Source organism: Pseudomonas sp. ok272 (genome assembly GCF_900109995.1).
In the GTDB taxonomy this organism is placed as follows: Bacteria; Pseudomonadota; Gammaproteobacteria; order Pseudomonadales; family Pseudomonadaceae; genus Aquipseudomonas.
Genome location: NZ_FOCB01000015.1, coordinates 1 through 55934, shown reverse-complemented (window position 1 = coordinate 55934; position 55934 = coordinate 1). Strand labels below are relative to the sequence as shown.

The window sequence follows — 55934 nt, the reverse complement described above, 5'->3', positions numbered from 1 at the left end:
GCTGCCCAACTCCAAGCTCCCCTCTGAAAGTGAACTGCTGAATTTGCTGGGTGTGAGTCGCATGACCATCAACCGCGCCCTGCGAGAGCTGACCATCGAGGGCTCGTTGGTGCGCATGCAGGGAGTGGGTACCTTTGTGGCCGAGCCCAAGGGGCATGCGGCACTGTTCGAGATCCACAATATCGCCGAAGAAATTGCTGCCCGAGGTCATGAGCATCGCTGCGAAGTGATCGTGCTCGAAGAAATGCCCGAACGTGCCCGTGCTTCAATGCCCTTCCCGCTCGAAGGGGTCAAGCGCGTGTTTCACTCGGTTGTGGTGCACCACGAGAATGATGTACCGGTGCAGATCGAAGAGCGCTTCGTCAATGCCGAAGTGGCACCCGCCTATCTGCAGCAGGACTTTACCAAGGTCACGCCTTACGCCTATCTGATCCAGTTGGCGCCATTGACCGAAGGCGAACATGTGGTCGAGTCCATCCATGCCAAATCCGCGGAGTGCAAACTGTTGCACATCAAGCGCTATGAACCGTGCCTGTTGATTCGCCGTCGTACGTGGGCGGCAAAGGGTCAGGTCGGTTGCGCGCGCCTGGTTTATCCCGGCTCGCGTTATCGCCTGGAAGGTAAATTCGGCAACTGAATCACGAGGCGAGCGGCCCCCGCCTGCCGCTCGATAAGCCTGCCTTGCAGACATTCTGCTGACGCTGATACTGCCACCGCCCTGAGTAGCAGAAAGGTGACACCTCAGCGTAACACGCGCACAAAAGTGTTACGCAATGCCCATTCTCTCAAAAAATATTTACAAAGTTGCAACATTATTTTCAATCATCTTCTCGTTGCCCCCCTTCTTGACGAAAGTTTTAAGTCATTGAAATAAAACTATTTTTTCAGTTTTTAAATTTTTATCTGCGTCAACAAAACCTGTTTTGGCCCTTCGCTTGCATTCACTTGTACATACAGGTTGGTATAAGCATATATGTACATCACAAGTTGCGACTGCCAACCCGCTAGCCAATGAATGAGGAGATGACCATGACCGCCAAGACCACCCGCCTGCGCGATGTCGAAATTCGCGCCGCCCGCGGCAACCAGTTGACCGCCAAGAGCTGGTTGACCGAAGCGCCGCTGCGCATGTTGATGAACAACCTCGACCCGGAAGTCGCCGAGAACCCAAAAGAACTGGTGGTCTACGGAGGCATCGGGCGTGCCGCGCGTAACTGGGAATGCTACGACAAGATCGTCGAAAGCCTGACCAACCTGAATGACGACGAAACCCTGCTGGTGCAATCCGGCAAGCCGGTCGGCGTGTTCAAGACTCACAGCAACGCTCCGCGCGTACTGATCGCCAACTCCAACCTGGTTCCACACTGGGCGAACTGGGAGCACTTCAATGAGCTGGATACAAAAGGCCTGGCCATGTACGGCCAGATGACTGCCGGCAGCTGGATCTACATCGGCAGCCAGGGCATCGTTCAAGGTACTTACGAAACCTTCGTCGAAGCCGGTCGCCAACACTACAACGACAACCTCAAGGGCAAGTGGGTACTGACCGCCGGCTTGGGCGGCATGGGTGGCGCCCAGCCATTGGCGGCAACTCTGGCCGGCGCCTGCTCGCTGAACATCGAATGCCAGCAGAGCCGTATCGACTTCCGCCTGAGCAGCCGTTATGTCGACGAACAGGCCACTGACCTCAACGACGCGCTGGCCCGTATCGCCAGGTACACCAAGGAAGGCAAAGCGATTTCCATCGCCCTGCTCGGTAACGCAGCTGAAATCCTCCCGGAAATAGTTCGTCGCGGTGTGCGTCCGGACATGGTCACCGACCAGACCAGCGCCCACGACCCACTCAACGGTTACCTGCCAGCAGGCTGGACCTGGGACGAGTACCGCGCCCGCGCCAAGACCGAGCCGGCTGCCGTGGTGAAAGCCGCCAAACAATCGATGGCCATCCACGTCAAAGCCATGCTCGACTTCCAGAAGATGGGCGTTCCGACCTTCGACTACGGCAACAACATCCGTCAGATGGCGCAAGAAGAAGGCGTGGAAAACGCATTCGACTTCCCGGGTTTCGTACCGGCTTACATCCGTCCGCTGTTCTGCCGTGGCATCGGTCCATTCCGCTGGGTTGCACTGTCGGGCGATCCGCAAGACATCTACAAGACTGACGCCAAAGTCAAAGAACTGATCCCGGACGATGCACACCTGCACAACTGGCTGGACATGGCGCGCGAGCGCATCAGCTTCCAGGGTCTGCCGGCGCGTATCTGCTGGGTTGGTCTGGGTCTGCGCGCCAAGCTCGGCCTGGCGTTCAACGAAATGGTCCGCAGCGGCGAACTGTCGGCACCGATCGTGATCGGTCGCGACCACCTGGACTCCGGTTCCGTGGCCAGCCCGAACCGCGAAACCGAGTCCATGCAGGACGGTTCCGATGCCGTGTCCGACTGGCCACTGCTCAACGCCTTGCTCAACACCGCGAGCGGCGCGACCTGGGTTTCCCTGCACCACGGCGGCGGCGTCGGCATGGGCTTCTCCCAGCACTCGGGCATGGTGATTGTCTGCGACGGTACTGACGAAGCGGCCGAGCGCATCGCTCGCGTACTGCACAACGACCCGGCCACTGGCGTTATGCGTCACGCCGATGCTGGTTACCAGATCGCGATTGATTGTGCCCATGAACAAGGCCTCAACCTGCCGATGATCGGCAAGGCGTAAGCCCTACCCTCGAGGAGCCTGCAACATGACCAGCAGCCCGTTTACACAGCAGCTACAGGGCGTTCGCGTTCTGGACCTGAGCCGCGTATTGGCCGGTCCGCATTGCACCGCAATGCTCGCGGATCTTGGCGCCGACGTCATCAAATTCGAAGTTCCCGGGCACGGCGATGACAGCCGCCACCTGGGTCCATTCAAGGATGGCGAAAGCATCTATTTTGGCCTGATCAATCGCGGCAAGCGCAGTGTCGAGATGGATTTCAAGTCCACCGCCGAACGTGCGCGCTTATATGAACTGGTGCGTGACGCCGACGTCGTCGTGGAGAACTTCCGCCCTGGCGTAACACGTCGCCTGGGCATCGACTTCGACACCCTCAAGCAATACAACCCCAAGCTGATCTATGCGAGCATTTCTGGCTTCGGCCAACACGGTCCGCTGTCGTGCAACCCAGCCTATGACATCGTCGCCCAGGCGATGTCCGGGCTGATGAGCGTCACCGGCTTTGCCGAGACAGGACCAACCCGCAGCGGCGAGGCTATCGGCGATCTATGTGCTGGCGTTTATGCCGCCTGGGCGATCAGCTCGGCGCTATTCGCTCGCGAGCGGCATGCGCCAGGAGCGCAATACATCGACGTCGCCATGTTCGATGTATTGTTCAGCCTGCAAATGACCGGCCTGTCCAATCTCTTTGCCAATGGCGTAGCGCCGGGACTGGTCGGCAACCGTCACCCGGTTTCGACACCCTTTGATACTTACCGCGCCGCCGATGGCCAGGTGGTCATCGCAGTGGCGAGCAACAAGCTGTTCCAGCGCTTATGCGAATGCTTGGGCAAGCCTGAGCTGGGCAACGACACGCGCTTTGCCGATGACCCGCAACGTACGTTGAACGAACCCGCGCTGCGCGCTGAAATCGAAACCTGGACGCGCCAGCTGAGCGTCGACCAGGTCTGCGACATCCTGCTCGATGCCGGCGTGCCGTCCTCCCCAGTGTGGAACCTCGCCCAGGCCGCCGAAAGCGAACAAGCAGAAGTCCGTCAGCTGCTGATTCGACCCGAGGGCTCAGCGCAGCCGCTAGTACCGCAACCGGTTTTTTTCAATGGTCACAAACCCCATACCCTTACCCTCGCCCCACGCTTAGGCGCAGATAACGAGGCATTCGGACTGCACAAACAGGAGCTCTCCCATGAACTTTGAATTGGATCTGGTCGAACTGGCCGTTGTCGAAACCGTCGAAAAACTTGCCCGTGAGGTGATCCAACCACGCGCCCAACATTACGACGAAACCGAGACCTTCTGCGCCGAGAGCCTGCAGGCTTTGGCCGAGTTGGGTGGCATGAGTATCAACCTGCCAGAGGAATACGGAGGACTGGGTATTGGCAGCCTGGCCATGAGCCGCGTGGTTGAAGCCGTGGCGGGTGCTTGTGCCTCGACTGCATCGGCCTTGACCGCGCATTTCCTGGCGACCGATTCGATCCTGATCGGCGGCACCGAGGCGCAGAAACAACACTGGCTGCCTCGTGCCGCCAGCGGCGAATTGCTCGGCGCCTTCGCCCTGACCGAGCCGGCAGCCGGTTCCAATCCGGCCGACATGCGTTGCCGGGCGCACCGTGAAGAGGGCGGTTGGCGAGTGCGCGGCAGCAAACATTACATCACCAACGCCCGCGAGGCCGGCTTCATCGTGCTCTATGCCAAGACGGACGCAGACGCCGGGCACAAGGGCATCAGCGCCTTCATGATTCCCCAGGGCACCGCAGGCATCAGCTTCTCCAGCCCGGAAAAGACCATGGGGTTGCGTGGCAGTACGATCTATGAACTGGCCCTGGACTGCTGGTTGCCCGATTCGGCATTGCTCGGCAGCGAAGGCGCCGGCTTCAACACCGCCATGGCCGTGCTCGACCGCGGTCGGGTCGAAGTGGCAGCCATGTCATTGGGCATCGCCAATGCCGCCTTGCAGGCGAGCCTGAACTGGGTCCGCGAACGGCAGATCGGACCCAAGCCGCTTGCCGCCTATCAAGGCACCCAATGGCGCCTGGCCGATATGTACGCGCAGCTGGAAGCGGCCCGCATGCTGACCTGGAAAGCCGCCGCCCGCCGCGACAGCGGTGAGCGCTTCAGCCTGGATTCGGCGACCGCGAAACTGGTCGCTGCCGAATGTGCCGGCTTCGTCACCGATGCCGCGCTACAGCTCCATGGCGGCTATGGCTACATTCGCGACCTGCCGCTGGAGCGCTACGTGCGCGACGCACGCATCCTGCGGATTTTTGAAGGGACCTCGGAAGTGCAGAAAATCATCATTTCGCGAAATCTGCTCGACGCCCAGCGCTAACCGAGCGAAAAACCGGAGCCTGTCCTACAGGCCTCCTCCTTAGTGTCTCAACCCCGAGAAGGCTGTCGTATCCAACGACACCCGAGAGGAACCGCCATGTCCGCCTCCAAAGAAAGTGCGCAGCGCAAGACGTATATAGAACGGCGATCCATCGATTACATCCCCGAGTCGGAGCGCCATGGCCGACTGCTCAGCCAGTTCACGCTCTGGTTCGGTGCAAACCTGCAAGTCACCGCGATCGTCACCGGGGCGCTGGCCGTGGTGTTGGGCGGTGATGTGTTCTGGTCGCTGATCGGTCTGCTGATCGGGCAACTGCTGGGCGGCGCGATCATGGCGCTGCACGCTGCCCAAGGCCCGCAGCTGGGCCTGCCACAAATGATCTCCAGTCGTGTGCAATTCGGGGTCTACGGCGCCGTCATCCCCATCGTCCTGGTCTGCATGATGTATGTGGGGTTTTCGGCCAGCGGCTCGGTGCTCGCCGGCCAGGCCATCAGCCAACTGGTCAACGTCAGTGACGCCACCGGCATTCTCATTTTTGCGGCGATGATCGTCGTGCTGACGGTGCTGGGCTATCGGACCATCCATTGGATCGGACGGTTGTCGAGCCTGATTGGCGTGGTGTCGTTCTTCTATCTGTTCTACCGGTTGCTGTCAGCCCATGACATCAGTGAGCTGCTCGGCAACCGACACTTTTCACTGAGTAGTTTTCTGCTGGCGATCTCATTGTCGGCTTCTTGGCAGATCGCATTCGGCCCTTACGTAGCGGACTATTCGCGCTACCTGCCGCGAAAAACCTCTGCCTGGAAGACCTTTCTCGCCGTGGGCCTGGGCTCAGTCATCGGCACACAAATCTCCATGGTCTTCGGCGTTTTCGTCGCGGCCCTGGCAGGTGACCAGTTTGCTGGCCACGAGGTTTCCTACATCGTCGGAATGGGTGCCAGTGGCATCGTGGCTTCCCTACTGTTTTTCAGCATTGTGTTCGGCAAGGTGACCATTACCACTCTCAACGCTTACGGCAGCTTCATGTCGTTGGCGACGATCGTCAGCGGCTTTCGCGGGAACCAGGAAATTTCCAAAACTTTGCGCATGATCTACATTCTGGTCATGGTCGGGCTCGCGACGGCACTGGCACTTCTGGGAAGGCACTCGTTCCTTCACGATTTTTCCGCCTTCATCCTGTTCCTGCTGGCCTTTTTCACCCCTTGGAGCGCCATCAACCTGGTGGACTTCTACCTGGTGACCAAGGAGCGCTATGACATACCCGCGCTCTCCGATCCGGATGGCCGCTATGGACGCTGGAATGTGCCGGGTATTGCGGTCTATGTCCTCGGCGTGCTGATACAGATGCCGTTCATTGCCACCAGTTTCTACACCGGTCCTTTGGTAGAAACCCTGGGCGGGACCGATATTTCATGGCTGATCGGGCTGACGGTACCTGCCCTGATTTACTACCTGGTGGCACGCGGCTCGCGGCAACGGATCCCCGCACAACTGATTCTTCCGCAAGAGACCAGCCCGGCCTGATCCACCCTCACCACAGGGCGGCCTGCCAGGGCCGCCACTGCTCATCTGACTGACCAACGCCAAATGATCGCTCGCTCATCTTTCCTCATTGATGGATCCACCATGCTTGCAGCCATCGCATCAGCCAATCCGGCACTCAGCGCTCGCGACCGTCTTCTTGACGCCGCAATCGAGCTTTTCGCAACACGCGGCTTTCAGGCAATCGGCTTGCGCGATCTGGCGGGCCACGTGGGACTGCATGCCGGGTCCTTGTACCATCACATCGAAAACAAACAAGGCTTGCTGTTCGAGCTCATTGAGTCAGCCTTGTCGGACTTGTTGGTCGATACCAAGCGTCGGATGAAAGGCGCCAGGACCGCCTCTGAACGTGTACGCCGCTTTGTCAACGCCTTCGCAACCTTCAATCTGAATGAAAAACACCGATTGGTCCTGGTAACCCGCGAGTTCGTGAATCTCAACGAAGAACACAAGTACCAGGCTAACCAACTGAAAAATGCCTACTGGTCTCTATTGAGCGCAATTATCGCCGATGAGTACGAGGTGAAAGGCAAGCTCGATGGTGAGATCGGCCTGATCACCAATGCAGCCATTGGAATGCTGTACGGCCAGTCACAGTGGAATGATGTGGAGATAACCGAACAGCACCTGACAGAAGTACTCACAAGCTGTGTCATGTGCATTATCGCAAGTGGCAAGAAAACTACGGACCAGACATGACTATCATGCATCGTCAACGACAAGTCATCATATGGCGCGCCCTACGCTGTCTCAGAGGCAGTCATCAAGGCCGCTAGTTGCCGTTCGAAAAAGACAGTTATGGGTCGATTTCTGCCTTTCGCGGCAGGCGGAAATCGGCCAAAAGCGGACGATCAAGCATAGACCTGGGATGTCTACCAGCGCGGGGTAGTCCAAGCCGTCATTCAATGCGTTTACAAAAGTAGGGTCGATTCAGCTGGATGCGTTTTTTGATCCCCCCCCCTGCGAAGGGTAATAGATTACTTATTGAACATTTTGTAAAAACCCGTAACATTGCCCGCCATGATACTCGAACAGCTCAAAGCCCTGGGCAATGACACTCGCATGCAAATGATGGAGTGGCTCAAAGACCCACTCAGTAATTTCCCACCTCAGGATCATGGCAATCCTGCCATAGGGGTGTGCGTAACCCATTTGCAGCACAAGGCAGGGCTTTCACCGTCTAGCGCGTCTGCACACTTAGCTATCTTGCAACGTGCAGGCTTCGTGCTAACCACCCGCATCGGAAAATGGACTTACTACCGACGCAACGAGGAGGCGATTGATGACTTTGCGGCTAGGTTGACCATCGAATTGTAATTTTTAACCTGTCATTTCGTTATTTTGCGTAATTAGAAAACACAAGGAAACCCCCTATGAACAGCAAAGCAATCTTCGTCCAGCCCGGTGGCGGCTATGAAAACGTTGTGGTTGGCAGCAGCGAAGTCCGAGCCGCAGCGCATGGCGAAATCACCGTGCTCCTTCGCGCCAACTCGCTCAACTACCACGACTTCGCGGTGGTCAGTGGTATGTGGGGCCCTAGCGAAAAACGCATCCCCATGGCCGATGGTGCAGGTGAAGTCATTGCTGTCGGCCCAGATGTCACTGAATTCAAGTTGGGTGACTCGGTCGTCAGCACCTTCTTCCCGGAGTGGATCAGCGGTGTGCCGCTGGTTGAAGGCTTTGTTAGCGTGCCAGGTGATGGCATTGACGGCTACGCTCGTGAGCAAGTTACGGCCAAAGCCACATCGTTCACCCTCGCGCCGACTGGATACAGCCACGCTGAAGCTTCGACGCTTACCACCGCCGGCCTTACTGCATGGCGCGCCCTGATGGCCGATGACTCACTCAAGCCGGGCGACACCGTGCTCGTTCAAGGCACTGGTGGCGTTTCAATTTTTGCTCTGCAGTTCGCTAAAATGGCCGGTGCTACCGTCATTGCTACCTCTTCAAGCGACGAAAAACTTGAACGTCTGAAAGCGCTAGGCGCTGATCATGTGATCAATTACCGCAAAGACCTTAACTGGGGCGAAACTGCACGCGCTCTAACGGGTGGTCGTGGTGTTGACCACATCATCGAAGTCGGCGGCCCTGCGACGCTTGAGCAATCGATGATTGCAATTCGGGTTGCTGGTCACATCTCCATCATCGGGATATTGAGTGGCGTAAGCGGTGCAATGAATTTTGTACCGGCACTGATCAAGCAAGTGCGTCTTCAGGGTGTATTGGTGGGTAGCCGCAGCCAGCAGCAAGACATGATCCGAGCCATCAATGCTAATGGCATGCGCCCGATTATTGATCGTCATTTCCCTTTGAGCGAGATTGTCGAAGCGTTCAAGTATCAGGAAACCAACCAGCATTTCGGCAAAATTTGCCTGGATATTTAAGTACGCATGAATGGGCATGATCCGTATGCCTACCTCAAAGATGTGCCGACACTGCTGCCGACGCCGCGGGCGAGTTCGATTGGCCGTTCTCTGCCGGTCATGGCCACGCAGCGTGATGGTCAAATCCGATGCAAATGATTGGTCAGGTCGAATGCAAATGGGTGGGCAAGTCCATGCAATTACTCAGTAACCTCCGAGTTGCCTAACGACTTTCGTAGATAGGTTGCCGATGCAGGACACAAATGCTTGAACTGAACGGTTTGACTGATAGCGACCGGCGCTTCGTCCCTATCGAAAGCTTCGTATCCATTGGCTGTAAAAAATCCAGTAGCGCTTTGAGTTAACAAGTGCAACCGAAGCGCCCCTTGGGAGGCAGCATATTGTTCCAGCTCAGACAGCACAGCTCTGCCCAGTCCTTTCCCGCGCTGCAAATTACAAACGACCAGTGAGCGAAGCAGCATGTCCTGATCGGAACCCTCCAGGCCGCCGTACGCGATCCATTCCCCATCTATCTCAAAACGGAAAAACTGCCGCCCCGGGTCGCTTACATCATCAAAGGGCAATGCTGCTTGACTCAGAGCCTCACGGAGCTGACTCAATCCGTTCGCCTCGATTTTAAACATCTGCATTATCAGCCCTGATATAGCCCCCAAAGCCCTTGAGGCTAGCAGAGCTAGTCGCTTTAGCCTTGTCGCCTGTCGACAATGGACTATCTATATTGGGTCGTTTTCCGTCAGTCTCGCCGATTTCTATAGGGGGTTTCACCGCCTGACAGGACCAGCAACGACAACGAGAGAACGACAAGCAATTTGGTGTCCATTGCGGGGTTCCCTGAACAGAGACTGTTGGACGAGTCGTTAGCCTAATTCATGACCGTGAGTTTTGCCGCTTTATGCTGCGAATGTGGTTGTTATGTTCATGAAACAGTATGGGAAAGTTCAATTTATTACTGGAAGTTTCACAGATCATACCTACTCTCTTCGCGGGGGATCCAATTCAAAAACGGGCGGGGGCTCGTCTCAGTGCCAACGCACAGGATCTCGACATGGACCACACAACGTTATCCAGACTGTTTGCGGTATCAATGCTGTTGTCTGCAATGGCTCTACCCATCATGACGCAAGCCGCCGATAAACCACCCCCCAACATCGTGGTGATCATGGGTGATGACATCGGCTGGTCCAACATCGGTGCCTATAACCTGGGCATGATGGCTGGCAAGACGCCGAGCCTCGATCGCCTTGCCGCTGAAGGTATGCTGTTCACCGATTACTACGCCGAGGCCAGTTGTACCGCCGGGCGTGCCAATTTCATTACCGGCGAACTGCCGATCCGTACCGGCATGACCACCGTCGGTCAGGCCGGTTCGCCCATCGGTATTCCCGCCGAAGCGGTCACCATTGCCACTGCGCTTAAAGCTATGGGCTACGCCACCGGTCAGTTCGGCAAGAACCACTTGGGCGATCTGAACGAGTTCCTGCCCACCGTGCATGGCTTCGACGAATTCTTCGGTTACCTTTATCACCTCGATGCCATGGAAGACCCGGCGCACCCCAATTATCCGAAGGAACTTCTGGATACCGTCGGTCCGCGCAATATGGTCCACAGTTGGGCCACCACCACCGATGATCCAACAGTCATGCCGCGTTGGGGCAAGGTCGGCAAACAGAAGATCGAAGACGCTGGCACGCTCTATCCAGAACGGATGAAAACCGTCGACGAAGAGATTCGTGACAAGGCCTTCACATTTATCGACAAGGCTAAGCAGGACAACAAACCGTTCTTCGTGTGGCTCAACCCGACCCGCATGCACATCGTCACGCACCTCTCTGACAAGTACGAAGCCATGCGCAATGCGCAAAACGGCTGGTCGGAACAGGAAGCCGGGATGGCGCAACTCGACGATATCGTTGGTGATGTCATGGCCAAGCTGAAAAAAGACGGCATGGATGACAACACCATCGTGGTGTTTACTACCGACAACGGCGCGGAGAACTTCACCTGGCCGGACGGTGGCCAGACGCCCTTTGCCATGGGCAAAGGGACGGTCATGGAAGGCGGTTTCCGAGTTCCTGCGATCGTGCGCTGGCCAGGCCAAGTACCGGCGGGCAAAGTCGAGAACGGCATTATGTCCGGCATGGACTGGTTCCCAACCTTTGTCGCGGCAGCGGGTGACCCAAACATTGCCAGCGAGCTACTCAAGGGCAAGCAACTGGGTGACACCACCTACAAGGTGCATCTGGACGGCTATGACCAGACGCCCATGATCACCGGCAAGGGGCCATCGAACCGCCACGAAATCTTCTATTTCGGCGAAAGCGAGTTGGGCGCCGTTCGGATCGATGACTACAAGTACCGCTTCATCGATCAGCCAGGTGGCTGGTTGGGAGCCAAGGTGCATGTTGATGCCCCCATCCTGACCAACCTGCGACTCGACCCGTTCGAACGCGCTGGCTGGCCGGAAAATCAGGCCGCGGATGGCTCACAACAATACTTCGACTGGTTCAAGTTCCAGTTCTGGCGCTTTGTTTTTGTTCAGCAGCAAGTCGCCAAACTGGCCGAAACAGCCATCGAGTTTCCGCCGATGCAGAAAGGCGCAAGCTTTAACCTCGATTCGGTCAAGGCCAAGATCAAGGCCGCTCAAGCCGCGATGGGTAAATAGACAAAACAGGCGAATCACGGGCAGCCAGTGGTGGCCGCCCGTTTTCGTAACGACAGTCTATTGACCTCATGAGGAGCACCCAATGCTGATGAAATCATCCATGCTGGGACTGGTTGTCCTCTGCTGTCAGCAGGCCAGCGCAGGAGGGCTCACGTTGTATGAGTACTCCACCGACAACGTTGGTCTGGCCAACGCAGGGGTTGCGGCACGGGCACAGGGACCTTCGACCATTGCAGCCAACCCCGCCGGCTTGAGTTATCTGGACGGAACGCAGATCACCGCCGGCGCGCAGTTGCTTTATGGTGACCTGGGCTTTTCTCGCGATGATCAAACTAACGTGTCGGGTGGCAACGGCGGTAATGCGTTGGTGACGTCACCGAGCGCCAGCTTCTTTGTCAGCCACCGTCTGGACGATAACTGGAGTATTGGTTTCGGCACCTACGGGGACTTTGGTCTGGCAGCCGATTTTGGCGATAGCTGGTCCGGACGATATGTCACCCAGAAGGAAAGCCTGGTTGCTCTGTCGCTGGTGCCCAGTGTCGCCTATCGTTTCAACGACCAGTGGTCAGTGGGTCTTGGGATCAAAGCCATGTACGGGATGCTCAAGACCCAGGCGGCGATCGATCGATCGCCGTTGGGTCTGACGGACCGTAGCGATGGGCAGCTCAAGTATTCCGATAACACCTGGGGTTATGGAGCCAACCTCGGGGTGATCTACAGCCCGCAACCCAGTACACGAATTGGCCTGGCCTACACCAGTGAGGTCAAGTTCGACTTCAAGGACCACCTCACTGTGTATGGTCAAGGACCTGCGCTACGACGTCTGGATGGGCTGGATACACAGCTGACAATGCATGTTCCGCAGACTGTGACGCTCAGCCTGTATCAGGAACTGGATCAGCGCTGGGCGCTGTTAGCTACGGCAAACTGGCAAGACTGGTCGCGCTTCGGTGACGTGACGATTGATGTGGACACGTCAGCGGTCGGGGCACGTGCGACCACGATCAATGCAGATTACAAGGACACCTACCAACTGGCGTTTGGCACGCAATACAACGTCACGCCGCAGTTGCTCTGGAACGCCGGTATTGCCTATGACACCTCGGCGGTGTCGGACAGTAACCGAACCGTTACTGTCCCCATGGGGGATTCGTGGAGGCTGGCTACCGGTGCCACCTATGCGCTGGACAAGGACACCGAGGTCAACGTTAGCTGGGTCATGGCCTGGTTGGGCAATATGCCGGTCGACCAAAGCAAGACGCTCTCGGGTGACCGTATTTCCGGGGAGTTCACAAACGCCTGGCTTCAAGCCGTGACCGGAAACATGACCTGGCGTTTCTGATGCCCCGATAACGAAGAAATACGACTTAATCGATGGTAAACCAAAAAAGCTAGCTAATGACTGAGCTGAGTAATTGCACAGACTTGCCCATCCAATTGCATTCGGCCTGACCAGTCATTTGCATCGGATTTGACTAGGATGCTTCGTGGCCCTGACCGGCAGAAAACGGCCGATGCTGTTGAAAACAGTCGGCCATGGATTGCGCAGCAGAAAAGAATGCGTTCGAGATTGAAATCTTTATTTTCGGCAGAGGCTTCCTGACTCAGATTTCACGTAGCCGTGTGCAAAGAAGGCGTTTTAACCAGTCAATGACCAGGCCGTTTGGGCGAGCCGACTTTTTCAACAGAATCGGCCGGTTGTAGTCTTTCAGTGCTTGGACGAGGCACTCCCCCTGAGTGGCACCCGCTGCCCCCCCCATCAACTGCAAACAGCTGGTCAGCGCGAATACAAATGACCGGTCAGTGGCGATGCAATCAGGTGGTCAGTGAGATGCAATTACGCACGTTTGCCCGCAGAACACCACCGTGGCCATCAGCGGTCGCCGCTCCAGCCCCTGTTCGGCGCAAGCTTCATTCGCAAAACGCCCAAACCGAGCAACGCAGCCCCCCATAAAAGAGCCATTACCCAGGCACAGAAAAACAGCAGGCGAAAAAAAACCGCCTCATAAGAGGCGGTTCTTTATCTGCCAGTGACGGGGTTATTCAGCCAGCTTGAAGGTAATGAAACTGGCGCGTCCCTGACGCAGGACTCGCATCGACACCGAACGGTTCTTCGGCAGTGCCTTGGCGATCTCCGTGAACTCCTTGGTCGAACCAATCGCCTGATTATTCAGGTGAGTGATGACATCGCCCGGTTGCAGGCCGATCAAGGAAGCCGGGCCCTCCTGCACTTCCTTGATGACGACACCGCTCTTGAGGTCGAACGCTTTCTTCTGCTCATCGGTGAGCTCGACCACTGCCACGCCAAGACGATTGCTGCTGCGCTCGGCACCGGACTTGGCGAGGGCAGTAAGCTCCTGGCCTTCTTCCGGGATGGCGCCGACAGTCAGTTCGACATTTTTACGCTTACCATCACGGATCACTTCCAGGTTGGCCTTGGCCCCGGCCTTGAGCGCACCGACCAGATGCGGCAAGTCGGCCGACATGACGATCGGCTGACCGTTCATGCTCAGGATTACGTCACCCACCTGCAAACCACCCTTGGCGGCCGGACCATCGTCCTGGATCTGGGCAACCAGCGCGCCGGCAGGTTTATCCAGCCCAAAGGACTCGGCAAGATCCTTGTTCACTTCCTGAATGACCACACCCAACCAGCCACGGCTCACCTTGCCGCCGTTCTTCAGCTGATTGGACACGTCCATTGCGACGTCAATCGGGATCGCGAACGAAACCCCCATGAAACCGCCGGAGCGGGTGTAGATCTGTGAGTTGATCCCCACCACTTCGCCCGCCAGGTTGAACAGTGGCCCACCCGAGTTACCCGGATTGATCGGCACGTCCGTCTGAATGAACGGCACATAGTTCTCGTTCGGCAGGCTGCGGCCTATCGCACTGACAATGCCCTGGGTCACGGTGTGGTCGAATCCGAATGGCGAGCCAATCGCGACCACCCACTGCCCGGCCTTGAGGTCCTGGGATTTACCCAGCTTCAGGACCGGCAGGTCTTTGCCATCGATCTTCAGCAGTGCCACGTCGGAACGAGGATCGGTACCGACCAACTTGGCCTTGAGTTCGCTACGGTCTGCCAGGCGCACGAGAATTTCGTCCGCATCGGCAATCACGTGGTTGTTGGTCAAGATGTAGCCATCGGCAGAGATGATGAAGCCCGAGCCCAGGGACTGCGCCTCACGCTGGCGACCACCACCCGGGGATCGCTGCTGCGGCGGCAGGCCACGTTCGAAGAACTCGCGCAACATCGGCGGCAAGCCTTCAAGGTCAGGCATCTGTTGGCTGGAGACTTTGCGCTCTGGCAGCTTTTGCGTGGTACTGATGTTCACTACTGCAGGCGAGGCTTGCTCGACCAGTTGCGTGAAGTCAGGCAACTCAGCTGCCTGGGCAGCAACGGTCTGACCAAGTACCAGCACAGTGGCAAGGATGGTGAGGCAGGATTTCAAACGTGGTATCGACATACGGCTCCCATTACGACGAGCAGGGTTAAGCGATATGGAGCAAAAAAGTGGCGGCAAACAGGCTCCGTTACTTTTCCTCCGGAAACAACTATACAAGGCCAGAGCCGAGGAGCTCTGACCTATAGGAAAATTTAAGGCTTTATGCAAGTTGAAATGCTCACCAAACATTTCGACATCTCAATTGTGCGATAGGCAATAGCCGGCCCCGCGATAAGCGGCACCGGACGGGCTTACTGCTTGGCTGTCGAGGTATCGACACGCATGGATAGCGCGATCCGCTCCGCCGTGCCAATCGGGATCTCTCCCACCACCGTGACCATCATCTGGCCCTCTGGCGTCGTCAAGCGTCGCGAAACGGCAACGGTTGGCCCCAATTGAGTTCGAGTATCGGTGACCACTGCGCCGTTGAGCGGCTCAAAAAACACCGAAAAGCGCGCCACCCCGTCGTCATACATCAGGCTATTGACCTGGACATTCGTGGCCGGGTCCTTGTGCACACTGCTGAAAATGAGCTCAAAACCAGGTGGCAACCAATCGGAGTGCAAGACCTCTGGCACTTTCACAGCCGAAGCCTTGTCACTGCCCAACACGACTGCCTTGCACTCGGCACTGGCTTGTAGATCTCGATCAGACGGAACATCCGCCGTATCCAGGTGCGTGAACTGGAATCGCTCCAGCAGTTGCCCCTTGTCATTCAACAGCAACGACTTCAAGGGCAAAGCGGTTTCACGGTCCAGATGAAGCTCAAAACCATAACGATGCTGATCACGCGGCGTCAACGACACAATGACTGCCGAGCGCCCAGCCACACGCGACTTGCCAATGACGGCAAGGTCGTACCAGTTCTTGAGTTTTTGTGGATCGAGGGCACGGGCAGACGAGTCGGGCGTATCGCCCAGCCCTGCCACGAGTGTGCCGCTGACGCACTGAGTACGCCCATCAATGCGGACCACTTCCTGGGCCGAGCCATCGAGTTGAAGCATGCGCTCGTGAATGCTGCCATCCTGGACACGGTGCCAGATGCTATGGGTAGAAAAACTACCATTACGCTCGTAAACGAAAGTGCCTTGAAAGCTTTGCTGCTGCTCGGCCCGACTCAAGCGGCTCAACCAGTCTTGAGCCTCGTCGGCATGGGCTGGAACGATGAACCAGCCACTCAGCAAAAGCGTCAGTAGAGGTAGGGCGCGCATGGTCCTCCTTAACGGTCTTCCCGGCTCGCTGCACGAGCATAAGGCAGGGCACTTTCAGAGCCTTTGAGCGCGGCCTGTTGAGCGTGTTGACGCAGATAGCCTGGCAAACGCTGGTCCTGCCAACCCGCTTGACCTTGCATCACACCGTTGGCCATGGGCCCCGTGGCTTGCGAGCTTTCGCTGTAGCCCGCCAAAACCGCCGGTCCCTTGACTTGAGGAAGAGCCAGGCCAGGCTGGGTCGAGTGCTGCGCCAGCTCGATACCCGCGATCTCGTCTTGGTTGTACAGACGCACACCGACCAGCACGGCAGCCGTCACCGACGCGGCGACAGCCAGGCGTCCTACGCTGTGCCAAAGCCCGCGCTTAGCTTTTGCCGGCACAGCTTCGTCAGCCAGTGCTTGCGAAACAGCCGACGCCAGATCCAGGCGAGGAATCAGCAGGTCCTTGTGCATCACTGCCCGAGCGATCTGGTAACGAGCCCAGGTTTCGCGGGTTTCAACTTCGTCAAAGGCATTCAATACCCGACGCAACTCTAGTTCGTCCGCTTCGTTATCCATCACTGCGGACAGCGATTCCTGCAGGGCTTCACGACTCATGGCGGTTCCTCTCTTGGCTGTCGCCGCTGTCTCAGTTTTCCTGCAACAAAGGTTGCAGGGCCTTATCAATGGCTTCCCGAGCGCGGAAAATTCGGGAGCGCACGGTACCCACCGGACACTGCATGACACTCGCAATGTCCTCGTAACTCAGACCATCAAACTCACGCAAAGTTAAAGCTGTGCGCAAATCCTCTGGCAGTTGCTGGATGGTCCGATGGACAGTGCCTTCGATCTCATCCCGCAGTAAAACGCGCTCCGGTGACTCGAGATCCTTGAGGCCATGATCGCCATCGTAGAACTCTGCATCCTCGGAACTCACATCGCTATCAGGCGGCCGGCGGCCGCGCGAAACCAGATAGTTCTTCGCCGTGTTAATGGCGATGCGGTAAAGCCACGTATAAAACGCGCTATCTCCGCGAAAATTGCCAAGCGCACGGTAGGCTTTGATAAACGCTTCTTGCGCAACGTCCTGGGCTTCATGGGTGTCGTGCACAAAACGCACGATCAACCCGAGAATTTTGTGCTGGTATTTCAGCACTAGCAGATCGAAAGCACGCTTGTCGCCGCGTTGAACGCGTTCGACCAGCTGCTGATCCTCTTCCTGGGTTAGCATGAACACTCCTCGGTAAGCCCGGAGGAGGCTTGCATAACTAATCGATCCGACTTGCAAACATAGACTCGGGCTTTTCGCAAAAGTTCTCCCCCCTCCAAGCAAGTTTCCTGTGCGCTCTGATTTGGCTCACACGAAAGGCGCAGCATCGGCTTTGGCCGGCTGCGCAAATAATCTGGTCGTCAAATCCATGGGCAAGGACCGAAACACGGTCCTGCGCGAACGCGACGCTGTTCCTTGTTTCAGGCATCCTTCTATTGAGCTTGTCTGCCAGGCAAAAGTTCCCATTCTTTACCGCCGTGCACCACGAACAATAGTTGCCCAAGAGGCAAAAAGGTACGCTTTGCCTGCGAAAACTCAGACTGGAGCCCCCTCACCCCGCAGGTCGCCTGTCATAACACTCAAGCCTTTGCGTCACAGCAGTTGCACAACGCCATAAAAGCTCGACTATTGTGCCGGTCCGCCCCTCTATATACTAGTTCGCTGTGTGGCTGCCTTGACTCGCCGAATCAGGTGTCTTGCGCCAACCCCGACCCGGGTCGCTTTGAGCGGAATCCTGAAATGAGCCAACAGTTTCAACACGATGTTCTGGTGATTGGCAGCGGCGCTGCCGGCTTGAGTCTGGCACTGACATTGCCGGGCCATCTACGTATTGCCGTACTGAGCAAAGGCAACCTTGCCAATGGCTCCACCTACTGGGCCCAGGGTGGTGTCGCCGCCGTGCTGGACGACACAGACACCGTTGAATCACACGTTGATGACACCCTCAATGCGGGGGGTGGCTTGTGCCATGAGGACGCCGTGCGCTTTACCGTCGAGCACAGCCGGGAAGCGATTCAATGGCTGATCGACCAGGGTGTGCCGTTCACTCGCGACGAACACTCCGGTACCGAAGACGGCGGCTTCGAGTTTCATCTGACCCGCGAGGGTGGCCACAGCCATCGGCGCATCATCCACGCCGCCGATGCCACCGGTGCCGCTATCTTCAACACCTTGCTCGCACAAGCCCGTCAACGCCCAAACATCGAACTGCTCGAGCAGCGGGTGGCCGTTGACCTGATCACCGAGAAACGACTGGGCCTGGATGGCGAGCGTTGCCTGGGCGCCTATGTGCTCAATCGTGGCACTGGGGAGGTGGACACCTACGGTGCGCGCTTTGTGATCCTGGCCTCTGGTGGCGCCGCGAAAGTCTATCTCTACACCAGCAATCCCGACGGTGCGTGCGGCGATGGCATCGCCATGGCCTGGCGCTCAGGCTGCCGGGTCGCCAACCTGGAGTTCAACCAGTTCCACCCAACATGCCTCTACCACCCGCTGGCCAAGAGTTTCCTGATCACCGAGGCCCTGCGCGGCGAAGGTGCACACTTGAAGCTGCCGAATGGCGAACGCTTCATGCAACGCTTTGATCCTCGCGCCGAACTCGCGCCGCGGGACATCGTCGCCCGGGCCATAGACCACGAAATGAAACGCCTGGGGATCGATTGCGTCTATCTGGATATCAGCCATAAGCCTGCAGACTTCATCAAGACGCACTTCCCGACGATGTACGAACGCTGCCTGGAGTTTTCCATCGACATCACCCGGCAGCCGATCCCGGTGGTTCCAGCTGCGCACTACACCTGTGGTGGCGTGATGGTCGATCAACAAGGCCGCACGGACGTACCCGGGCTCTATGCGATTGGCGAAACCAGCTTCACCGGCCTGCACGGCGCCAACCGCATGGCCAGCAACTCGCTGCTGGAATGTTTCGTCTACGCGCGCTCGGCAGCGGCGGACATTGTTGAGCAACTGCAACAGATCAAGATGCCCGCCCTCCTGCCCGCCTGGGACGCCAGCCAGGTCACCGATTCGGACGAAGACGTGATCATTGCGCACAACTGGGATGAGCTGCGGCGATTCATGTGGGACTACGTAGGCATCGTACGCACCAACAAACGCCTGCAGCGCGCCCAACACCGCGTTCGCTTGTTACTGGACGAAATCGACGAGTTTTACAGCAACTATAAAGTCAGTCGGGACTTGATCGAGCTGCGCAACCTGGCTCAAGTGGCCGAGCTGATCATTCGTTCAGCCATGGCGCGCAAGGAAAGTCGCGGCCTGCATTTCACCCTCGACTACCCGGATATGCTGCCCCAGGCACTGGACACTATTCTGGTGCCACCCACCTACGTCGACTGAACTTGAGCCGCACTCGCAGGCGTCGGTGAACATCCGCCGCCTGCGCATCACGCGGCACGCAGATCGAACGCACCCACCGCTCACCACGCAATCGAAAGCGCAGCACCACGATCAATGGCAATGCCAAGCTATCGGGACGCAGCTGCACCGGTTGCCAGCCTTCGGCCTTGCTCCATAACTGCCAACCGTCAGCGTCGCGCCGCAAGCCGCTGAACGCCCGGGGATGAGTCAACAGAATATGCCGCGGCAGCACCCAGGCGGCATGCACCAGGCACATCAACGCGCCAGACAGGCTGGCCCACAGGGGAATATCGAGTACCCAGAGTGCGCCGAGCGCAAACACCTGGGCCAGAAGATAGGCCGCCAGCAATTGCCGTGAGGCATGCCAGCGGCACTCAAACAGGTTACTTGGGCTGGACACGGTCCAGAATCATGCGAACCATGCGCTGCAGCTCAGGATCTTCGGATTCGCAGCGTTCCATGAACCAGCCGAACATGTCCTGGTCTTCGCATTCGAGCAATTTGACGTAGCAGTCGCGATCAACCTGGTTCAGGTGCGGATAAACCTCTTTCACAAATGGCACCAGCAGCACGTCAAGCTCAAGCATGCCGCGGCGGCTGTGCCAGTAGAGGCGGTTCAGTTCAACATCTTCGACCATGGAGCGCTCCTCAAATAGAGCCCAAGTATACAGCCCCAGTCCCCGTCGAACAGTCGGCTTTGGTCGGGCTCCGCCGATCCTTTGCGAACTACCCATTTCAGCGGCTCCCCCTTATGATGTCCTCCAGACTTTTTACCCTGCGATGACCCATGGCCGATTCTGCTTTTTTCTGCACCTTGTCCCATGAAGGCGTGCTCGCCGTTCGCGGTTCCGATGCCAGCAAGTTCCTTCAAGGACAGTTGACCTGCAACCTCAACTACCTGAGCGACACCCAGGCCAGCCTTGGCGCGCGCTGCACCCAGAAAGGCCGCATGCAGTCGAGCTTTCGCATCCTGCTGGAAGGTGACGGCGTGGTCATGGCGATGGCCAGCGAGTTGTTGGAGCCGCAACTGGCCGACCTGAAGAAGTACGCCGTGTTCTCCAAGTCCAAATTGACCGATGAAAGCGCCGCCTGGGTTCGCTTTGGCCTGTTCAATGCTGACGCCTCGCTCGCGGCACTTGGCCTCAACGTCCCGCAGGAAACCGACTCGGTGGCGCGCAATAACGGCCTGATCGCCATTCGTGTCTCCCCTGGCCGCACTGAGCTCTGGATACCCGCCCATCAGGCGCAAGCGCTGGCCGGACAACTCTCGGCAACTCTGCCCCCAGGCACGCTCAACGACTGGCTGCTGGGCCAGATTCGCGCAGGCATTGGCCAGGTCATGCCGGGCACCCGCGAGCTGTTCATTCCACAGATGCTCAACCTGCAAGCCGTTGGCGGCGTGAGTTTCAAGAAAGGCTGCTATACCGGCCAGGAAATCGTTGCGCGCATGCAGTACCTGGGCAAACTCAAGCGTCGACTGTACCGCTTGCAACTGGACGCCAGTGAACTGCCCGAGCCCGGCACCGCGCTATTCTCTCCCACCCATGGCAGTTCCATCGGCGAAGTGGTTTTAGCCGCCCGCGCCGAACACCACATCGAGCTGCTCGCGGTGCTGCAAGCCGAAGCGGCTGAAGGTGGCGACATACACCTTGCAGCACTTGAAGGCCCGGCCTTGCAGTTGCTCGACTTGCCCTACCAACTGGATCGCGATCTCGAGATCCAGCGTTGATTGCAGCACCTAGAGAAACGAAATGAGTAAGCTGGCGAAAAAGGTCCAACAGGATTTGGTTGAGGCCATCGATAACGATGACTTGGTTCTGCCTACGTTGCCGGAAGTAGCCCTGCGGATTCGCAAGGCTGCCGAAGACCCGGAGATCAGTGTCGCCAGCCTGAGCAAAGTCATCAGCCGTGACACCGCGCTGTCGGCGCGCCTGATCAAGGTAGTCAACAGCCCATTGCTGCGCGCCACCCAAGAGGTGACCGACCTGCATACGGCGATCACTCGGCTGGGCATCAACTACAGCAGCAACCTGGCCATCGGCCTGGTCATGGAGCAAATATTTCACGCCCGCTCCGAGGTCGTGGAGCGCAAGATGCGCGACGTCTGGCGTAAGAGCCTGGAAATCGCCGGCATCAGCTACTCGCTGTGCCGCAGCCATACCCAGTTGAAACCGGATCAGGCCGCGCTTGGCGGGCTGGTCCATCAAATTGGCGTGCTGCCAATCCTGACCTACGCCGAGGATCACAACGAATTGCTCTCCGACCCGGTAAGCCTTAACCATGTCATTGAGCGTATTCACCCACTGCTCGGAGACAAACTGCTGCGGGTCTGGGACTTTCCGGAAATGCTGGCCAATTTGCCGGGGCAGTATCTGGATTTCAAGCGCCAGTCCGAACGGGTCGACTATATAGACCTGGTACAGATTGCCACGCTGTACTGCTACAAAGACACCGATCACCCACTGGCTCAGATCGACATCACCACCCTGCCCGCGTTCAAGCAGCTGGGTATCGACGCAAGCAACCCACAGCTGTGCAGCGATCTGGAAGTCTCGCGGTCCATGTTTTATTGAGTGTTCCTGACCCTGGCCGAAAAAACCTGATCTACGGCAAAAAATTTCTATACCGGGCAAAGCCCCATAAACCCTCGCTCTGTCCTGAAAAGCGGCCTTAATGGCAACTTGCTAGGCCATTTCGTCGCACCACAAGCGTAAAAAAACACCTATAATGCGCCGGTAAATCGGGCCTGCAACACCTCCTTACATGAGAGTGAAAGCCACGCTGAAACCATCGCAGGAGCTGACCACGTCTGCTCCGCTGTTCAGCGACTTCAGGACACCCGTAGACATTTCTGTTTTTTGCCTGCGTTCTGCTGCAACAAAACGATTCCTTTAGATCCAATGCGGCCACCAAGCCGTGTGAATAACCAACCATCAGAGTTTTCACACGGGCATCTGGCCCTCACGCAGGAGACGACACGTCATGCTGAGCTGGGACGAATTCGACAAAGAAGACGGCGAAGTTGTCGCCAAAGGCGCCAATGCTGGCCACGCGACAGAAGCCAACATGGACCGCCTTGACAGCGCCGGTGGTGCTGCCGCGCTTGAAGCCCGTGCCGTTACCGCCAACGACTCGGCTGCGATCATCCGCGCCAAGGCCGCCCTCGACACACTCGACATCGCCGAAGGCCTGGCTGAACTCGAAGGCGCCTCTGCCCGTGTTGCGGTCGATGAAAAGCGCATGATCAACTGCCGCGCCGACCTCAACCAACTCGTCCCGTTCAAATACGACTGGGCCTGGCAGAAGTACCTGGACGGCTGCGCAAACCACTGGATGCCGCAAGAAGTCAACATGACCGCCGACATCGCCCTCTGGAAAAACCCGGAAGGCCTGACCGACGACGAGCGCCGCATCGTAATGCGCAACCTGGGCTTCTTCTCCACAGCCGACTCCCTGGTTGCCAACAACCTGGTACTGGCCGTGTACCGCCTGATTACCAACCCGGAATGTCGCCAGTACATCCTGCGCCAGGCATTTGAAGAGGCAATCCACACCCACGCCTACCAGTACTGCATCGAATCGCTGGCCATGGATGAAGGCGAAATCTTCAACATGTACCACGAGATCCCATCGGTCGCGAAGAAAGCCACCTGGGGCTTGAAGTACACCCGTTCGATCTCCGATCCGAAGTTCGAAACCGGCACCGTCGAAACCGACAAGGAACTGCTGCGCAACCTGATCGCCTACTACTGCGTCCTGGAAGGCATTTTCTTCTACTGCGGTTTCACCCAGATCCTGTCCATGGGCCGTCGTAACAAAATGACCGGCGTCGCCGAGCAGTTCCAGTACATCCTGCGCGACGAATCCATGCACCTGAACTTCGGTATCGATGTGATCAACCAGATCAAAATCGAAAACCCACACCTGTGGGATGCTGAAATGAAGGAAGAAGCTTCGCAGATGATCCTGCAAGGCACTCAGCTGGAAATCGAATACGCTCGCGACACCATGCCACGCGGCGTACTGGGCATGAACGCGGCGATGATGGAGGACTACCTCAAGTTCATCGCTAACCGTCGCCTGTCGCAGATCGGCCTGAAAGAAGAATACCCAGGCACCACTAACCCATTCCCATGGATGAGCGAGATCATGGACTTGAAGAAAGAGAAGAACTTCTTCGAGACTCGGGTTATTGAGTATCAAACAGGCGGGGCGTTGAGCTGGGATTGATTCCAGGCACTCATACCGTCTGAATCGATGAATCAACAAAGCCTTGAGCGTGTAATGCGCTCAGGGCTTTTTTGTGGCCGCAGCCGCCGGACAGTGGCTTGTCTGCGACATAACGACTATTAATACCCTCCCCCACTCAAGGACCCGAGCCCGTCATGAAATTCGACCTGGCCTACTGCCTCAGCCTCGACGACAAGTTGTCGATCTATGACGTACGGGATCTGAATTTCGACGAGACCGTCGCGTTCGACTCAGCCAAGGAGCACTTTCAGTGCCCTAACGACACCTGTCGCATGGCTTTTGATTTATCGAATGAGCTGACGACGTTCAATGCCAAGAACGTGAACTACGTGCGCACGCCGCATTTTAAAAACACGCCCAGCACGCGGCATGTTGAGGATTGTCCTTATGCCATTTCGACGATGCCAGCGGCAGAGCCAGACGATCGTCGGGAGGAACACTTCCCCTCGGAGTTGTTGCTGACTCGACGCGAATATGTGCGCAAGCCTGCAGATCCTGCGGTGGCTGCAGACGGGGTGCGAGAGGGCTCAACAGCCGTATCGGCGGCCCACAATGCAGAGCACCCGGCTCAACAATCGGCACCAGACAAGACCCGTGTCTTCGCCCATCCGGTGGAGTGTTTTGTCTCGAACTTCGCGGACAAAGAGTTGCTCAAGCGCATGCCGCTGAAGATTGGCGAGCATACGGCGCCCTACAGTTCGTTCTTCAAGAAGGTTGAATACCTGCTGGACAACAAGGGCCTGATTTACTGGGGAAAGATCAAGAACATCGAGGATTACACACACAGCTTTCGCATCGACTTCAACGATCCGGTCTGGTTCATGCCTGCCGATGCGACAAAAAAACGGCCCTATCCGGTCAGCGTCTACCTGAGCAAAAAGCTGATCGATAACTACCGCAAGCGCACAGCATTCCTGGACGAGATCAAATACGCCACGGAGAGCCAAAAAGACTTGTTTTGCTTCTTCTATGGCGTAACCCCAGAACTGAAGCAACTGCCCGGAAAGTCGAAGTGGGTCTTCAATGCCAACATTGAGAACCTTGACCATTTCATCATTCGTGAAGCACCAGGCCTGCAATAGATTGGCTGGTACAACTCACGTCCCGCGGAAACCGGCGCATTGCCACCCGCCTCGCAGGGGCCAAATAGCACCTATCAAAAAAAGAGTTTGATCCAGGCGCAAAACAACTGTACAAAAACACAGTATATTTTGATTTACCACCCTCGCCCCCTGGAGAAAACCATGGCCTCTCTTGCGATGAAAATCACTCTGGAACGCATCGCCCTGTTCCAGTTCACTCCGTCCCATAGCGCACAGGCCCGTGCAATGCTGGGTTGGTCCCTGGAAGCACTTTCCAGGGAATCCGGAGTCAGCGTTGAAGCTATCCAACGATTTGAGTCAGGCGCAGAGGTGCTCGATGTCACCCGCCTGGCCCTTGCCTATCGACTGGAAGCTGAAGGGCTGGTGTTCTTCCCAGGATTTGCACCGGGTAGGAGCATGAGCGTCAGAGGCTCTACCCCCAACCCGGTGGGGCGCTCAGACTACGCGATGATTGAGTGATCAGATCCTCAACCTAAAGGTGCATGGCGACACCCCGAAGTGATCGACTCACTCTGGCTATCAACGGCCGATCAAGCGGTCCGAACACAAACGCACCCTCACAACGCATAGCCGTACCGACAGCAACGGCCCCCAGGCAACGCTCGCAATCGAATCGATAACGCGAGGCCAGTAGCGTCAAACCCTGTCTAACGTCTGTCATCGTACGCATGCAGCCGCCAGACAAGAACGCGTGAAGCTATAGTGACTTCACTCCCAACACCACAGCAGAGTCCACGATGAGTTCGTCCAAACCCGAAAAGCCCGCCGTTGATTACCTGCGTTTTCACCGCCCCCACGCTCACCTGGCATCCACCTTTGGCAATGACACCTTTGCCTTGAAGGCCGAGGCCTTTGCTCGCTTCTTCGGCACGCCAATGTTTCTCGGCGCACAAACGCTCATCGTCGCGGTCTGGATCATGCTGAACACGACCGGGATAACGACCTTCGACGTCTATCCCTTCATCCTCCTCAACCTGGCCTTCAGCCTGCAGGCGGCCTATGCCGCACCGTTGATTTTGTTGGCACAGACCCGGCAGGCCGCCCGTGACAAGGCTCAGTCCGACGCCGATGCGCAACACCGCGAGGCCCTGGCAGTCGCCAACACCGAACGCCAGGCCCAGGCTGCCCAAACTACTGCACAGTTGCTGGCATTACTTGAGCAAAACACTCACTTGACTGAAATGACCAAGGCATTAAGCGAACGCATCGAAAGCCTGACGTCGGAGATGCACCAGCATTTAGTGCGCAACGACTCAGCCCCGGAGTAAAACGTCTTAGCCTGGCAAACGAATGGCCTGCGCCAGCTCATCGAACAAGGTCACCACCGAGCGCAGTGCTCGACAGTCCGGGCGTGTCAGCAACCAGAGACTGGTGTCGCACCCCTCCAGCGTCTCGCTCAATGGAACAATCCCCGCAGCGGGCTCGATCAAAAAATCGGGCAACGCTGCGACCCCGAGTCCAGCGCGTACCAACTCGGTGACTGCCAGCAGGCTGTTGCAGCGATAGCTGGGCCGCACACCGGGAAGATGCTGACGGCGCCAGGCGACAGTCGGATGATCGGGCAAGAAGTCATCCGGGGCGATCCAGTTCAATTGCGTCAAATCATCAGTGTCGTTCGACTGCCCATAGCTGGCACTGGCGCAGACCCGATACGACACCACGCCCAATCGCCGTCCCACCAGATGCTCGGGCGGCGAACGGGTCAGGCGCAGGGCGATATCGGCGTCGCGGCGGCTGAGGTTGGCAAAGTCATTGGAAGTGCTCAGCTCCAGGGTCAGCGCTGGGTACGTCGGCATGAAATGCGCCAGCGCTGGCAGCAGCAAGGCATGCAGTACCGAGTCGGTACAGGTCAGGCGCACGGTGCCACTGATCACTTCACCGCCCTGCTCCACTCCGATACGCGCGGCTTCCAACGCCAGTTCGGCGCACTCAGCCTGCTCGGCCAAGGTTCGGGCCAGGGTCGTGGGTAAATAGCCGACCCGGCTCTTTTCGAACAGCGCCTGGCCCAGCGCGGCTTCCAAGCGCCGGACCGCGCGGAACACCGTCGATACATCGACCTTCAACAGTGCCGCGGCCCGGGCCAGAGAACCACCACGTACCAAGGCAAGAACCAGGGCAAGGTCCGGGTAGTCCAATCGATAGTGCGTCTGCGCATTGATCACTTGGGTAAACGCCCATATTGTTTGCGTGAACGCCAAATTATAGTGAACCCAGGCATCCAACAAGTCTCGGGAGACACCATGGCCAGTACCCAACGTCTGCGCATCGCCCTGATCGGCGACTACGATCCACAGGTCACCGCCCATCAAGCCATTCCCCTGGCACTGGACATGGCCGCACAGCACACAGGACATCCGGTAGCCTTTCAATGGCTGGCTACCGAGCGCATTGATGCCAGCACCCCGCTAACTGACTACGATGGCGTCTGGTGTGTCCCCGCCAGTCCCTATCGCAACCTGGACGGCGCGTTGTGGGCGATCCGGTTTGCCCGCGAACAACAGCGCCCTTTCCTTGGTACCTGCGGTGGCTTTCAGCACGCCTTACTTGAGTACGCCCGTAATGTACTGGACTGGGCCGACGCCGAGCACGGCGAAGTCGCACCCGATGCCCCACGCGCCGTGGTGACCCCGCTGACATGCACGCTGGTGGAAACCGTGGACCGCATCCACTTGGCCGAAGGCTCGTTGATCGCCGATGCCTATGCCACCACCGATATTCAAGAGGGTTACCGCTGTCGCTACGGGGTTAATCCGGCCTTCGAAACCCAGTTGCTCAACGGCAGCCTCAAGGCTACGGGCCATGACGGGATGGGTGACCTGCGGGCCATCGAGCTCAGTGATCATCCATTCTTTGTCGCCACCTTGTTCCAACCCGAACGCGCAGCACTGGCCGGTATCTTGCCACCCTTGGTCAGCGCCCTGATCAAGGCTTGCGCGAGGAACCGGGCATGATCGCCAACACACCCCTGGCCCCTTATTACGCAGTAATTTTCACTTCATTGCGCACAGACGGTGACCATGGGTACGGCCAGGCCGCAGCGCGCATGGTCGAACTGGCTCGCCAGCAACCGGGGTTCCTCGGTGTAGAGTCCGCTCGCGACGCAGACGGGCTCGGCATCACTGTTTCGTATTGGGCCAGCGAAGCGGCGATCCTCGCCTGGAAGCGCCACAGCGAGCACGGTGAAACCCGCGAGCAAGGGCGAACGACCTGGTACGAGGCCTTTCACACCCGGGTGTGCAAGGTCGAGCGCGCCTATGCCTTCGAGCGTCAGCCGGGCTGAACCAGGCTGCGACGCGCAGTGATCTCCGGCACGTCTTCGCGACACATATAGACGCGTAGTGGTTCGGTGATGTTGATCCGGTCATCGATGTTCTGCTCCAGCAGCACGCGGATCAGTTCTCGCTTGAGGGTCATGGTTGATCCGTCGCCACTGGCCCAGACAAATTCGCTGGCAGGGATGATCGCGTCATCGGCGACATCCATGCCGAACGAGTCTTCGCTGAAACGGACGATGTAGCGGGCGGTCTTGCGATTGAAGCCGACGAAACCATTGAGTTGGTCGGCGGCCTGGCAGATAAGCTCGGATGTGATGCGCATGCTAAACCTCACGGATGCGTCCCGAAGGACGGCGGAACGATGGTTTGCATGCAAGGCAGGATGACAAGTATTCCCTCTGGCGGGGAACTGACTGACGCGAATCGTACTGCAAAGGACTGCACAAAAGTGCGAAAAAAACGGCCCCGCCTCAGCCAAGGTCGATTGGGTGCTCGCACATCGGGCGTTCGCTTGTTAAAAGTACCACTCTGCGATGGCCTCTCACACGAGGACGTCGACTATGCCAAGCAGCAACCGGGGGCCTGTCTACACTGTCGACGAGGCTGTGGACTTCAAGAAGGCGATGGACGCCAGTGTCGGGGATTTGCTTGAGATCAATGGCTACTGAGCGATCATCTGCCAGCATGACGTCTACATAGCGCCTACGGCAAAGCTTCCCTCCATACGTGGGAATGAACTGAACAAACCCTAGGAATTAAGGATCAGTTAAGTTGCACTGGTTAACCTGATTCCACTTAAACAGCTCAACCAAGGAATGAACCCATGAAAAACCTGACTGCTCTGTTCACCGCCGCCGCCCTGACCCTGACTGCCGGTTTTGCCATGGCCGATGTGCGTCCGGACCTGATCCCGGGCCTGCTCCAGTCTGGCGCCATCATGGACATGGACAAGCTCAACCAAAGCGCACTGGCCCAACATCCCGGCACGACCGCAGCCAACATCACTGAAACCGAGCTGGACCACAAAGCCGGCGCCTATGTGTACGAAGTCGAAATCCGTGATGCCAAGGGCATCAAGTGGGACGTCAAGCTCGACGCCAAGACCGGCGCCGTCCTGAGCAACGTTCAAGACAAGTAACTGAGCACCAGAAAGCCGCACCCCCTCAGGGGCGTGCGGCTTTTTTGCGCCGCTAAAACCGCACTGACGTACTCGCCGTGCACGAGCAACCTAGGCACGAAGGCGCGAAGTCACCTCATTGAGTTGCGCCGACAGGCCATGCAGGTTATTGCTCGCGGCTTCGGTACGCTGCACGTTGCTCAGATTGGTGCTGGCAATGCTGGTGATCTCGGTCAGGTTGCGCGAAATGTCTTCGGCGACTGCCGTTTGCTCTTCAGCCGCCGTGGCGATCTGGCGGTTCATATCGCGAATCGCTTCCACTGACTCAGTGATGCGCTCCAGCATGCTGCCGGCCTCAGTCACTTGCTGGACGCTCTGCTCGCTGCGCGACTGGCCACTCTCGATGGCCTGCGCTGCATTCACCGCCCCGGTTTGCACCGTCTGGATAATCTGGTTGATTTCAATGATCGACGCCGCCGTGCGCTGGGCCAGGCTGCGCACCTCATCCGCGACCACGGCAAATCCGCGCCCGGCTTCACCGGCACGCGCCGCTTCAATCGCCGCGTTGAGCGCCAACAGGTTGGTTTGCTCGGCGATGCCGCGAATCACCTCCAGCACCTTGCCGATGCGCGCGCTGTCGGTTTCCAACTGACGGATCACCGTGGCCGTATTGGCAATTTCCCCACGCATCTGGGTGATGGTGTGAATCGTCCCTTGCATCACCCGCTCGCCTTGCTGCGCCGACTGATCCGCATCGTCGGCGGCGCGGGCGGCTTGCGCGGCATGGCGGGCGACTTCCTGGGCCGTGGCGGACATCTCGTTCATCGCCGTGGCGACTTGATCGGTACGGTTGAACTGTTCGCTGGTGCCGTGGGCCATCAACGTCGCAATCGAGTTCAACTCGCCACTGGCGCCGTCCAACTCGGACGCACTGCGCTGCAAGCGACCGAAGGTATCCGCCAGGAAATCACGCAGGGTGTTGGCCGCCGACGCCAGGCGTCCCAGTTCATCCTGACGATCATTGGCCACACGGTCGGCGAAACGCCCCTGGCTCAGTTGGGCGACGTACTCAATCAGACGGCGAATCGGCGCCACCAACTGACGGTTGATCAGCCACAGGCTGAGCAGGCTGATGAACAGCCCTGAAACCAGCATCACGGCAATGCCCAGCAGCACGGTGCGATCGGTATTGGCGCTGATCTGGTTGGATTGCTGGCGGCCTTGTTGGCGCAAATCATTGACCAGCTCGCTCATTTGCTCGCTGGCGGCACGATCAACGCCCTTGAGCGCGCTATCGCCTGCCACCGGATCGAAACCGGCGGCCAGATAGGCGTCGCGACCTTTCCGGTAAGCCTCGCCGAGCGCGCGATGCTCATCGCGCAAACGCTCGATACGCGCCTTGAGCGAGGCTTCGAGCCCTGGCGCGCGCGTCAACTCGCCGAGGATGGTTTGCACATCGCCCTGGCGCGCCTCGAACTGCTGCCAGTACTGGTTCAACTGCGCCGGCTGCTTGCCGCGCAGCAGGACGTTCTTCCACTCCTGCACCTGCGCCTTGAGCTGCAGGTTGGCTTCATCGATCAGTTGCGAAGTATGCAGCGGGCCTTCAATCAGGTTGCGGTAGTTCTGCACCCCATTGGAGAGAAAATGAAAGCAGGTCAGCGCAATCAACAACATCGCAAACAGGCTGCCACCCAGCAGTGCCAGGATTTGAGCTCTCAGGGATCTTTGCAAAAACATCGAGGGATATCTCACGACAGGAATAAAACGAACACCAACGGTAGGCGCTCGCCACGCGCGACGTTCCTCTCGTCAACACGCAGCACACCTACCTCGGAGCGCAAACCAGCCCAGTCGTCATCGGCGTTCGCGCTGAATACTTGAGCCGTTCCGACGACGGGTTGTACGTCCGTTGCATCGCGCATCCATCGATCACAAAACGACCAAGCAGCCTCGCCATAATGCCGTTCAAGCGCCGCCGTGAATGGCCCGGTTCCGGGCCATCCCCCATCGACTACGACATCCTGGCCAACAGCATCCGTTCGCGCACCACGTCGTAGACCCAGTGATAGACATAGGTGTATGGCAGAAAGAACAGCAGCACGCCGATGTCCAGGATCAGCGCCTGCAACAGGCTGACGTTCAACCACCAGGCGATCAACGGCACACTCACAGCCACCAGCCCACCCTCGAAGAGCAAGGCGTGCAGCACCCGGGTGGCGGCGCTGGGCACTAGGGACAGACGTTTGAGCAGGCGATCGAACAGGCCGTTGAACACGACGTTCCAGGCCAGTGCGATCAAGCCGATGGCGATGGTTGCTACGCCCATGTCGACCAACGGCTTGTCCATCAGCCAGGCCAGCAGTGGCGTACACAGCGCAACGGCCAACAGTTCGAAGCCGATGGCCTGCAGCACGCGTTCGGTCAAGGTTTTCTGGGGGCTCATGGTCAACCTCCTTGCAGTGAATGTGGTTGCCATCATCTAGCGCCATGCCGATACTTCATAACCAATAACCATCGATCAAGGCGATAGCTCATGGTCTCTCATGAAGTGCTGCTGGCGTTTGTCCAGGCCGCAACCCAGGGTTCGTTTTCCGCCGCGGCACGCAAACTCGGCAAGAGCCAATCGACCATCAGCGCCGCCGTGGCCAGCCTGGAAATCGACCTGGACGTCACTCTGTTCGATCGCAGCAGCCGCAAGCCCAGCCTGACGTCGGCCGGGCATGTGCTGCTGCAACGGGCCGAGGAAATCCTGGCCGCCAGCGCACGCCTGGAGATGAGCGCCGCGCAACTGTCCAAAGGGGTTGAAGCGAAGTTGACGGTGGCACTGTCCGACACCTATCAGTCGGATCGCTTTGAAGTCGCGTTGAGCGAGTTCGAACAGCGCTATCCGGACCTGGAACTCGAATGCCTGATTGCCGAGTGCGACGACTTGGTGGCCCTGGTGCAAAGCGGCCGCGCGCATATTGCATTCGCCGAGATGCAGGACAGCTATCCGGCCGACCTGGAGAGCACCAGCGTTGACGAGCGCGCCGAGATCGCCTTGTTCGTATCACCCGCACACCCATTGACCCGTGCCAAAAACATCGACCAACACACCCTGCAGCAACACCGGGAACTGCGCCTGGCAACCATCATCAACCCCTACGAAACCCGGGCCCATGGCCGGGTCTGGTCGGCCCCCAGTTACTTGATGCTGCTGGAAATGGCCCAGGGCGGGTTCGGCTGGGCACCGCTGCCGCGCTGGCTGGTCGAGCGCTTTGGCCCGGGGACGTTGCAAGAGCTGAATGTGCGCGGTTGGCCAAAATCGGTGTGTGTCGATGCGCTCTGGTCCCGGCTGCATCCACCGGGACCGGCCGGCAGTTGGTTGCTGGGCAGAATGCTGGAGTGAAGGTTGGACGCGCCTGGGTTACTCCAGTTGCGCCAAGCGTCGCTCGATGAACTGGCGCTCCGCCACCTGGCGGGTCAACGTCAGGGCACGCAGATACGCCGCCCTGGCCTCATCCACCCGCCCCAACTGCCGACAGAACTCCGCGCGGGCGCAATGGGCCGGGTGATAGTCGAGCAACTCGCCCCGCGCCAGGATGTCCTCGACCAAGCGCAGCGCCGGCAACGGCCCGTCACGCCGGGACAACGCGGCGGCCCGGTTGAGTTCGATCACCGGTGACGGCTGTGCACGCAGCAACACGTCGTACAGCCCGACAATCTGTGGCCAATCCGTTTGTTCGACCGTCGCCGCCTCGGCATGCACTGCCGAAATCGCCGCTTGCAAGCAATAGGCCCCATAGCCCTGCGAGCCCAATGCACGTTCGACCAGGGCAATGCCTTCGCCAATCATTCCGGCGTCCCACAACGAGCGGTCCTGCTCATCGAGCAGGATCAGTTCACCGGATGCCGAGGTCCTCGCCGGGCGACGGGACTCGTTGAGCAGCATCAGCGCCAGCAATCCCAGGACCTCGGCTTCCGGCAGCAACTCGACCAGCAAACGCCCCAGGCGAATCGCTTCGCCCGTCAACTCTTCGCGGGTCAATTCATTGCCGCCCGACGCCGAGTAGCCCTCGTTGAACACCAGGTAAATCACCCGCAACACGCTATCCAGACGCTCGGGTAGCTCGGCAATGGAAGGCACCTGATAGGGGATCTTCGCCTCGCGAATCTTGGCCTTGGCCCGCACGATTCGCTGGGCAATGGTGGCCGGCAGCACGAGGAATGCCCGGGCGATTTCTTCGGTGGTCAGGTCGCAGACCTCACGCAGCGTCAAGGGCACCTGCGCATCCGCCGCCAACGCGGGGTGGCAGCAGGTGAAAATCAGCCGCAGGCGATCGTCCTCCAGGTCTTCGGTGTTCCAGTCGGCCTCTTCGAGCGCTTCCAACTGCGCCTCCAATGCCGCGTGCGACGCGACAAACCGCGCGCGTCGACGCAGCGCATCAATGGCCTTGAAACGCCCCGTCGACACCAGCCAGGCGCGCGGGTTATCGGGCACCCCGTCACGCTGCCACCGCTCGACCGCGATAAAGAAGGCGTCATGCAGCGCCTCCTCGGCCAGGTCAAAATCCCCCAGCAAGCGAATCAACGTCGCCAGGATGCGCCGCGATTCGTTGCGATAGACCGTCTCAACCAGCGCCTTGACCGACTCGCCGGGCATCAGTCCGGCATGCCCGTGGTCACCAGCGCCTCCAAACGATCCAGGCTCTGCCCCCACCCTTCATGAAAGCCCATCGCTTCATGGCTTTTGCGGGCCTCTTCGCTCCAGTGCATGGCGCGGGCGGTGTAGAGGGTCTTGCCATCGGCCTCCTCGAAGGTCACCTCGGCGGTCATGAACGGTTTGCCCGACGGAATCCAGCCAGGCTTGAACGCGTCGGTAAACACCAGGCGCTGCGGCGCCTGAATCTCCAGGAACACCCCGGATGTCGGGTATTCACTGCCATCCGGGGCGCGCATCAGGGTGCGGAATTGACCACCGACCCACAGGTCCATCTCGCACTCTGGCGTGGTCATGCCATGGGGCCCCCACCACTGGACCAACAAAGGTGGCTCGACCCAGGCGCGGAACACCTTACTGGGCGGTGCATCGATCAAACGACTGATGGACAGCGCAAACTCGGCCGGCGGCCCATCGTTGAGGGAAAGACTCATGGAAAAACTCCTGTATCAGGGTTGTTATCAGGGATTCAACTCACGCACGGGGCGCACTTCAACGCTACCGACCCGGGCCGCCGGGATATTGCCGGCGACCTGGATGGCCTCGTTCAAGTCCTTGGCATCAATCAGGTAAAAGCCCGCCAGTTGCTCTTTGGTTTCGGCGAATGGCCCATCGGTGATCGACAGCTTGCCGCCGCGCATGCGTACCGTGGTGGCGGCCTGCACCGATTCCAGCGCTTGTCCGGCCAGCAATCGGCCACTGCCCTGGACCGACTCGGCATAGGCCAGGCATTCGGCATCCTTCGGGCTGTCGGGCGAGGTGTGCAGTACCCGTTCGTCGCTATAGACCAGGCATAGGTATTTCATGGGCGTCTCCGTCTTCAGGCTGATCAACTATGGCTGCTGATTGAAGGTTGGGTATGGTTGGCCGACGATCAGGGCTGCAACTCGAACAACGCCGCCCCGCTCATCATGTCGAACGGCGCCGACCAGTGTTCATGGACGATCCGCCAGTGACCACCCACGCGCTGGTATCCCGCGGTGACGCGCATCCAGCAACCCTTGGCTTGCCCCTCGTCATCGGTCCCGGCGCAGTGGGCCAGCCAGTGGGCGAACGCCATGTCCGGGGCACTCACGACATTGAGCTGATGAAAATCGAAGGTGTGCGGGCCCGGACAGTGGGTCATGCACTCCTGCCAATGCGCTCGATAGGCGGCCTTGCCCTTGAATTGCAACGCCTTGACCGCATCGAAGGACACGATGTTGTCGGCATACAAGCCCATGAGCACGTCAATATCCTTGGCCATCACCGCTTTGCGGTAGGTCTGGATCAAGGTGTGGATGTCGGTGTTTTCGATAGGTGCATTCATGACGGTTCTCCGAGTGTTTTGTGTGAAGACACCCCTAGTCGACTGGGAAAACACCCAATCGACAGCCGAAATAAAATAATTTCCCACGCCGCAAACTGGCTAGAATCCGCACTTCGCCTAGCTGGTTCTCGGGAACTGTCAGTGACTCCTCAACTCGTCCCCTATGAACAGCTCTCGCCTGCACTGCGCCAATCGGTGGAAGCCATCGAGGTGCACCCGCTGCAGAAACCATTCTGCGGCGATATCTACGGTGCCCTTCACTCATTGAGTGACGCTGCGGGTAGCGCGATCAGGGGCTTTGCCCTGATCAGCGATCAGACACCCGTCGCCTTCCTGCTACTCAAGCGCCCGCCGTTCCTGCCAGCCTGGGCCGATGAAGACAGCGCCACCCTGCACGCCCTGCAAGTTGACCACCGTCACCAGGGCAAAGGCTATGGCAAAGCCTGCCTACAAGCATTGCCAGATATTGCGCGCCAGGCCTGGCCGCACATCAAAGGCCTGGAGTTATCGGTGGATGCGCACAACGCAACCGCCCTGGGGCTTTATCTCAAGCAGGGCTGGGTCGATCGTGGCGAAGCCTACAAGGGCCGGATCGGCTACGAACGACGCATGACGCTGACCTTCTGAGCTCGCCCTACAGATCCAGTGCCATCTCGTGCCAGACCAGGCCACCGTGGTCGGACTCGGAGGGCTTGAGGTAGGCGAAACCCAGGCCGGCGTACAACGGGATGTGCCGCTCACGGCACATGAGGTTGATACGGACCTTGCCCATCTCCCGCATGCGCGCAATGAACTCGGTCATCAATTGCTTGGCCAGGCCCCGCCCCTGAAAGTCCGGGTGCACCACCACCGACATAATCACCACCTGCGGGCCGTCCGGGTCATGGCCGATCATTTCCTTGAAGGCTTCGTCGGCCATCTCCACCTGGAACGCCGCCCCCGAGTTAATGAACCCGGCAACCACGCCCTCGACTTGCGCCACGATAAACCCCTCGGGCCAGGTCGCGATGCGCGTGGCGATCTTTTCGCGGGTGGCCGCTTCGTCACCTTCATACGACTGGCTTTCGATGGCGAAACAGCGATCAAGATCGCCAGGCAGTACCTGGCGAATGAGTGTCGTGGAGGCGTTCATGGCTGGGTCCTGTCAGCTGAAAGTGCGGCCAAAGCTTAAATGAATAAGGACGGCATATCGATCCTGAAGCCCCCCGTAAAGCCTTCGTATAGTGCCTTTCCTTGAGCATGGCATGGCGCTATTGCTAGTACCTGTCTCTGGCCACCTACAGGAAATCGCACCATGAGTAGCGTTCAGATCGGTCTTCTTATGCTGTTCACCATCAGCCTCTTTGGTTTCATCACCTTGTCGATCGATCTGCTGCGTGCACATCGAATCGGCAAAGGTAAGCGGTGAACGCTCCACGTTCAGACCGCCTTGAGCGGCACCCAGATCTCCAGCGTGCCAACCCCGGTTTGCGGATTGAAGTCGGCGCTGTAGCGCTCGAATTCCGGGGCATCGGCCGCCGCACGGCCTGATGCTGGCAACCAGGTCTGCCAGATGTACGCAAAGGTCTGCGGCAGGGTGTCCAGGCCACCTGCGTGCTCGAACACCGCGTACTGCTGGGGCTGCACTTCGATCCAGCGGTACATTTCAGGCAAGTCATCCAGCTTGCTGATCTCCACCCCGGCAATGTACTCGAAGCCACCCTTGCCATCAGGGTTACAGCAGATGCCGTAGGTCAGATCGCCCTTTTGCGCAGGCACTTTGCCGATATGCGGGATGAAGGTGTCCCAGAGCTTGGGAATGCCTTCGGTGGTGTCCGCCGAAAATCGCCCTCCCAGCCCGGCGATCAACAAAAAACGCCCCGCTTCAAAGCGTGGCTCGGCGACAACGCCCTTTTTTGGATCATCCATGAATCATCTCCTGCATCGAAAAAGGTGGATTCGGCTCAGGAGTATAGAAGCCAAACCCAATTCCCCCCATCAGAGGCCGGGAAGTTCTGCCACAGCGGCCCCGACGATGAACTCCTGATAACCCGATAGGATCACGTAGACCGCGAAATAACAGAAGATCGCTGCAGATGCCAGGTAGGAGTAACGCAGCAGCTTGTCGCCCAGCAACTTGCCACCCTGGGTCGCGGCCAGACACAAGGCCGCGCACCACAACAGCCCGGCGCAGAAGAACCCGGCCAGAAACAACCCGGCGCTCACGAGGCTGCCGCCCCCGGATCGGGCGATCAGCGTACCGCCCACGGCCGCGAACCAGAGAATCGCGCTGGGCGACGACATCGCCAGAAAGATCCCACGGAAAAACTCCCGACGCCTGGAACCGCCGACGGCCTCCCCCGCTGGCGCCAGCACGGCACTGTGGTGGATGGCCGAGTAAATCATCTTCGCCGCGAAGTACAGCAACAACGCCGAACCGCCGACCCACAGCACCCAGCGCACGGCCGAGTACTGCAGCAGCACCGTCATGCCGGCCAGCGCCAGCACGGCATAGATCAGGTCGCCAACGCAGGTGCCAAGGCCCAGGGAAAACCCCTGGAAATAGCCGCGCTGCATCGCCAGGGTAATCATCGCGATGTTCGCGACACCGATGTCCAGGCACAGCGAAAGGCTCAAGAGAAAGCCGCTGGAAAACTCCATGTTTCGCCCCGTTCGAAAGTAGTGGAAGAACTGCTGCACGGTGATGCAAGAAGCAGGCAAGAAACCCGTCGGGCCAGCCAGCGCGCCAGTATCCGTGAAAATAGTTGCACCTGGCCACTGGACAGCCGGGCGCCAGCGCCCTTATCTTGCGCCCTGGCCACCGCAGTGGCCGACGTCGCTCGGACGGTTCCGGGCGCTTACGTACTCCAGAGGCAACAATGGCCGACCAAGGTTCGCCGCGCCGCTTTGCGCGCATAGATCGACTCCCCCCCTACGTATTCAACATCACTGCCGAGCTGAAGATGGCCGCCCGTCGTCGTGGCGAAGACATCATCGACTTGAGCATGGGCAACCCCGACGGCCCGACGCCACCGCACATCGTGGAGAAACTGGTCACCGTCGCCCAGCGCGAAGACACCCACGGCTACTCCACGTCCAAGGGCATTCCGCGCCTGCGCCGGGCCATTTCACGCTGGTACAAGGATCGCTACGAGGTCGATATCGACCCGGAAACCGAGGCCATCGTCACCATCGGCTCCAAGGAAGGCCTGGCGCACCTGATGCTCGCCACCCTGGACCAGGGCGACACCGTGCTGGTGCCCAACCCCAGCTACCCGATCCACATCTACGGTGCCGTGATTGCCGGTGCCCAGGTGCGTTCGGTACCGCTGGTCCCCGGCGTGGACTTCTTCGCTGAACTGGAACGGGCCATTCGCGGCTCGATCCCCAAGCCGAAAATGATGATCCTGGGCTTCCCCTCCAACCCGACCGCGCAGTGCGTCGAGCTGGACTTCTTCGAGCGGGTCATCGCCCTCGCCAAGCAGTACGACGTGCTGGTGGTACATGACCTGGCCTATGCCGACATCGTCTACGACGACTGGAAAGCCCCGTCGATCATGCAGGTGCCGGGCGCCAAGGACATCGCGGTAGAGTTTTTCACCCTGTCCAAGAGTTACAACATGGCGGGCTGGCGTATCGGTTTCATGGTCGGCAACCCGGAGCTGGTCAACGCCCTGGCGCGAATCAAGAGTTACCACGACTACGGCACCTTCACCCCACTGCAAGTGGCCGCCATCGCCGCGCTGGAAGGCGACCAACAGTGCGTCAAGGACATCGCCGAGCAGTACCGCCAGCGCCGCAATGTGCTGGTCAAGGGTCTGCATGAGTTGGGTTGGATGGTGGAAAACCCCAAGGCATCGATGTACGTCTGGGCCAAGATTCCCGAGGCCTATGCGCACCTGGGTTCGCTGGAGTTCGCCAAGAAACTGCTGGCCGAGGCCAAGGTCTGTGTGTCGCCCGGGGTGGGCTTTGGCGAGTACGGTGACGACCACGTACGCTTTGCCCTGATCGAGAACCAGGACCGGATTCGCCAGGCCGTGCGCGGGATTCGCGGGATGTTCCGGGCGGATGGGTTGATCAGCAAGACCAACGGCTGACCCAAAACCTGTGGGAGCGAGCCTGCTCGCGAAAGCGCGGTATCAGGCGACATGAATGTCGACTGATACGCCCTCTTCGCGAGCGGGCTCGCGCCCACCATTGCTTACAGCGTACTTAGACGAACAACGACAGCAGCAGGATAAAGCCCAGCGCCACGATGGACAGGATGGTCTCCATCGCCGTCCAGGTCTTGAAGGTCTCGGCCACGGTCATGTTGAAGTACTGCTTGACCAGCCAGAAACCCGCGTCGTTGACGTGCGACAGGATCAACGAGCCCGCACCGGTCGCCAGCACCAGCAGCTCACGGTTAACCCCCGGAATCATCCCCACCACCGGTACCACGATGCCCGCGCCAGTAATGGTTGCCACGGTCGCTGAACCGGTGGCGATACGAATCACCGCCGCCACCAGCCAGGCCAGCAAGATCGGCGAGATCTGCGCGCTCACGGCCATATGCCCGATCACATCCCCCACACCACTGGTCACCAGCATCTGCTTGAAGCCACCACCGGCACCGATGATCAGAATGATCGCGGCCGTCGGCGCCAGGCTGGCGTCGAGCAGCTTGAGGATGCGCTTGGAATTGATGCCCTGGCGATAGCCGAAGGTGTACAGCGACAGCAGCAACGCCAGCAACAGGGCCGAGATCGGGTGACCGATCATGTCCATCCAGGTGCGGAAGAAGTGCCCGTCCGGCAACGCCACGTCGGCAAAGGTCTTGAGCAGCATCAGGAACACCGGCAGCAACACGGTGATCAAGGTGATGCTGAAGCTCGGCAGGCTGGCCGCCTCAGGTTCACGGGCCAATTGGTCCACGAGTTCCTGGTTCGGATGCCCCGGAATGTACTTGGCGATGAACGTGCCGTAGATCGGGCCGGCAATGATGGCCGTCGGCAGCGCCACGATCAGTCCGTAGAGGATGGTCTTGCCGATGTCGGCGCCAAACACCCCGATCGCCAGCAACGGCCCCGGGTGCGGCGGCACCAGGCCATGTACCGCAGACAGGCCGGCGAGCAGCGGGATACCGATCTTGATGATCGACACCCCAGTGCGGCGCGCCACGATGAACACCAGCGGAATCAGCAGCACAAAGCCGATTTCGAAGAACAGCGGGATGCCCACCAGGAACGCGGCGAACATCATGGCCCACTGCACGCGCTCTTTACCGAACGCGCGAATCAGGGTCTGGGCGATCTGATCCGCCCCGCCCGACTCGGCCATCATCTTGCCGAGCATGGTACCCAGCGCCAGGATGATCCCGACAAAACCGAGCACCCCGCCAAAGCCGTCCTGGAACGCCTTGATGATGGTGCCGATGGGCATGCCTGAGGTCAGCCCGAGAAACGCGGCGGCAATGATCAGCGCAATAAAGGGGTGAAACTTGAACTGGGTGATCAGGACAATCAAGCCGATCACCGTCACCACTGCATCGAGCAGCAGGAACGTATCGTGGGACATGCCAAACATGGGGGGTATCTCCTGTTTGTTATTGTTATTAAAGCGGGTTTAAACCGTCTGCGACTGAGACAGCGCTATCTTCTTCAACAAAACTCAAACCGCAGGGCTCGAGCCGTGCTCGCGCCACCAGCCATTGGCTTGCGCGGCCAGTTGTTCAACTGTCTGGGTGGACGCGTTGAGCGCCAGGGTCAGCGGCTCGCCTACCGGTGATTCAAGGGTGGCGAACTGGCTATCGATCAGGGTCGAAGGCATGAAATGGCCCGGACGGTGCGACACCCGGTCAGCGGCAACCTCCCGGGTCAGCTCAAGAAACACGAAGCCCAGGCCCGGCAAGGCACTGCGCAAGCGTTCACGGTAACTGTGCTTGAGGGCCGAGCAGGTCAAAACAGGGCGCTGGCCCTGGGCATCCACGCGGCGCAACTCGTCGCACAGGCTGTCGAGCCAGCCGGCACGGTCGTCGTCGTTCAGGGGGATGCCGGCGCTCATCTTTTCGATGTTGGCCGCAGGATGAAAGGTATCGCCTTCGATGCCGGTCGCACCGCTGAGGCGGCACAAAGCCTCGCTGACGCTGGACTTGCCACAGCCGGCCACGCCCATGATGACCAGGGCGGTGATAGGTTGACTCATGTAACACCTCAGCGCGCAGACAGCGCTACCTTTGCTATTCGAGACTCTAGTGCAAAAGCAGGCAATGCCGATGCTTTCTTGTCATTTTTTGGGTTGCCGCATGTTCTTTTCCCAACGCCAAAAAGCAGGGATCAGGCAACCCCTGCTCAAGCATTTGCAGCCGCATCGAGACAGCGCTACCTTAGTGCCTTGTATTTTGTTTGGCAAGCCGCCCGATGACCTCCTCTAAAAACGATAAGAATCCTCGCACCACTGGCCGTCCTACCCTCAATGAAGTCGCTCGCCTGGCCGGCGTCAGTCCGATCACCGCCTCCCGGGCGCTGCGCGGCATCAGCACGGTCGCCACCGAACTGGTGGAAAAAGTCCAACAGGCCGCGCAGGAACTCAACTACGTGGTCAACCCCGCCGCCCGCGCCTTGGCCTCGGCCCAGAGCCAATCGGTGGTGGTGCTGGTGCCATCGCTGTCGAACCTGTTGTTCATCGAAACCCTGGAAGCCATTCATCAGGTGCTGCGACCCAAGGGTTTTGAGGTGTTGATCGGCAACTATCACTATTCCCGTGATGAAGAAGAAAACCTGCTGCGCAACTACATGGCCTATCAACCCCGCGGCCTGTTGCTGACGGGCTTTGATCGCACCGAAAGCGCCCGACGCATGGTCGAGGCCAGCAAAATCCCCTGCGTCTACATGATGGACCTGGACCCCGGTGCAGGCTTGAACTGCGTGGGGTTCTCGCAAGTGAGCGCCGGCGAAACCGCGGCCCGGCACCTGATCTCACGAGGCCGACGCAAACTCGCCTACATCGGCGCCCAACTGGACCAGCGTACCTTGCTGCGTGGCGAAGGTTTCCGCCGGGCCCTGCAACACGCCAACCTGCACGACCCGGACTTGGAGCTGTTGACACCGCGCCCCTCGTCCGTTGGGCTGGGCGGTGAGTTGTTCTTGCAAATGATGGCCGCCCATCCCCAAGTCGACGCGATTTTCTTCGGCAACGACGACCTGGCCCAAGGCGCGCTGCTCGAAGCCATGCGCCATGGCATCAAGGTTCCGCAGCAAGTTGCCGTGCTCGGCTTCAACGACCTGCCCGCCTCCGCCCACATGGTGCCGCGCCTGAGCAGCATCAGCACCCCACGTGAAGCCATCGGCCGACGTGCCGCCGAACACCTGCTGACGCTGATGGCCGGCAACACCATCGCCCGGCCAGTGGTCGACTTGGGCTTCGAACTCAAGGTCCGCGAAAGCACCTGAGCCGGCCCGGGAGCGCACTGGGATTGTTAGCCCGGACCTGAGTGAAACCGCGTACCGAACGTCTTTCTGCGTTGTCGGACCAGCCCGCCACACCACTCGGAGCCGTCTCACAGGGTTACCGGAAATGATTGGCATCAGTTTTTCCTCGCCTGCCCTAGCCTCCTTGGAGCCACGCTTATCGCCCCAAGGAGTCGTACGCCATGCACACGGACTTGCACCAACAGCAGCACCCGCCCTGTCAGCGGAACGACGCACCGACACACCTCGACCCCAAGCGCCACCCCTTCGAACCCGCTGCCCTGTTGCTGCACCTACTCGAACGCGAGCCACAACTGGGTCGCGTCCTGGGCATCGCGGCGCAACCCGGGGAACTGGCCGTTCCCGTGGACAGCCTGTTTGCCCTGGACCCGCACGGGCAACCGCGGCTACGCCAATGGGTCGCCTTGGCCCAGGGTGTCGATGACGCGCCTGCGCTACTGCGCTTTATCCATGACTACCTGGCGATTGTCGTTCCCGGTTTGCTTGGCATGTACTTGCTCTACGGGGTCGCCTTCCAGCCCCATCGACAACACAGTCTGATGGCCATCAACGCCGACGGACAGCCGGGCCGATTGCTCCTCCAAGGATTTGCCGGCATCCACATCCACCACTCAACCCTGCGTTGGCAAGGCGTCGCCCCGCCGTTTCCCGCGCCCAGGTCCGACCCTGCCGAACGGGTCCGAGACACCTTCATCCACACCACCCTCATGTGTCATCTTGGGGAACTGGTCTGGCTATGCGCCAGGCATTGGCCCGTGCATGAATACGCCTTGTGGCGCGAGTTGGCCCGGCATCTGGACGACTGCTTCGAACACTTGCGCGAACGGGTCGAGCCGCAACGTTGGCGCCTCGAACGCCAAGCGCTGCTGGAACGGGACTGGCCCACTCAATCACCCGGCATCTGCCGGCAACACAACCCACTGAAGATGCGGCGCTAAACGGGCTCTCATACCGGGAACCCGTTTTATTGCGCGCCAGTTTAGTTGAGCTGCAACGTCGAGTTGAACTGGCTGATTGCATCCACCACATGCCGTGAACCCTGTTGAATCTCCAGGATCACCTCACCGGCCTCGTTGGCCAGCTCTACCCCCAACCCCGTTCGGCTCAAGCTCGATTGCATGCTCGATACCGCACTCAGTGACAGGTCGTGGTTCTTGCGGACCACGTCGACGATTTCCAGGGTGGCCTGGCTGGTGCGCGCCGCCAGGCTACGGACTTCGTCGGCCACCACCGCAAAACCGCGTCCGTGTTCCCCGGCACGCGCCGCCTCGATGGCGGCATTGAGCGCCAGCAGGTTGGTTTGATCGGCAATACCGCGAATGGTCTGGACAATGGTGCCGATGATGTCCGACTGCTTGCTGACCGCATCGATACTGCGGGCGGCTTCGTTCAAGTCCCGGGAGATTTCTTCAATGATCTGCACCGTCTGCTGCACCACCTGCGAGCCCTTCTGGGCACACGCGTCATTTTGCACCGAAGTGGCATGCGCCGATTCGGCGGCGGTCTGCAACGTGGTCACTTGCGCCGTGATGTCACTGGCAAACTTCACCACTTTGTACAACCGGCCCTTGGCATCGAAGATCGGGTTGTACGAGGCTTCCAGAAACACCATGCGCCCGTGCTTATCCACTCGTTCAAAACGACGGGAATGGTACTCCCCACGATTGAGCGAGGCCCAAAACACCTTATAGGCTTGAGACTCACTCTCACTTCGGTGGCAGAACATGCTGTGATGTTGTCCCACAACTTCATGGAGCGAGTAGTGCATGGTCTGCAGGAAGTTTTCGTTGGCCGTGATCACCTTGCCGTCCGGCGAAAACTCGATCACCGCCATCGCGCGACCTACCGCATTTACCAAACTCTGGTTCTCATGCTCCTTATTGATTCGATCGGTAATGTCCGCCGCCACTTTGATCACGCTGCGAACCTGGCGATCCGGACCGAGCACCGGCATATAACTGGCTTCAAGCCAGACTTCCCGGCCCTTTCGATCCAGGCGAAGAAAAGTGCCACTGCTGGGCTCGCCACGACCTAACTCACGCCAGAAACGCTGATAGTCTTCACTTTTGGCGTAATCGCTGTCACAGAAGATACGATGGTGTTTGCCACGGATCTCCTCGGCGCTATAGCCCACGGCATTGCAGAAGTTTTCATTGGCATCAAGAATCACGCCCGTCGGATCAAACTCGATCATGGCCATGGAGCGGCTCACGGCTGAAAGTTTGGCATTGGCTTCGCTCAATGCGCAGCTGAAGCGCTCTATCTCAAGCAAGTCAGACTTGTGGTGTAAGTTGAACATGGTGGCATCACCTTCAGCGCTGTCTTTTGATTAAAGGAAATTCCTAGTCTTCACTGGACTTACAACGACTTCCTACAGAACAGGCAAACGCACCCTCATAACGAGGATCAGGGTCAGGTGATACATGATGTTCAATTGGAGAGTGCTTAACGCAACGCTCTTATCAAGCCATCCGTTTCTTGACACCCCGAGGGAGGGGTCAGCCCAACACTCATAAATAATTCCGTCTAAGAAACATTCCTTTTAACAACGGTGCCTTTGTGTGCGCACTCTGAATAGCTAACGGTTATTAAGGCTTTATTTAGTATCAGGCACACACCGTCGCTTCAAGCTGATTGCGCCTGAAGCACTGACATTAAAGTTTCATATCGCCATGGGTATAAGTTGTACGGGAGAGCATAGACAGCAACGCAAAGTATGCAAGGCCATCAAACGGCCATCTCTCTACCAGTGGTCAGAGAACATACCGTAGAAACGACAAACAGCCGGATGATCGGTCATAGCGAGCCGACGTGTTTGTTCAGAGGGAAGGAAATCAATCGCAGTGATCAGGCTGCCGCAAAACAGAGCCCGGTAGCCGGGCTCCACGACAGGGGTTTAGTGACCGAACACATCAACCTTTTTTGCCTTCTTGTCAGCGCGCTTTTCATCGGCCGTCTTTGCCGGTTTTTTCTTCGCCGCTTTTTTTGAATCCATGCCTTTGGCCATGATACTTCCTCCATTCATACGGGGTGTGGACTCAGGTATACACCTATCCCGCTGCTCGCGTTCTTTTATAATCTCGGGCCCTGCACACCAACGGCCCTTTTCATGCCTGATCTCCAGTACACACAGCTCGCCGAGCCCTTATGGCCCTTGATGAACAAGTTCTATCGCAGCCACCAGTCATCGATGAAAGCCGTTCGCGAGGCACAGTTGTGGGTCGGCACGCGCGATGAAATCGTCGCCGGACTATGCCTGCGGTCGGTGGCGGATGGTTTCTGGCTGACCGGGCTGTTTGTCGCTCCGACCTGTCGTGGCCAGGGCGTGGCGGCCGCGTTGATGGCCGCCGCACTGCTGCCGATCAGTGCGCCCGTGTGGCTGTTCTGCCACCCGGACTTACGGGAGTTCTATCAGCGCAACGGCTTCACTGTCGACCCACCGTTGCCCTATGCGCTGGCCGAGCGCCTGGCACGCTACAACCGCAGCAAGCCGATGATTGCCATGGGGCGCGCGGCCTAGTCGTCGGCGGCGGGGTCCAGGTCGGGGAACATCACCTCGGTGAAGCCGAACTTGCGAAAGTCGGTGATGCGCGACGGGTACAGGCGCCCGATCAAATGGTCGCACTCGTGCTGCACCACGCGGGCGTGAAACCCCGAAGCAAAACGCACCAACGGCTGGCCCTTGGGATCGAAACCTTCATAACGGATGTGTTGATAGCGCTGCACTGCGCCGCGCAAACCAGGCACTGACAGACACCCCTCGAAACCCTCTTCCAGGGTTGGCTGCAGTGGCGTGATCAGCGGGTTGATCAGGATCGTCTGCGGCACCGCCTCGGCATCCGGATAACGTTCGCTGTGCTCGAAGCCGAAGATCACCAACTGCAAGTCGACACCGATCTGCGGTGCGGCCAGGCCAACCCCGCCAACGCTTTCCATGGTCTGGAACATGTCGTCGATCAGTTGCCACAGCTCGGGGCTGTCGAACATTTCAGCGGGGACTGGCGGGGCAATGCGCAGCAGGCGCTCATCGCCCATCTTGAGAATTTCACGGATCATGATCAGGCTTCGTCGGTGGTCGGTTTGAGCGAATGATCGCGGCCCAATCCCGAGACAGGGAGTTTATGTTCGAGGTCATGCTCGCCGGCCACTTTCTCGCCTGGGGCCTTGCCTTCGCTGGACATGTGCTCGATCACGGCGTTCATCTCTGCCCCCAGCAGCAGCACCGCGGCGGAGATGTAGAAGTACAGCAACAACACGATGATCGCGCCGATACTGCCATACATGGCGTTGTAGTTGGCGAAGGTTTTCACGTAGAAACCAAAGCCCAGCGAGGCGATGATCCACACCACCACCGCCAGTACCGAACCTGGGGTAATGAAGCGAAACTCCTGCTTCACATCCGGCATCACGTAGTACATCAAGGCCACGGCCACCATCAACAGAATCACGATCACCGGCCAGCGCAGGATCGTCCAGACCGTGACGATGAACTCCTGCATGCCGATCTGCGAGGCAATCCACTCCATCACCTGCGGGCCGAGCACCATCAAGGCCGCAGCGGCCAGCAACATGCCGGCAATCCCCACGGTGTAGAAAATCGACAACGGGAAGCGCTTCCAGATCGGCCGGCCCTCGACCACATCGTAGGCCGCATTCATCGCGCTCATCATCAACCGCACGCCGGCCGAAGCGGTCCACAGCGCGATAACGATACCGACCGACAGCAAGCCACCCTTGGATTGCTGGAGCTGGTCGATCACCGGGTTGACCTGTTCCAGCGCCTGGGGCGGCAGTACCAGCTCCGACTGCAGGCGCAGCCAGGTGAAGAAGTCCGGCAAATGCAGGAAACCGATCAAGGCGATCAAGAACAGGATGAAGGGAAACAGCGAGAACAGCATCTGATAGGCCAGCGCCGAGGCGTAGGTGGACATCTCGTCATTGATGAACTCAGTGACCGTGCGCATCATCACGCGGTGCAAGGGCAAGCCTTTCAAATCTGGCAAGAACATAGCGTCTCCTTTCGCCGCAATAGGTTGAAGTCGGGGGATGACCCAGGGAGCGATTTCTACATCAAACTCACCTGTTTGGCGACCTTGAAACAATTTCGAGACTTTATATAACAATAGTCGACCTAAAAACGGCCAGTCGTGGCTGACCGTTGCGGCACCTCGCAGAGGTTGACCTGCACCTGCGACACAGAGTTTCATTTGTTTTCACTGCGACATTTCATCCGCCGCTGCACGTTGGGCTTTATGTTTAGCGGGTTTGCCCCGAGAATGCGCAACGTATTCAGGCCTTGTCGCTGAAGATTCAACCCTGTAGGAACGTTATGAAACTCGATAAAAAGCAGGCCATTGCCCGCAGAAACCAGGAACTGGGCGGTGCAGTGCTTGGCGTCAACAACTGCCACTTCACCGAATTGAACCGCAACCGCAACATCTGGTGGTTCGATCTCCCGGTGGCGCGTCTGGCCGTTGGTCAGTACGAGTGGATTCACTTGCTGATGCACACGCCGGACACCGACCAGTTGCTGCACCTGAAGGTGCCAACCGTGTTCCTGCGCGAAAAACTCGAAGGCCTGGTGGTGCGCAACGAAGGCAAGCGCAAGGCAGCGCTGAGCCTGGAGTTGAGCGCCGACAAGGACGCCTACCTCCAGGACATGCGCCCTGCCGGTACCAACGTCAACTTCGCGCAGTTCTTGCAGTAAACGCCCCGGCGTCAGAAACAAGAAGCCCCGCATCTGCGGGGCTTCTTGGTTATTGCTCGCTTACTTCTTGACGCCCAACTTCTTCAGCTCTTCATCACGCAGCTCGCGACGCAGAATCTTGCCAACGTTAGTGGTTGGCAATGCATCACGGAACTCGACGGTCTTGGGCACTTTGTAGCCAGTGAGATTGGCGCGCATGTGCGTCATCACTTGCTCTTTGGTCAGGGTCACGCCCGGCTTGGCGACGATGAAAATCTTGATCGCTTCCCCCGACTTCTCGTCCGGCACGCCGATGGCCGCGCACTGCAGCACACCCGGCAAGGTCGCCAGCACGTCTTCGAGTTCGTTGGGGTACACATTGAAGCCGGAGATCAGGATCATGTCTTTCTTGCGATCGACAATGCGCATGTAGCCGTCCGGCTGGATCAGCGCGATGTCACCGGTCTTCAACCAGCCTTCGCTGTCGAGGATCTCGTCAGTGGCGTCCTGGCGCTGCCAGTAGCCCTTCATCACCTGCGGCCCCTTCACGCACAGCTCGCCGATCTCGCCCAGCGGTTGCTCAACGCCCGCATCGTCGACGACTTTGCACAGGGTCGATGGCACCGGGATACCGATGGTGCCGATCTGAATGTTCTGGATCGGGTTGACGGTAGCCACCGGGCTGGTCTCGGTCATGCCGTAGCCTTCGCAGATCGGGCAACCGGTGACGTCCTTCCAACGCTCGGCGGCGGCCAGTTGCAACGCCATACCACCGGACAAGGTGACTTTCAGCGCCGAGAAGTCCAGCTTGCGGAACGCTTCGTTATTGCACAGGGCCACGAACAAGGTGTTGAGGCCGACAAAACCACTGAACTTCCACTTCGACAACTCCTTGACCATCGCCGACAGGTCGCGTGGGTTGCTGATCAGGATGTTGTGGTTACCGATCAGCATCATCGCCATGCAATGAAAGGTGAAGGCATAGATGTGGTACAGCGGCAGCGGCGTGATGAGGATCTCGCAGCCTTCGTTGAGGTTGGAGCCCATCAGCGCTTTGCACTGCAGCATGTTCGCCACCAAATTGCGGTGGGTCAGCATCGCGCCCTTGGCCACCCCGGTGGTGCCACCGGTGTACTGCAATACCGCGACATCACTGCTGGCCGGGCTGGCTTCCGTCACGGGTTGGCCATGACCTTTGCTCAGCACGTCGTTGAACTTGATGGCCTTGGGCAGGTTGAACGCCGGCACCATCTTCTTCACGTACTTGATGACGCTGTTGATCAGCACGCGCTTGAACGGTGACAGCATGTCAGCCACTTCAGTGACGATGACATGCTTGACGCCCGTCTTGGGCACCACGGCCTCGGCCAGGTGCGCCATGTTGGCCAGGCACACCAGGGCCTTGGCCCCGGAATCGTTGAATTGGTGTTCCATTTCCCGCGCGGTGTACAGCGGGTTGGTGTTGACCACGATCAAGCCGGCGCGAATGGCACCAAACACGGCGATCGGGTACTGCAGCAGGTTAGGCAGTTGCACGGCGATTCGATCACCGGGCTGCAAATCGGTATGCTGTTGCAGATAAGCGGCAAATGCTCCCGACAATTCGTACAGTTCACCGTAGGTGAGTGTCTTGCCCAAGTTGCTGAATGCCGGCTTGTCGGCGAAGCGTTGGCAGGATTGCTTCAACACTGCCTGAATATTCGGATACTCGTCTGGATTGATATCGGCAGCAATCCCAGCTGGGTACTTATCCTTCCAAAAGTCTTCGATCATGGAAGCCCACTCCTCAGCAACGCGAATTCTTCACCGCATTGGGTGCGATTATTATTGGTGTGTGTTTTGTATGGATGAATCTGGCTTTGACTTAAGGCCCCAGATGTCACAAAGCGCGCCGAGAGTAGCAGCTTTGCAAAAGCCCGACTAGAGCCAAAGAAAGCCCCTACAGTCACCACCAGCACTCAAGACGATTTAATGGTCATTTTTAGAGTAAAAAACCTACAACCCCGTAAAAGCCTTTGAATCCGGGGCTTACAACCCGTTCAAGCAGACAAAAAAAGAGGCACCCAAATCTGGGCGCCTCTTTTTTGTGCACTATCACTGAACACGTATTACGCGATATCGCGCAGCTCCCTGCGCAAAATCTTACCCACCGGTGACATCGGCAACGAGTCCCGCAGCACGATCTGTTTGGGAACCTTGTAGGCCGTGAAGTTCTCCTTGCAGTAGGCCTTCAGCTCTTCAACGCTGATTCCGGCTTCACGCGCCACCACGAACAGTTTGACCGCCTCGCCGGAACGCTCGTCCGGCACCCCGATCACGGCGCAGCTGGCGACGTTCGGGTGCGCCATGACCACGTCTTCGATCTCGTTGGGGTAGACGTTGAAGCCCGAGACGATGATCATGTCTTTCTTGCGGTCGACGATGCGCACAAAGCCATCGGGATCGATCACCGCGATGTCACCTGACTTGAACCAGCCCTCGGCATCCAGGACCTCGGCGCTCGCCTCGGGTTTGCGCCAGTAGCCCTTCATGACCTGCGGGCCCTTGATGCACAACTCGCCGCGCTCGCCCAGGGGTTGCTCCACGCCCTCGTCGTTGATCACTTTCAAGCTGGTGCCCGGCACCGGCATGCCCACCGAGCCGATGCGCGACCCACTGCCATAAGGATTGGTACAAGCCACTGGCGAGGTCTCGGTCAAGCCGTAGCCCTCGGTGATCCGGCACCCGGTGATCTGCTCCCAGCGTTCGGCGGTGGCCTTGACCAGTGCGGTGCCGCCAGAGTTGGTCAGCTTGAGGGTGCTGAAGTCCAGGGTCTTGAAGTCCGGATGTTCCATCAATGCCACGAACAGCGTGTTGAGCCCCAGCAACGCCGAGAACCGCCAGTTTTTGAGCTCCTTGATGAACCCCTTGATGTCCCGTGGATTGGTGATCAGTACGTTGTGGTTGCCGGTGACCATCATGCACATGCAGTTCGCGGTGAACGCATAGATATGATAAAGCGGCAGCGGAGCGATCATCACCTCCTGACCTTCGCGCAGCAACGGCTGGCCATCCGCCGCGAGCTGGCCGAGACAGGCGCGGGCCTGCTGCATGTTGGCCACCAGGTTGCCATGAGTCAGCATCGCGCCCTTGGCCAGGCCCGTGGTGCCACCGGTGTATTGCAGCACGGCGATGTCGTCGAGGCTGACATCCAATGGCTTGATGCTCTGCCCACGCCCCAGGTGCAACGCGCTCTTGAACGAGATCGCCTGCGGCAGGTCGTAGGCCGGGACCAGTTTCTTGACCTTGTCGACCACGGTATTGACCAACCAGCCCTTGGCGGTTGGCATCAGGTCGCCCATCTTCGCTTCGATCAGGTATTGGATATCGGTGTCGCCCAGCACTTCCTGGACCTTCTGCCCGAACATGTTCAGGTACACCAGCGCTCGCGCACCGGAGTCCTGGAACTGATGGCGCATTTCCCGCGGGGTGTACAGCGGGTTGGTGTTGACCACGATCAGCCCGGCGCGCATGGCACCGAACACCGCAATCGGGTACTGCAGGACGTTGGGCATCTGTACCGCAATGCGATCGCCCGGCACCAGGTCGGTCTGGCTTTGCAGGTAACCGGCGAAGGCGGCGCTATGGCGCTCCAGGTCCGCGTAGGTCAGGGTCACGCCCATGTTGCTGAACGCAGGACGGTCAGCGAACTTCTTGCAGGAACGCTCGAACACCTCGATCACCGACTTGTACGCCCCGCGATCAATATCGGAGGGTACGCCGGCCGGGCGCTTGTCATTCCAGAAATCAGGTTGCATTGTTCTTGTCCTCTTATACCTGAGCAAGTCTGTACCGCAGCAGCGGAGCTTCTGGGACACTAGCAGTTATGGCGGATCAGGCAAATATGAGCGACCGCGTCATTGATAGCGTGAATCTTGCTGCCATCGGACGCGAACAGCGAACGCCGGGCAACCGATCAGCTATACACTCCAACGACTCAGCGAAAAGGAATCGCCATGATCCACGATACGTTCTGGCTGGCCGCGAATGACCACAGCCAGCTCTTCGTCAACCGGTGGCTACCCGAAGGCCCGCTCAAGGCGGTGATCCTGGTATCCCACGGGATGGCCGAACATAGCGCGCGTTACGCCCGCCTGGCAGAGCAATTGTGTAACGAAAGTTACGCGGTCTATGCGCTGGACCAGCGGGGACATGGCAAGACCGCCGAAAACGGGGTACTGGGGCACTACGCGGACGACGATGGCTGGTGCAAAGTGGTCGGCGACCTGGCCAGCCTCAACCAGCGTATCGGCCAACAGCATCCCGGCACGCCGATTGTGTTGCTGGGCCACAGCATGGGCAGCTACATCGCCCAGGCCTATCTGTTGCACCACAGCGCCAGCCTGTACGGCGCGGTACTCAGCGGCTCGAACTTCCAGCCGGTGGCGCTGTACCGCACGGCCCAACTGATTGCCCGCTTCGAACGCTGGCGCCAGGGACCGACCGGGCGCAGCGCAGTGATCGAATGGCTGACATTCGGTTCATTCAACAAGGCCTTCAAGCCCAATCGCACGGTGTTCGACTGGCTCAGCCGCGACCCCGCCGAAGTCGACAAGTACATCAACGACCCGCTCTGCGGCTTTCGCTGCACCAATCAATTATGGGTCGACATGCTTGGCGGCTTGCAGCAGATCAGCAAAGCGTCCAATCTCGCGCAGATCGATCCGGGCCTGCCCTTGCTGGTGATCGGCGGTGAATGTGATCCAGTGAGCGAGGGCAAGCGTCTGAAAGCTTTGGCCGATGCATTGCGCCAGGCCGGCAGCCGCAACCTGCAACTGACGATCTACCCGCAAGCCCGCCACGAACTGTTCAATGAGAGCAACCGCGATGACGTGACCGCGGACCTGCTCGCCTGGCTGGATGAGGCCTTGAGCCATCGCCGGCCACCCAGAACCGAATGACCTTTGGTCATCTCACTTAACTTGTCACAGGATTCGAGCCACATGACCCAGGTTACCAACACCCCGTACGAAGCCCTCGAAGTCGGCCAGACCGCCAGCTACAGCAAGACCGTGGAAGAGCGCGACATCCAACTGTTTGCGGCCATGTCCGGCGACCACAACCCGGTGCACCTGGACCCCGAGTTCGCGGCCGCCAGCATGTTCAAGGAGCGCATCGCCCACGGCATGTTCAGCGGTGCCCTGATCAGCGCCGCCGTCGCCTGCGAGCTGCCTGGGCCTGGGACCATCTACCTCGGCCAGCAGATGAGTTTCCAGAAGCCGGTCAAAATTGGCGACACCCTGACCGTGCGCCTGGAGATCCTCGAAAAACTGCCTAAATTCCGCGTGCGCATCGCCACCCGCGTGTTCAACCAGCGCGATGAGCTGGTGGTCGATGGCGAGGCCGAAATCCTCGCACCCCGCAAACAACAGACCGTGACCCTGCCAACGCTGCCGGCCATCAGCATCGGCTGATGCCCTGCGTGCCACGCCCGTCGGACTGCAATGCTGTAGTCCTTTTGTGGCGAGCGAGCCTGCTCGCGCTGGGTCGCGCAGCGGCCCCATAAAAAGGGACGGCTACGCCGTCCGGCGCGAGCACACGGGCAGTCTTCATGTCGACATTGCAGATACCGCTGAAGAACGCCCCCGAGCGAGCAGCGCCCCGCCCATTGGCCTGCATGCACAATCTCGATATTTTCCTGACTGTTTGAACCAAGACGACGCAACGATGAACCCCGAAAAGCTTGAACTGCTGGTCACCCGTGAAATGCCCTTTGGCAAGTACAAAGGCCGCATCATTGCCGACCTCCCCGGCCAGTACCTGAACTGGTTCGCCCGCGAGGGGTTTCCCCATGGCGAGCTGGGCGGCTTGCTGGCCCTGATGCAGGAAATCGATCACAACGGGTTGTCCGACCTGCTGGACCCCTTGCGGGCCAAACACGGCAAACCCAAACCTCGTCATTGAGCCACCGAACCCACACCGAGTCGCCCCATGCCCGACAACACCCTACGCGCCCGTGATGAAGCCTTCTGGCAAACCTTCGCCGATCGCTACGATGTCCAGCCAGGTCCGATCAACCTGGAGAACGGCTATTTCGGTCGCCTGTCGCGCACGGTGGTCGACGAGTACCAACGCCGCATCGAACACATCAACAGCAGCAACTCCGTGCATGTGCGCCAGCGCTTCGAGCAGCTCGAAAGCGTGGAGATTCGCGCGCAACTGGCGGACCTGCTGCGCGTTCCCGCCGAGGCGCTCGCCCTGACCCGCAACGCCACCGATGGCCTGCAATCACTGATCCGCAACTACAACCGCTTGCAACCGGGCGATCAGGTGCTGGTCTGCGACCTGGAGTACGACACGGTCAAGAGCGCGATGCGCTGGCTGGCAAAAAACCGGGGGGTCGAGGTGATCGAAATCGAGCCCCCCCACCCCGCCAGCTTCGACAGCCTGGTGGAATGCTACCGTGCAGCCTTCAAGCAGTACCCGCGCCTCAAACTGATGGCCCTGACCCACGTCACCCACCGCACCGGCCTGGTGATGCCCGTCAAGGCGATCGCCTCGCTGGCCCAGGAACATGGCGTCGATGTGATCCTCGACGGTGCCCACGCCCTTGGCCAGATCGAATTCGACCTGGATGAGCTGGGCATCATGTTTGCCGGCTACAACCTGCACAAATGGATCGGCGCGCCACTGACCCTGGGCTTCCTCTACATTGCCCCGCACCGCCTGGAAGACATCGACCCGGACATGGGTGAGTTCCACTTCCCCGCCAACGACATCCGCGCGCGCACGCCCTACTGCACCCCAAACATCCCGGCGCTGCTGACCTTGCCCCTGGTGTTCGAGGAACACCGCGCCATCGGTGGCGCGGCGGCCAAGGGCGCACGCCTCAACTACCTGCGCAACCTGTGGGTCGAGACGGTACGCGATGTGCCCGGCATAGAGATCATGACCCCAAACGATCCGCGCCTGTATTGCGGCATTACCTCGATGCGCTTCACCCACCACGCCGACCAGCAGGTCTTGGCCGAACGCCTGCTCAATGAGTACAACCTGTTCACCGTGGCCCGCAGCGGCTCGGCGTGTGGCCAGTGCATCCGCATTACCCCGGGGCTGACCAGCACGGCGCGGGACATGCGTTTGATCGCGCAGGCGTTGATTGAGCTGAGTTGAAGCAACTCGTACTCATTGATAGGTGAAAAAATAAGCCTTGGAATAACCCGTAGGCCAATTCGCCGGACGGCCTAGGATCCGTCCTAATCGTATTTTGAGGCGGTCCGGGGGGCTAGAACCCTCCCCATCAGATCATTCATCGTCCAAGGCTCTTCACCATGAAGGCCTTGAACATGCCGACACCCCCGATCACGTTCTTCGACCACAG

55 protein-coding genes and 4 pseudogenes (1 of these 59 running past the window's edge) are annotated in these 55934 nt (G+C 59.0%); 32 read left to right on the top strand and 27 right to left on the bottom strand.

Annotation, left to right across the window (positions count from 1 at the left end; translation table 11 throughout):
* The 9 genes and pseudogenes from hutC to BMW74_RS24980 form a co-directional block, all read left to right on the top strand.
* Positions 1-637: the 3' portion of a histidine utilization repressor gene (gene hutC, locus BMW74_RS20045; protein ID WP_093425609.1), read on the top strand. It extends 116 nt beyond the left edge of the window; 637 of the gene's 753 nt are visible here — the last part of the coding sequence; the start codon falls outside the window, past its left edge; its stop codon occupies positions 635-637.
* A 392-nt stretch (positions 638-1029) separates the two neighbouring features.
* On the top strand, positions 1030-2709 hold the full coding sequence (gene hutU, locus BMW74_RS20040; protein WP_093425800.1) for a urocanate hydratase: 1680 nt from the start codon (positions 1030-1032) through the stop codon (positions 2707-2709).
* Positions 2710-2734: 25 nt separating this feature from the next.
* Entirely contained in the window at positions 2735-3901 is a 1167-nt protein-coding gene (locus BMW74_RS20035; RefSeq protein WP_093425606.1) for a CaiB/BaiF CoA transferase family protein, read from the top strand.
* A complete protein-coding gene (locus BMW74_RS20030; RefSeq protein WP_093425603.1) occupies positions 3891-5033 on the top strand; it encodes an acyl-CoA dehydrogenase family protein in 1143 nt (380 codons plus the stop codon). Before BMW74_RS20035 ends, BMW74_RS20030 begins: the two co-directional genes overlap by 11 nt.
* A gap of 96 nt (positions 5034-5129) precedes the next feature.
* Positions 5130-6557, top strand: a complete 1428-nt coding sequence (locus BMW74_RS20025; protein WP_093425600.1) for a purine-cytosine permease family protein — start codon at positions 5130-5132, stop codon at positions 6555-6557.
* 102 nt (positions 6558-6659) lie between these two features.
* Positions 6660-7274 carry a TetR/AcrR family transcriptional regulator gene (locus BMW74_RS20020; RefSeq protein ID WP_093425597.1) on the top strand — a complete coding sequence of 205 codons (615 nt, stop codon included), beginning with the start codon at positions 6660-6662 and terminating at the stop codon, positions 7272-7274.
* A gap of 321 nt (positions 7275-7595) precedes the next feature.
* On the top strand, positions 7596-7892 hold the full coding sequence (locus tag BMW74_RS20015) for an ArsR/SmtB family transcription factor (RefSeq protein WP_093425594.1): 297 nt from the start codon (positions 7596-7598) through the stop codon (positions 7890-7892).
* Positions 7893-7948: 56 nt separating this feature from the next.
* Complete coding sequence (locus tag BMW74_RS20010; RefSeq protein ID WP_093425591.1) at positions 7949-8959, top strand: zinc-dependent alcohol dehydrogenase family protein; 1011 nt, start codon at positions 7949-7951, stop codon at positions 8957-8959.
* A gap of 3 nt (positions 8960-8962) precedes the next feature.
* A pseudogene (locus BMW74_RS24980) lies at positions 8963-9097 on the top strand (transposase domain-containing protein); the annotation flags it as partial.
* Between the two features lie 41 nt (positions 9098-9138).
* Here the strand turns inward: BMW74_RS24980 and arsN2 are convergent.
* Entirely contained in the window at positions 9139-9588 is a 450-nt protein-coding gene (arsN2, locus tag BMW74_RS20005) for an arsenic resistance N-acetyltransferase ArsN2 (RefSeq protein ID WP_093425588.1), read from the bottom strand.
* Between the two features lie 416 nt (positions 9589-10004).
* Between arsN2 and BMW74_RS20000 the strand changes: the two genes are divergently transcribed.
* Complete coding sequence (locus BMW74_RS20000; RefSeq protein WP_093425585.1) at positions 10005-11621, top strand: arylsulfatase; 1617 nt, start codon at positions 10005-10007, stop codon at positions 11619-11621.
* 82 nt (positions 11622-11703) lie between these two features.
* Positions 11704-12963 carry an OmpP1/FadL family transporter gene (locus BMW74_RS19995; protein ID WP_093425582.1) on the top strand — a complete coding sequence of 420 codons (1260 nt, stop codon included), beginning with the start codon at positions 11704-11706 and terminating at the stop codon, positions 12961-12963.
* Between the two features lie 697 nt (positions 12964-13660).
* Here the strand turns inward: BMW74_RS19995 and BMW74_RS19990 are convergent.
* The 4 genes from BMW74_RS19990 to rpoE all read right to left on the bottom strand — a co-directional run bounded on the left by BMW74_RS19990 (position 13661) and on the right by rpoE (position 17490).
* A complete protein-coding gene (locus BMW74_RS19990; RefSeq protein ID WP_093425579.1) occupies positions 13661-15091 on the bottom strand; it encodes a DegQ family serine endoprotease in 1431 nt (476 codons plus the stop codon).
* Between the two features lie 230 nt (positions 15092-15321).
* Complete coding sequence (locus BMW74_RS19985; RefSeq protein ID WP_093425576.1) at positions 15322-16281, bottom strand: MucB/RseB C-terminal domain-containing protein; 960 nt, start codon at positions 16279-16281, stop codon at positions 15322-15324.
* An 8-nt stretch (positions 16282-16289) separates the two neighbouring features.
* Entirely contained in the window at positions 16290-16877 is a 588-nt protein-coding gene (locus BMW74_RS19980) for a sigma-E factor negative regulatory protein (protein ID WP_093425573.1), read from the bottom strand.
* A gap of 31 nt (positions 16878-16908) precedes the next feature.
* Positions 16909-17490 (bottom strand): RNA polymerase sigma factor RpoE/AlgU, encoded by a 582-nt coding sequence (rpoE, locus tag BMW74_RS19975; protein ID WP_093425570.1) that lies wholly within the window; start codon positions 17488-17490, stop codon positions 16909-16911.
* Positions 17491-18048: 558 nt separating this feature from the next.
* On the opposite strand from rpoE, the gene nadB reads away from it, so the two are divergent.
* Entirely contained in the window at positions 18049-19665 is a 1617-nt protein-coding gene (gene nadB, locus BMW74_RS19970; protein WP_093425567.1) for an L-aspartate oxidase, read from the top strand.
* On the opposite strand, the gene BMW74_RS19965 is transcribed toward nadB, so the two are convergent.
* Both BMW74_RS19965 and BMW74_RS19960 read right to left on the bottom strand, forming a co-directional pair.
* Complete coding sequence (locus tag BMW74_RS19965; RefSeq protein WP_093425564.1) at positions 19634-20086, bottom strand: protein YgfX; 453 nt, start codon at positions 20084-20086, stop codon at positions 19634-19636. The two genes, nadB and BMW74_RS19965, sit on opposite strands and share 32 nt — an antisense overlap.
* Positions 20070-20324 carry an FAD assembly factor SdhE gene (locus BMW74_RS19960; RefSeq protein WP_093425561.1) on the bottom strand — a complete coding sequence of 85 codons (255 nt, stop codon included), beginning with the start codon at positions 20322-20324 and terminating at the stop codon, positions 20070-20072. Before BMW74_RS19960 ends, BMW74_RS19965 begins: the two co-directional genes overlap by 17 nt.
* A gap of 149 nt (positions 20325-20473) precedes the next feature.
* Here BMW74_RS19960 and BMW74_RS19955 point away from each other — a divergent pair, with 149 nt between their 5' ends.
* The 6 genes from BMW74_RS19955 (at position 20474) to BMW74_RS19930 (ending at position 26308) form a co-directional block, all read left to right on the top strand.
* Positions 20474-21415 (top strand): CAF17-like 4Fe-4S cluster assembly/insertion protein YgfZ, encoded by a 942-nt coding sequence (locus BMW74_RS19955; protein WP_093425558.1) that lies wholly within the window; start codon positions 20474-20476, stop codon positions 21413-21415.
* Positions 21416-21437: 22 nt separating this feature from the next.
* Positions 21438-22259 carry an HDOD domain-containing protein gene (locus BMW74_RS19950; RefSeq protein ID WP_093425555.1) on the top strand — a complete coding sequence of 274 codons (822 nt, stop codon included), beginning with the start codon at positions 21438-21440 and terminating at the stop codon, positions 22257-22259.
* Between the two features lie 409 nt (positions 22260-22668).
* Complete coding sequence (locus BMW74_RS19945; RefSeq protein ID WP_093425552.1) at positions 22669-23916, top strand: ribonucleotide-diphosphate reductase subunit beta; 1248 nt, start codon at positions 22669-22671, stop codon at positions 23914-23916.
* Positions 23917-24071: 155 nt separating this feature from the next.
* The gene (locus BMW74_RS19940) at positions 24072-25019 is read left to right on the top strand and encodes a hypothetical protein (protein ID WP_093425549.1); all 948 of its coding nucleotides are present in this window, start codon (positions 24072-24074) and stop codon (positions 25017-25019) included.
* A gap of 162 nt (positions 25020-25181) precedes the next feature.
* Positions 25182-25499: a helix-turn-helix domain-containing protein gene (locus BMW74_RS19935; protein WP_093425546.1), complete on the top strand. Its 318-nt coding sequence runs from the start codon at positions 25182-25184 to the stop codon at positions 25497-25499.
* 278 nt (positions 25500-25777) lie between these two features.
* On the top strand, positions 25778-26308 hold the full coding sequence (locus BMW74_RS19930; protein ID WP_093425543.1) for a DUF1003 domain-containing protein: 531 nt from the start codon (positions 25778-25780) through the stop codon (positions 26306-26308).
* A gap of 6 nt (positions 26309-26314) precedes the next feature.
* Here the strand turns inward: BMW74_RS19930 and BMW74_RS19925 are convergent, their stop codons facing one another.
* Positions 26315-27238, bottom strand: coding sequence for a LysR family transcriptional regulator (locus tag BMW74_RS19925; protein ID WP_256562622.1), 924 nt, complete (start codon positions 27236-27238; stop codon positions 26315-26317).
* Positions 27239-27280: 42 nt separating this feature from the next.
* Between BMW74_RS19925 and BMW74_RS19920 the strand changes: the two genes are divergently transcribed.
* Both BMW74_RS19920 and BMW74_RS19915 read left to right on the top strand, forming a co-directional pair.
* Entirely contained in the window at positions 27281-27991 is a 711-nt protein-coding gene (locus BMW74_RS19920; protein WP_093425537.1) for a CTP synthase C-terminal region-related (seleno)protein, read from the top strand.
* The gene (locus tag BMW74_RS19915) at positions 27988-28320 is read left to right on the top strand and encodes an antibiotic biosynthesis monooxygenase family protein (RefSeq protein WP_093425534.1); all 333 of its coding nucleotides are present in this window, start codon (positions 27988-27990) and stop codon (positions 28318-28320) included. The genes BMW74_RS19920 and BMW74_RS19915 overlap by 4 nt, the downstream gene beginning before the upstream one ends.
* Here BMW74_RS19915 and BMW74_RS19910 read toward each other — a convergent pair.
* The gene (locus BMW74_RS19910) at positions 28308-28637 is read right to left on the bottom strand and encodes a DUF2025 family protein (RefSeq protein WP_093425531.1); all 330 of its coding nucleotides are present in this window, start codon (positions 28635-28637) and stop codon (positions 28308-28310) included. The genes BMW74_RS19915 and BMW74_RS19910 overlap by 13 nt on opposite strands.
* A gap of 501 nt (positions 28638-29138) precedes the next feature.
* On the opposite strand from BMW74_RS19910, the gene BMW74_RS19905 reads away from it, so the two are divergent.
* Positions 29139-29453: a PepSY domain-containing protein gene (locus BMW74_RS19905; protein WP_093425528.1), complete on the top strand. Its 315-nt coding sequence runs from the start codon at positions 29139-29141 to the stop codon at positions 29451-29453.
* Between the two features lie 90 nt (positions 29454-29543).
* On the opposite strand, the gene BMW74_RS25825 is transcribed toward BMW74_RS19905, so the two are convergent.
* From BMW74_RS25825 to BMW74_RS19895, 3 genes and pseudogenes are all read right to left on the bottom strand, one after another.
* Entirely contained in the window at positions 29544-30248 is a 705-nt protein-coding gene (locus tag BMW74_RS25825) for a methyl-accepting chemotaxis protein (protein WP_371911809.1), read from the bottom strand.
* 228 nt (positions 30249-30476) lie between these two features.
* Positions 30477-30587, bottom strand: a pseudogene (locus BMW74_RS25820) (hypothetical protein); the annotation flags it as partial.
* 856 nt (positions 30588-31443) lie between these two features.
* Positions 31444-31875, bottom strand: a complete 432-nt coding sequence (locus BMW74_RS19895) for a multidrug/biocide efflux PACE transporter (protein WP_093425522.1) — start codon at positions 31873-31875, stop codon at positions 31444-31446.
* A 90-nt stretch (positions 31876-31965) separates the two neighbouring features.
* Here BMW74_RS19895 and BMW74_RS19890 point away from each other — a divergent pair, with 90 nt between their 5' ends.
* On the top strand, positions 31966-32820 hold the full coding sequence (locus BMW74_RS19890; protein ID WP_093425519.1) for a LysR family transcriptional regulator: 855 nt from the start codon (positions 31966-31968) through the stop codon (positions 32818-32820).
* 18 nt (positions 32821-32838) lie between these two features.
* Here BMW74_RS19890 and BMW74_RS19885 read toward each other — a convergent pair whose 3' ends face one another.
* The 4 genes from BMW74_RS19885 to BMW74_RS19870 all read right to left on the bottom strand — a co-directional run bounded on the left by BMW74_RS19885 (position 32839) and on the right by BMW74_RS19870 (position 35440).
* The gene (locus BMW74_RS19885) at positions 32839-34074 is read right to left on the bottom strand and encodes an RNA polymerase sigma factor (RefSeq protein ID WP_093425516.1); all 1236 of its coding nucleotides are present in this window, start codon (positions 34072-34074) and stop codon (positions 32839-32841) included.
* Entirely contained in the window at positions 34074-34565 is a 492-nt protein-coding gene (locus BMW74_RS19880) for an SRPBCC family protein (RefSeq protein WP_093425513.1), read from the bottom strand. Before BMW74_RS19880 ends, BMW74_RS19885 begins: the two co-directional genes overlap by 1 nt.
* Positions 34566-34592: 27 nt before the next feature.
* Positions 34593-34937 (bottom strand): YciI family protein, encoded by a 345-nt coding sequence (locus BMW74_RS19875; protein WP_093425510.1) that lies wholly within the window; start codon positions 34935-34937, stop codon positions 34593-34595.
* A gap of 68 nt (positions 34938-35005) precedes the next feature.
* Positions 35006-35440 carry a YybH family protein gene (locus tag BMW74_RS19870; protein WP_093425507.1) on the bottom strand — a complete coding sequence of 145 codons (435 nt, stop codon included), beginning with the start codon at positions 35438-35440 and terminating at the stop codon, positions 35006-35008.
* A 141-nt stretch (positions 35441-35581) separates the two neighbouring features.
* On the opposite strand from BMW74_RS19870, the gene BMW74_RS19865 reads away from it, so the two are divergent.
* Entirely contained in the window at positions 35582-36067 is a 486-nt protein-coding gene (locus BMW74_RS19865; RefSeq protein ID WP_093425504.1) for a GNAT family N-acetyltransferase, read from the top strand.
* A gap of 7 nt (positions 36068-36074) precedes the next feature.
* Here BMW74_RS19865 and BMW74_RS19860 read toward each other — a convergent pair whose 3' ends face one another.
* The 3 genes from BMW74_RS19860 to BMW74_RS19850 form a co-directional block, all read right to left on the bottom strand.
* Entirely contained in the window at positions 36075-36572 is a 498-nt protein-coding gene (locus BMW74_RS19860; protein ID WP_093425501.1) for a GNAT family N-acetyltransferase, read from the bottom strand.
* Positions 36573-36859: 287 nt separating this feature from the next.
* Complete coding sequence (locus BMW74_RS19855) at positions 36860-37348, bottom strand: GyrI-like domain-containing protein (protein WP_093425498.1); 489 nt, start codon at positions 37346-37348, stop codon at positions 36860-36862.
* Positions 37349-37417: 69 nt separating this feature from the next.
* A complete protein-coding gene (locus tag BMW74_RS19850; protein ID WP_093425495.1) occupies positions 37418-38080 on the bottom strand; it encodes a LysE family translocator in 663 nt (220 codons plus the stop codon).
* A 218-nt stretch (positions 38081-38298) separates the two neighbouring features.
* On the opposite strand from BMW74_RS19850, the gene alaC reads away from it, so the two are divergent.
* A complete protein-coding gene (gene alaC / locus BMW74_RS19845) occupies positions 38299-39516 on the top strand; it encodes an alanine transaminase (protein WP_093425492.1) in 1218 nt (405 codons plus the stop codon).
* A 115-nt stretch (positions 39517-39631) separates the two neighbouring features.
* On the opposite strand, the gene BMW74_RS19840 is transcribed toward alaC, so the two are convergent.
* Positions 39632-40984 carry a GntP family permease gene (locus BMW74_RS19840; protein ID WP_093425489.1) on the bottom strand — a complete coding sequence of 451 codons (1353 nt, stop codon included), beginning with the start codon at positions 40982-40984 and terminating at the stop codon, positions 39632-39634.
* An 84-nt stretch (positions 40985-41068) separates the two neighbouring features.
* On the bottom strand, positions 41069-41602 hold the full coding sequence (locus tag BMW74_RS19835) for a gluconokinase (RefSeq protein ID WP_093425486.1): 534 nt from the start codon (positions 41600-41602) through the stop codon (positions 41069-41071).
* Positions 41603-41817: 215 nt separating this feature from the next.
* Here BMW74_RS19835 and BMW74_RS19830 point away from each other — a divergent pair, with 215 nt between their 5' ends.
* Positions 41818-42849, top strand: coding sequence for an HTH-type transcriptional regulator GntR (locus BMW74_RS19830; RefSeq protein WP_093425483.1), 1032 nt, complete (start codon positions 41818-41820; stop codon positions 42847-42849).
* A 200-nt stretch (positions 42850-43049) separates the two neighbouring features.
* The gene (locus BMW74_RS19825) at positions 43050-43826 is read left to right on the top strand and encodes a ferric iron reductase (RefSeq protein ID WP_093425480.1); all 777 of its coding nucleotides are present in this window, start codon (positions 43050-43052) and stop codon (positions 43824-43826) included.
* A 41-nt stretch (positions 43827-43867) separates the two neighbouring features.
* On the opposite strand, the pseudogene BMW74_RS25815 reads toward BMW74_RS19825, so the two are convergent.
* Both BMW74_RS25815 and BMW74_RS25810 read right to left on the bottom strand, forming a co-directional pair.
* Positions 43868-44296, bottom strand: a pseudogene (locus BMW74_RS25815) (methyl-accepting chemotaxis protein); the annotation flags it as partial.
* 114 nt (positions 44297-44410) lie between these two features.
* Positions 44411-45082: pseudogene (locus tag BMW74_RS25810) on the bottom strand (PAS domain-containing protein); the annotation flags it as partial.
* Between the two features lie 915 nt (positions 45083-45997).
* Between BMW74_RS25810 and BMW74_RS19815 the strand changes: the two are divergent.
* Complete coding sequence (locus BMW74_RS19815; RefSeq protein WP_093425474.1) at positions 45998-46408, top strand: GNAT family N-acetyltransferase; 411 nt, start codon at positions 45998-46000, stop codon at positions 46406-46408.
* Here BMW74_RS19815 and def read toward each other — a convergent pair.
* Both def and BMW74_RS19805 read right to left on the bottom strand, forming a co-directional pair.
* Positions 46405-46944 (bottom strand): peptide deformylase, encoded by a 540-nt coding sequence (def, locus tag BMW74_RS19810; RefSeq protein ID WP_093425471.1) that lies wholly within the window; start codon positions 46942-46944, stop codon positions 46405-46407. The genes BMW74_RS19815 and def overlap by 4 nt on opposite strands.
* Before the next feature lie 2 nt (positions 46945-46946).
* Positions 46947-47897 (bottom strand): YihY/virulence factor BrkB family protein, encoded by a 951-nt coding sequence (locus BMW74_RS19805; protein WP_093425468.1) that lies wholly within the window; start codon positions 47895-47897, stop codon positions 46947-46949.
* A gap of 320 nt (positions 47898-48217) precedes the next feature.
* On the opposite strand from BMW74_RS19805, the gene BMW74_RS19800 reads away from it, so the two are divergent.
* Positions 48218-48595, top strand: a complete 378-nt coding sequence (locus BMW74_RS19800; protein ID WP_093425465.1) for a hypothetical protein — start codon at positions 48218-48220, stop codon at positions 48593-48595.
* A 60-nt stretch (positions 48596-48655) separates the two neighbouring features.
* Here the strand turns inward: BMW74_RS19800 and fadD1 are convergent, their stop codons facing one another.
* Positions 48656-50347 carry a long-chain-fatty-acid--CoA ligase FadD1 gene (gene fadD1, locus BMW74_RS19795; RefSeq protein ID WP_093425462.1) on the bottom strand — a complete coding sequence of 564 codons (1692 nt, stop codon included), beginning with the start codon at positions 50345-50347 and terminating at the stop codon, positions 48656-48658.
* A 335-nt stretch (positions 50348-50682) separates the two neighbouring features.
* Complete coding sequence (fadD2, locus tag BMW74_RS19790) at positions 50683-52371, bottom strand: long-chain-fatty-acid--CoA ligase FadD2 (protein ID WP_093425459.1); 1689 nt, start codon at positions 52369-52371, stop codon at positions 50683-50685.
* Between the two features lie 198 nt (positions 52372-52569).
* Here fadD2 and BMW74_RS19785 point away from each other — a divergent pair, with 198 nt between their 5' ends.
* The 4 genes from BMW74_RS19785 (at position 52570) to BMW74_RS19765 (ending at position 55726) form a co-directional block, all read left to right on the top strand.
* Entirely contained in the window at positions 52570-53514 is a 945-nt protein-coding gene (locus tag BMW74_RS19785; RefSeq protein ID WP_093425456.1) for an alpha/beta hydrolase, read from the top strand.
* A 42-nt stretch (positions 53515-53556) separates the two neighbouring features.
* Positions 53557-54027 (top strand): MaoC family dehydratase, encoded by a 471-nt coding sequence (locus BMW74_RS19780; protein ID WP_093425453.1) that lies wholly within the window; start codon positions 53557-53559, stop codon positions 54025-54027.
* 253 nt (positions 54028-54280) lie between these two features.
* Positions 54281-54517, top strand: a complete 237-nt coding sequence (locus BMW74_RS19770; RefSeq protein WP_019693207.1) for a DUF3820 family protein — start codon at positions 54281-54283, stop codon at positions 54515-54517.
* Positions 54518-54544: 27 nt separating this feature from the next.
* Positions 54545-55726: an aminotransferase class V-fold PLP-dependent enzyme gene (locus BMW74_RS19765; RefSeq protein ID WP_093425448.1), complete on the top strand. Its 1182-nt coding sequence runs from the start codon at positions 54545-54547 to the stop codon at positions 55724-55726.
* Positions 55727-55934 lie beyond the last annotated feature (208 nt).

Excerpts from the sequence above, each read along its gene's own strand:
- BMW74_RS19985 (WP_093425576.1), bottom strand. The coding sequence starts at position 16,281 with ATGCGCGCCCTACCTCTACTGACGCTTTTGCTGAGTGGCTGGTTCATC.
- BMW74_RS19885 (WP_093425516.1), bottom strand. The coding sequence starts at position 34,074 with ATGCCCGGCGAGTCGGTCAAGGCGCTGGTTGAGACGGTCTATCGCAAC.
- hutU (WP_093425800.1), top strand. The coding sequence starts at position 1,030 with ATGACCGCCAAGACCACCCGCCTGCGCGATGTCGAAATTCGCGCCGCC.
- BMW74_RS19895 (WP_093425522.1), bottom strand. The coding sequence starts at position 31,875 with ATGAGCCCCCAGAAAACCTTGACCGAACGCGTGCTGCAGGCCATCGGC.
- fadD1 (WP_093425462.1), bottom strand. The coding sequence starts at position 50,347 with ATGATCGAAGACTTTTGGAAGGATAAGTACCCAGCTGGGATTGCTGCC.
- BMW74_RS20035 (WP_093425606.1), top strand. The coding sequence starts at position 2,735 with ATGACCAGCAGCCCGTTTACACAGCAGCTACAGGGCGTTCGCGTTCTG.
- BMW74_RS19815 (WP_093425474.1), top strand. The coding sequence starts at position 45,998 with ATGCCTGATCTCCAGTACACACAGCTCGCCGAGCCCTTATGGCCCTTG.
- BMW74_RS20010 (WP_093425591.1), top strand. The coding sequence starts at position 7,949 with ATGAACAGCAAAGCAATCTTCGTCCAGCCCGGTGGCGGCTATGAAAAC.
- BMW74_RS19950 (WP_093425555.1), top strand. The coding sequence starts at position 21,438 with ATGAGTAAGCTGGCGAAAAAGGTCCAACAGGATTTGGTTGAGGCCATC.
- BMW74_RS19875 (WP_093425510.1), bottom strand. The coding sequence starts at position 34,937 with ATGAAATACCTATGCCTGGTCTATAGCGACGAACGGGTACTGCACACC.
- BMW74_RS19860 (WP_093425501.1), bottom strand. The coding sequence starts at position 36,572 with ATGAACGCCTCCACGACACTCATTCGCCAGGTACTGCCTGGCGATCTT.
- nadB (WP_093425567.1), top strand. The coding sequence starts at position 18,049 with ATGAGCCAACAGTTTCAACACGATGTTCTGGTGATTGGCAGCGGCGCT.
- BMW74_RS19905 (WP_093425528.1), top strand. The coding sequence starts at position 29,139 with ATGAAAAACCTGACTGCTCTGTTCACCGCCGCCGCCCTGACCCTGACT.
- BMW74_RS19840 (WP_093425489.1), bottom strand. The coding sequence starts at position 40,984 with ATGTTTGGCATGTCCCACGATACGTTCCTGCTGCTCGATGCAGTGGTG.
- BMW74_RS19830 (WP_093425483.1), top strand. The coding sequence starts at position 41,818 with ATGACCTCCTCTAAAAACGATAAGAATCCTCGCACCACTGGCCGTCCT.
- alaC (WP_093425492.1), top strand. The coding sequence starts at position 38,299 with ATGGCCGACCAAGGTTCGCCGCGCCGCTTTGCGCGCATAGATCGACTC.
- BMW74_RS19930 (WP_093425543.1), top strand. The coding sequence starts at position 25,778 with ATGAGTTCGTCCAAACCCGAAAAGCCCGCCGTTGATTACCTGCGTTTT.
- BMW74_RS19990 (WP_093425579.1), bottom strand. The coding sequence starts at position 15,091 with ATGTCGATACCACGTTTGAAATCCTGCCTCACCATCCTTGCCACTGTG.
- BMW74_RS19890 (WP_093425519.1), top strand. The coding sequence starts at position 31,966 with ATGGTCTCTCATGAAGTGCTGCTGGCGTTTGTCCAGGCCGCAACCCAG.
- BMW74_RS19800 (WP_093425465.1), top strand. The coding sequence starts at position 48,218 with ATGAAACTCGATAAAAAGCAGGCCATTGCCCGCAGAAACCAGGAACTG.
- BMW74_RS19935 (WP_093425546.1), top strand. The coding sequence starts at position 25,182 with ATGGCCTCTCTTGCGATGAAAATCACTCTGGAACGCATCGCCCTGTTC.
- BMW74_RS19910 (WP_093425531.1), bottom strand. The coding sequence starts at position 28,637 with ATGCGCATCACATCCGAGCTTATCTGCCAGGCCGCCGACCAACTCAAT.
- BMW74_RS20000 (WP_093425585.1), top strand. The coding sequence starts at position 10,005 with ATGGACCACACAACGTTATCCAGACTGTTTGCGGTATCAATGCTGTTG.
- BMW74_RS19835 (WP_093425486.1), bottom strand. The coding sequence starts at position 41,602 with ATGAGTCAACCTATCACCGCCCTGGTCATCATGGGCGTGGCCGGCTGT.
- BMW74_RS20025 (WP_093425600.1), top strand. The coding sequence starts at position 5,130 with ATGTCCGCCTCCAAAGAAAGTGCGCAGCGCAAGACGTATATAGAACGG.
- BMW74_RS19880 (WP_093425513.1), bottom strand. The coding sequence starts at position 34,565 with ATGAGTCTTTCCCTCAACGATGGGCCGCCGGCCGAGTTTGCGCTGTCC.
- BMW74_RS19920 (WP_093425537.1), top strand. The coding sequence starts at position 27,281 with ATGGCCAGTACCCAACGTCTGCGCATCGCCCTGATCGGCGACTACGAT.
- BMW74_RS19765 (WP_093425448.1), top strand. The coding sequence starts at position 54,545 with ATGCCCGACAACACCCTACGCGCCCGTGATGAAGCCTTCTGGCAAACC.
- BMW74_RS19785 (WP_093425456.1), top strand. The coding sequence starts at position 52,570 with ATGATCCACGATACGTTCTGGCTGGCCGCGAATGACCACAGCCAGCTC.
- fadD2 (WP_093425459.1), bottom strand. The coding sequence starts at position 52,371 with ATGCAACCTGATTTCTGGAATGACAAGCGCCCGGCCGGCGTACCCTCC.
- BMW74_RS19825 (WP_093425480.1), top strand. The coding sequence starts at position 43,050 with ATGCACACGGACTTGCACCAACAGCAGCACCCGCCCTGTCAGCGGAAC.
- def (WP_093425471.1), bottom strand. The coding sequence starts at position 46,944 with ATGATCCGTGAAATTCTCAAGATGGGCGATGAGCGCCTGCTGCGCATT.
- BMW74_RS19850 (WP_093425495.1), bottom strand. The coding sequence starts at position 38,080 with ATGGAGTTTTCCAGCGGCTTTCTCTTGAGCCTTTCGCTGTGCCTGGAC.
- BMW74_RS25825 (WP_371911809.1), bottom strand. The coding sequence starts at position 30,248 with ATGTCCGCCACGGCCCAGGAAGTCGCCCGCCATGCCGCGCAAGCCGCC.
- BMW74_RS19915 (WP_093425534.1), top strand. The coding sequence starts at position 27,988 with ATGATCGCCAACACACCCCTGGCCCCTTATTACGCAGTAATTTTCACT.
- BMW74_RS20015 (WP_093425594.1), top strand. The coding sequence starts at position 7,596 with ATGATACTCGAACAGCTCAAAGCCCTGGGCAATGACACTCGCATGCAA.
- BMW74_RS20030 (WP_093425603.1), top strand. The coding sequence starts at position 3,891 with ATGAACTTTGAATTGGATCTGGTCGAACTGGCCGTTGTCGAAACCGTC.
- BMW74_RS19805 (WP_093425468.1), bottom strand. The coding sequence starts at position 47,897 with ATGTTCTTGCCAGATTTGAAAGGCTTGCCCTTGCACCGCGTGATGATG.
- BMW74_RS19945 (WP_093425552.1), top strand. The coding sequence starts at position 22,669 with ATGCTGAGCTGGGACGAATTCGACAAAGAAGACGGCGAAGTTGTCGCC.
- BMW74_RS19940 (WP_093425549.1), top strand. The coding sequence starts at position 24,072 with ATGAAATTCGACCTGGCCTACTGCCTCAGCCTCGACGACAAGTTGTCG.
- BMW74_RS19955 (WP_093425558.1), top strand. The coding sequence starts at position 20,474 with ATGGCCGATTCTGCTTTTTTCTGCACCTTGTCCCATGAAGGCGTGCTC.
- BMW74_RS19995 (WP_093425582.1), top strand. The coding sequence starts at position 11,704 with ATGCTGATGAAATCATCCATGCTGGGACTGGTTGTCCTCTGCTGTCAG.
- BMW74_RS19960 (WP_093425561.1), bottom strand. The coding sequence starts at position 20,324 with ATGGTCGAAGATGTTGAACTGAACCGCCTCTACTGGCACAGCCGCCGC.
- BMW74_RS19870 (WP_093425507.1), bottom strand. The coding sequence starts at position 35,440 with ATGAATGCACCTATCGAAAACACCGACATCCACACCTTGATCCAGACC.
- BMW74_RS19770 (WP_019693207.1), top strand. The coding sequence starts at position 54,281 with ATGAACCCCGAAAAGCTTGAACTGCTGGTCACCCGTGAAATGCCCTTT.
- BMW74_RS19855 (WP_093425498.1), bottom strand. The coding sequence starts at position 37,348 with ATGGATGATCCAAAAAAGGGCGTTGTCGCCGAGCCACGCTTTGAAGCG.
- BMW74_RS19980 (WP_093425573.1), bottom strand. The coding sequence starts at position 16,877 with ATGAGTCGTGAAGCCCTGCAGGAATCGCTGTCCGCAGTGATGGATAAC.
- BMW74_RS19780 (WP_093425453.1), top strand. The coding sequence starts at position 53,557 with ATGACCCAGGTTACCAACACCCCGTACGAAGCCCTCGAAGTCGGCCAG.
- rpoE (WP_093425570.1), bottom strand. The coding sequence starts at position 17,490 with ATGCTAACCCAGGAAGAGGATCAGCAGCTGGTCGAACGCGTTCAACGC.
- arsN2 (WP_093425588.1), bottom strand. The coding sequence starts at position 9,588 with ATGCAGATGTTTAAAATCGAGGCGAACGGATTGAGTCAGCTCCGTGAG.
- BMW74_RS20020 (WP_093425597.1), top strand. The coding sequence starts at position 6,660 with ATGCTTGCAGCCATCGCATCAGCCAATCCGGCACTCAGCGCTCGCGAC.